The organism is Streptomyces sp. NPDC006339 (assembly GCF_040612775.1).
Classification (GTDB): Bacteria; Actinomycetota; Actinomycetes; order Streptomycetales; family Streptomycetaceae; genus Streptomyces.
Genome location: NZ_JBEXQW010000057.1, coordinates 1 through 47,714 on the forward strand (window position 1 = coordinate 1; position 47,714 = coordinate 47,714).

Sequence of the window (47,714 nt, forward strand, 5' to 3'; positions counted from 1 at the left end):
GCCAGGTCGTCGTCGACCACGCCTATGTCCGGGGCTGGCGGCCCGCCCGACTGGCCGCCGGCCTGCAGATCAGCCACAAGCCCCCGAGGAACGCCGGGCCGGTCATCAGCAGTTGATCCCCTACCTGCTGCACCAGGTGATGCTGCGCCGCTCCGACCCGCGTGACGACCTGATCTCCATGATGGCCACGTACCGGGTCGGCGGGCGGCTGCTCCCGGTCGAGGACGTCGTGCTCAACCTGGACAACATCGTCGTCGGCGGGGTCCAGACCGTCCGCCACACGGCCGCCATGGGACTGCACACCCTGGTGCAACGCCCCGACCTGTGGCGGAAGTTGCAGCGCGGCGAGGTGTCCATGGACTCCGCCGTGGACGAGCTGCTGCGCTGGACCTCGGTCGGCCTGCACACCCTGCGCACCGCCACCCGGGACATCGAGCTCGGCGGGCGGGACATCCGGCGCGGCGACCGGGTCGCGGTGTGGGTCTGGTCCGCCAACCGCGACCCGGACGCCTTCGACCGGCCCGAGGAGATCCTGCTCGACCGCTCGCCCAACAAGCACCTCGCCCTCGGCCTGGGCGCCCACTACTGCATCGGCGCGCCGCTGGCCAAGGCCGAGCTGAGCGCGCTGTACGCCGCCGCGCTGGAGAAGGCGGCCGTCATCGAGCCGACCGGCCCCGTCCGCTACAACCGCTCGATCATCAACTTCGGCCTGGACCACTTCCCGGTCCGCCTCACCCCCAGGTGACCCGTCCCGCCCGCGCCTTCCGCGCCTCCCGCACCGCCCGGGCCCGCCCGCGCGGCAGCGCCGTAACTGCCGCTCACCTGCCGTCCCTTGTGCCGCTCGCGCCCGTCCGCCGCGCCTACCTTCGAATCACACCCCAAGGCACCTCTCACCCACGGAGACCACCATGAGCAACCCGTTCGAGGACGACAACGCCGGCTACCTGGTCCTGGTCAACGACGAGAACCAGCACTCGCTCTGGCCGGTCTGGATCGACGTGCCGGCCGGCTGGACCACCGTCCACGGCGAGGCGCCGCGCCAGGAGTGCCTCGACTGGATCGAGGCCAACTGGACCGACATCCGCCCGGCGAGCCTGCTCGCCACCCTCGACCAGCGGTGAGCGCCGCGATGCCGACCTGGGAGCTGAACCCCGGCCGCCCGGCCCTCACCCACGCGCCGGCGGGCACCGACCTCGCCGACGCCTGCGCGTGGCTGCGCGAGAACGAGACGGCGCTGACCGCCGCCCTGCACGAGCACGGCACGCTCTTCCTGCGTGGCCTGCCGGTGACGACGAGCGCGGACGTGGCCGCCGTCCGCGACGTACTGATCCCCGAGCCCACCCCGTACCGGGAGAAGGCCACCCCGCGCAGCGACTTCGGGGACGGCGTCTTCTCGTCCACCGACCTGCCGCCCGCCCAGTCGATCCGGATGCACAACGAGAACAGCTACACGCTGACCTTCCCCGGGCGGCTGCTCTTCGCCTGCCTGACCGCCCCCGAGGCGGGCGGCGCCACGCCGACCGCCGACGTCCGCAAGGTGCTGGCCGGGCTCCCCGACCACCTGGTGGAGCGGGGCCGGTCCTCCGGCTGGACCCTCACCCGGAACTACTCGGACTACGTCTCGCTCGGCTGGCGCACCGCCTTCGGCACCGAGGACCGCGCCGACGTCGAGGCGTACTGCCGGGAGAACGGCATCGCCTGGGAGTGGCGGCCGGACGGCAATCTGCGCACCAGCCAGCTCCGTTCGGCCACCGTCCACCACCCGCACACGGGCGAGGAGGTCTGGTTCAACCACCTGGCCTTCTGGAACGAGTGGTCGCTCGACCCGGACATCCGGGAGGCCATGGTCGAGGAGTTCGGACCGGACGGCCTGCCGTTCAACACCGGCCTCGGTGACGGCGAGCCGCTGACCCGGGAGGACGTGGACGCCCTCAACGCGGCCTACGACGCCGCCACCGTACGCGAGACCTGGCAGGCCGGCGACGTGATGCTGGTCGACAACGTGCTCTGCGCGCACGGCCGCGACCCGTACCGCGGCGACCGGAAGATCGCCGTCGCGATGGGCCGCCCCGTCGGCCTCCTGGACTGCCGGCCCACGGTGCGCCCCACCGCCGCGGTCCCCGCCTGAGGCAACCCGTCCCCATCCACGCCGTGACGTGAGCAGAGGAAGCACCGTGATCCCGGTTTCGTACGCACAACAGCGTCTCTGGCTGATCGACCAGATCGAAGGGCCGACCGCGCTCTACAACCTGCCGTTCGCGGTCCGCCTGCGCGGCGCGCTCGACACGGCGGCCCTGCGGGCCGCGACGGCGGACGTGGTCGCCCGGCACGAGATCCTGCGCACGGTGTTCCCGGTGGTCGGGGGAGTGCCGGTGCAGCGGATCCTGTCGTCCGTGGAGGCGGCGACCGCCCTCGCTTTCGCGACGGTGGACTGCGCGCCGGACGACTACCCCGCCCTGCGGGACCGGGCCGCCGCCCGCACCTTCGACCTGAGTGCCGAACCGCCCCTCCGGGTCACGGTCTTCTCGCTCACCGACACCGACACCGACACCGACACCGACGCCGACGCCGCCCCGCCCGGCCCCGGGCCGGCGGCCGAGACCGCCCCCGAGCACGTCCTGCTCCTTGTGCTCCACCACATCGCCGGCGACGGCTGGTCCCTCGGCCCGCTGCTGCGCGACCTCGCCACCGCCTACACCGCCCGCCTCGAAGGCCGCGCCCCCGACGGGGAGCCGCTGCCGGTCCAGTACGCCGACTACACGCTCTGGCAGCGCGAACTGCTCGGCGAGGAGACCGACCCCGACAGCCTGATGAGCCGTCAACTCACCTACTGGCGCCAAGCCCTGTCCGGACTGCCGGAGGAGCTGGAGCTGCCGGTGGACCGGCCACGGCCGCCCGCGCCGACCGGCGCCGCCGACGCCGTCCCGTTCGCCTACGGTTCCGATCTGCACGCCGCCCTCGCCGACCTGGCCCGCCGCCACCGCACCACCCTCTTCTCCGTCCTGCGGGCCGGCCTCGCCGCGCTCTTCACCCGGCTCGGCGCCGGCACCGACATCCCGCTCGGCACCGGTGTGGCCGGCCGCTCCGACGAGGCCCTGAACGACCTGGTCGGCTTCTTCGTCAACACCCTCGTGCTCCGCACCGACACCTCCGGCGACCCGTCCTTCGCCACCCTCCTCGGCCGCGTGCGGGAGGACCAGCTCGACGCCTTCGCCCACCAGGACGTGCCCTTCGAGCGGCTCGTCGAGGAGGTCAACCCGGCCCGCGTCCTCGGCCGCCACCCGCTCTTCCAGACCCTGCTCGTGCTGCAGAACCACGAGGAGGGCGAACTCGGCCTGCCCGGCCTGGAGTCGGCGCCCGAACCGCTCGGCCTGCGGGTCGCCAAATTCGACCTCAACATCGGCATCACCGAGCGGCACGACCCCGACGGCACCCCCGCCGGACTCACCGGATCGGTCGAATACGCCGCCGACCTCTACGACCGCGCCACCGTCACCGCCCTCGTCGCACGCCTCGGCCGCCTCCTCACCGCCGCGGCCGCCGACCCCGAGGCACCGATCGGCGCCCTCGACATCCTCGCCCCCGAGGAGCACGCCCGCCTGCGCGAGGAGTGGAACGCCACCGCCGCGCCCGTACCGCTCGGCTCGCTCCCGCAACTGTTCGAGGCCCAGGCCGCCCGCACCCCCGAGGCCGTCGCCCTCGCCCACGACGCCGGCACCGTCTCGTACGCCGAGCTCGACGCCCGCGCGAACCGCCTCGCCCACCACCTGATCGCCTCGGGCGTCGGACCGGAGTCCCCGGTCGCCCTGCTGATGGAGCGCTCGGTCGACCTGGTCGTCGCCACCCTGGCCGTGCTCAAGGCCGGCGGCTGCTACGTCCCGATGCACGCGAGCCTGCCGCCGGAGCGGATGGCAGCGCTGCTCACCGACACCGCCGCCCCGGTCCTCCTCACCGACCGCGCCGACCCCGGCTTCCCGCACACCGCCGTCGTGGTCCGCCCCGGCGACGAGACGGCCGCCCCCGACCACGCCCCCGGCCTGCGCGTCCACCCCGACCGGCTCGCCTACGTGATGTTCACCTCCGGCTCCACCGGCACCCCCAAGGGCGTCGCGGTCCGCCACCGCGACGTCGTCGACCTCGCCGCCGACCGCCGCTGGCGCGACGGACGGCACGAGCGGATCCTGCTGCACTCCCCGCACGCCTTCGACGCCGCCACCTACGAGCTGTGGACGCCGCTGCTGTCCGGCGGCACCGTGGTCGTCGCCCCGCCCGGCACCCTGGACGCCGCCGCTCTGCACGCCGTCGTCACCCGGCACCGGGTCACCGCCGTCTTCCTCACCAAGGCCCTCTTCGACCTGGTCGCCGAGCAGAGCCCGGAGACCTTCCGCGCCCTGCGGACCGTCTGCACCGGCGGCGAGGCCGCCTCCGGCAGCCTGATGCGACGCGTCCTCGACCACTGCCCCGACCTGCTGCTCGCCCATGTCTACGGGCCGACCGAGGCCACCACCTTCGCCACCCACCACCCCCTCGCCGCCGCCGACCTGACCGGCCCCCGGCCCCCGATCGGCGGCCCCCTCGACAACATGCGCGCCCATGTCCTCGACGCCCGGCTGCGCCCCGTCCCGCCCGGCGTCCCAGGCGAGCTGTACGTGGCGGGGACCGGCCTGGCCCGGGGCTACTGGCGCCGGGCCGCGCTGACCGCCGAACGCTTCGTCGCCGACCCGTACGCCGAAGGACAGCGGATGTACCGCACCGGCGACCTGGTCCGCCGCCGGGCCGACGGCGCCGTCGAGTTCCTCGGCCGGATCGACGGACAGGTCAAGCTGCGCGGCTTCCGGATCGAGCCGGGCGAGATCGAGGCCGTGCTCTCCCGCCACCCCGCGGTCCGCCAGGTCATCGTCGTGCCCCGCGAGGACCGCCCCGGCGACATCCGGCTGGTCGGCTACTGCGCGGTGCTCGACTCCGTACAGCAGGAGAATCCCGAACTCGCCGCCGAGCTACGGAGGTTCGCCGCCGACACCCTGCCCGGCTACATGGTCCCCTCGGCCGTGGTCGTGCTGCCCGCCCTGCCGCTCAACGCCAACGGCAAGGTCGACCGGCGGGCGCTGCCCGCCCCCGAGCGGACCACCGACACCTCCGGCCGCGCCCCGCGCGACGCACGCGAACGCGCCCTGTGCGCACTCTTCGGCGAGATCCTCGGCATCGACGACCTCACCATCGACGACGACTTCTTCGAGCTGGGCGGCCACTCCCTCCTCGCCACCCGCCTGGTCGGCCGGGCCCGCGCCGAACTCGGCGCCGAACTCGCCATCGGCGACCTCTTCCGGGCCCCCACCGTCGCCGCACTCGCCACCCTGCTGGCCACCGGCCCGGCCCGGCCCGCGCTGCGCCCCGAACCCCGGCCCGAGCGGCTGCCGGTCTCCTTCGCCCAGCACCGGCTGTGGTTCCTCGGCCGGGCCGAGGGACCCTCCGCCACGTACAACATCACCCTCGCCCTCCGGCTGACCGGCCCGCTGGACACCCGCGCCCTGGAACAGGCGCTCGGCGACGTCGTCGCCCGCCACGAGTCGCTGCGCACCGTCTTCGACGAGCACGACGGCGTCCCGTACCAGCGGATCCTGCCCGCGCCCCCCGCCCCGCTGCTCACCGTCACCGACCGCCCGGTGGGGGAGCTCACCGGCCACACCTTCGACCTCGCCGCCGACCTCCCGCTGCATGCCTACCTGCGCCCGGAGCCGGCCGCGTCGCCCGACGGGCCCGACGAGCACGTCCTGCTCCTGGTGCTGCACCACATCGCCGGCGACGGCTGGTCCCTGCGGCCGCTGTTCCGCGACCTCGCCGACGCCTACACCGCCCGGCTCGGCGGCGAGCGGCCGCCGTGGGAGCCGCTGCCCGTGCAGTACGCCGACCACACCCTCTGGCAGCAGCGGCTGCTCGGCGCGGACACCGACCCGGGGTCCGAACTCTCCCGGCAGCTCGCCCACTGGCGCGAGGCCCTGGCCGGGCTCCCGGACGAGCTGCCGCTGCCGCTCGACCGCCCCCGCCCGGCGGTCGCGAGCCACCGGGGCGACGTCGTCCCGCTGGAACTCGACGCGGACCTCCACGCACGGCTCGCCGAGCTGGCCGGCGCGCACGGCGCCACCCTCTTCATGGTCCTCCAGGCCGCCTACGCCGCCCTCCTGCACCGCTTCGGCGCCGGCGAGGACCTGCCGATCGGCACCCCGCTGGCCGGCCGACTCGACCCGGCCCTCGACGAGCTGGTCGGCTTCTTCGCCGGCACCCTCGTGCTGCGCACCGACCTCACCGGCCGGCCCACCTTCGCCGAACTCCTCGCCCGGGTACGGGAGATCGACCTGGCCGCCTACGCGCACCAGGACGTGCCGTTCGAGCGGCTCGTCGAGGAGCTCAACCCGGCCCGCTCGCTGGCCCGGCACCCGCTCTTCCAGGTGATGATCGCCTTCGACAACACGGCGGGCGGCGTCCCCGAACTCCCCGGCACCCACACCGCCTACGAGCCGCTCGGCCTGCCCACCACCGCCTTCGACCTCACCCTCAACCTCTCCGAACGCCACCACCCCGACGGCACCCCGGCCGGCCTCGAAGGCGGCCTGGAGTTCGCCACCGACCTGTTCGACCGCACCACCGCCGAGCGGCTCGCCGACGCCCTGCTCCTGATCCTGGCCCAGGCCGCCGACGACCCGCACCGCCCGGTCACCGAGCTCGACATCCTGGGCGAGGCCGGCCGCGCCGCGCTGGCCGCCTGGCACGACACCGCCCGCCCCGGCCCGGAGACCCCCGGCCCGGACGTCCTCGTGCCGGCCGCCTTCACCGACCAGGTGACCGCGACCCCGCACGACACCGCCCTCGTCTTCGCCGGGACCCGCTGGACCTACGCCGAGCTCGACGCCCGCGCCAACCGGCTCGCGCACGGTCTGATCGCCTCCGGCGTCGGCCCGGAGGACGTGGTCGCGCTCGCCCTGCCCCGCTCCGCGGAGACCGTCGTCGCCGTGCTCGCCGTCCTCAAGGCCGGCGCCGCCTTCCTGCCGCTGGACGCCGCCCACCCCCTCGACCGCCTCACCCACATGCTCGCCGACGCCCGCCCGGCGGCCGTGCTCACCGGCACCGGCTGGCCCCTCCCCGAAGCGTGGGAGGACCTCGACGGCCCGGTCGTCCTGGACGTCGACGAGCGGACCTGGGCCGGGCAGCCCGCCGAGGCCCCGCCCGTACGGCTCACCCCGTCCCACGCCGCGTACGTCATCTACACCTCCGGCTCCACCGGCCGCCCCAAGGGCGTCGTGGTGCGCCACGGCGGACTCGCCCACCTCCTCGCCTTCCACCGAGGCGAGACCATCGCCGCCGCCCGGCAGGCCCACCCGGGCCGGCGGTTCAGATTCGCCCAGACCGCCTCCTTCTCCTTCGACACGGCCCTCGAATCGCTGCTCTGGATGATCGCCGGCCACGAACTCCACCTCCTCGACGACGACACGCGCCGCGACGCCGCCGCGATCGTCCGCCACGCCGAGGACACCGGCGCCGACATCCTCGACGTCACCCCCGGCCAGGCCGAGCGGCTGATCGAGGAGGGCCTGCTCGACCGCTGCCCGCCCGCCCTCCTCATGGTCGGCGGCGAAGCCTTCGGACAGAGCCTCTGGACCACCCTCACCGCCGCCCCCGACACCGTCGTGCTCAACATGTACGGCCCCACCGAGTGCACCGTCGACGCGCTGCACCACCGCCTCTCCGGCGACCCGCGCCCGCTCATCGGCCGCCCGCTGCCCCGGCTCCGCGCCCACGTCCTGGACGCCGGCCTGCGGCCCGTCCCGCCCGGCGTCCCCGGCGAGCTGTACCTGAGCGGCGCCGGCCTCGCCCGCGGCTACCTCGGCCGCCCCGCGCTCACCGCCGAACGCTTCGTCGCCGACCCCTTCGCGTCCGGCGAGCGGATGTACCGCACCGGTGACCTCGCCCGCCGCCGCCCGGACGGCCGGGTCGAGTACCTGGGCCGCACCGACCACCAGGTCAAGGTGCGCGGCTTCCGGATCGAGCTCGGCGAGATCGAGGCCGTCCTCACCGCCCACCCCGACGTCCTCCGGGCCGCCGTGCTGCCGGTCGACGAGAACGCGGCCGGCACCGGCACCCGCCTGGCCGCGTACGTCGTCACCCGCACCCCGCTCGACCCGGCCGCGCTGCGCACCCACACGGCCGCCACCCTCCCCGACCACATGGTCCCCGCCGCCTTCGTCACCCTCGACGCGCTGCCGCTCACCGTCAACGGCAAGCTCGACCGGTCCGCGCTGCCCGCCCCCGACTTCGCGGCGGCCACCGGCGGCGGCCGTGCGGCCCGTACGGCACCCGAGGAGATCCTCTGCGGCCTCTTCGGCGACGTGCTCGGCCTGACCGGGCCGGTCTCGATCGACGACGACTTCTTCGCCCTCGGCGGCCACTCGCTCCTCGCCACCCGACTGCTCAGCCGGGTCCGCGCCGCGCTCGGCGCCGAACTCGGCATCCGGGACGTCTTCGAGGCGCCGACCGTGGCCGGCCTGGCCCAGCGGCTCGACGGCGCCGGGGCACGGCTCGCGCTGACCGCCGGCGAACGCCCCGAGCGCCTGCCGCTCTCCTTCGCCCAGCGGCGACTCTGGCTGATCGACCGCATGGAGGGGCCGAGCGCGCTCTACAACATGCCGCTCGCGCTGCGCCTCACCGGCCCGCTCGACCCGGCCGCCCTCGAACGCGCCTTCGGCGACGTGGTCGTACGGCACGAGATCCTCCGTACCGTCATCGCCGAGCGGGACGGCGAACCCCACCAGCTCGTCCTCGACCCCGCCGACGCCCTGCCGCCCGTCGAGCGGCGCGACTGCGCACCCGACGCGGTGGACGCCGAGATCGACCGCGCCGCCCGCCGGCCCTTCGACCTGGCCGCCGAACCGCCCGTCCGGATCACCCTGCTCCAAGTCGCCCCGGAGGACCACGTCCTGATCCTCGCCCTCCACCACATCGTCGGCGACGGCTGGTCGATGGGCCCGCTGCTGCGCGACCTGGACGCCGCCTACACGGCCCGCCGCGACGGCGCCGCCCCGGAGTGGCAGCCACTGCCCGTGCAGTACGCCGACTACGCGCTCTGGCAGCGCGAACTCCTCGGCGACGAGGACGACCCGGACAGCCTGGCCTCCCGCCAGCTCGCCTACTGGCGCGACACCCTCGCCGACCTCCCCGAAGAGCTGACGCTCCCCGTCGACCGCCCGCGCGGAGCCCGCGCCGACCACCGAGGCGACCGCGTCGCCCTGCCCATCGACGCCGCACTCCACCGCTCGCTCGTCACGCTGTCCCGCGAGCACCGCGTCACCCTGTTCATGACCTTCCAGGCGGCGCTCGCCGCGCTGCTCACCCGGCTCGGCGCCGGAACCGACGTACCGATCGGCTCGGTCGTCGCCGGACGCTCGGACGAGGCACTGGACGACCTGGTCGGCTTCTTCGTCAACACCCTCGTGCTGCGCACCGACACCTCCGGCGACCCGACCTTCGCCGAACTCCTCCACCGCGTCCGCGAGACCGGCCTCGGCGCCTACGCCCACCAGGACGTGCCCTTCGAGCGGCTCGTCGAGGAGCTCAACCCGGCCCGCTCTCCCGCCCGTCACCCCCTCTTCCAGGTGGCGATGGTCCTCCAGTCCAACGCCGGGGCCGACACGGCACCGGCCGGGCTGCGCGCCGAGGCGCTGCCGGCGGACACCGGGGTCGCCAAATTCGACCTCAACGTGACCCTCGAGGAGTTCTTCGACGCCGACGGCGCACCCGCCGGCCTGGACTGCGCGATCGACTTCGCCACCGACCTGTTCGACCGGGAGACCGTCGAGTCCCTCGCCGCCCGCTTCGGCCGGCTCCTCACGATCGTGACGGACCGGCCCGACCAGCGGATCGGCCGCGCCGACCTGCTGGCGCGGGACGAGCGCGCCCAACTCCTCGGCGGACACCGGCCGCTGGCCACCGCACCGCCGCTCGTCCCGGCCGCCTTCGCGGACCGGGCGGCGGCCACGCCGGACCTCACGGCCCTGGTGTGCGCGGAGACGCGGCTGAGCTACGCGGAGCTCGACGCCCGCGCCAACCGGCTCGCCCACGGTCTGATCGCCTCCGGCGTCGGCCCGGAGGACGTCGTCGCGCTCGCCCTGCCCCGCTCCGCGGAGACGGTGGTCGCCCTGCTCGCCGTCCTCAAGGCCGGTGCCGTGGTCCTGCCGCTGGACGCCTCCTACCCCCGGGAGCGCACCGCCCACATGCTGGCCGACGCCCGCCCGGCGGCCGTGCTCACCGGCACCGGCTGGCCCCTCCCCGAAGCCTGGGAGGCGCTGGACGGTCCGGTCGTCCTGGACGTCGACGAGCGGGCCTGGGCCGACCGGCCCGCCGAGGCCCCGCCCGTACGGATCGAACCGTCCCAGGCCGCCTACGTCATCTACACCTCCGGCTCCACCGGCCGCCCCAAGGGTGTCGTGGTGAGCCACGGCTCGATCGCCGCCCTGCTGGCCGCCCACCGGGCCGAGACCTTCGGCGAGCCCGAGCGGGCCCACGGCCGGATGCGCGCCGCGCTCACCGCCTCGCTCTGCTTCGACGCCTCCTGGAACGGCCTGCTGTGGATGGTCGCCGGCCACGAACTGCACCTCATCGGCGAAGACCGGCGCCGCGACCCCGCCGCCCTGGTCCGGCACCTCCGTACGGCCGGCGTCGACGCCGTCCAGTTCACCCCCAGCTACGCCGAACAGCTCATCGAACACGGCCTGTTGGAGGAGCCGGCACCGCGCGTGGTGCTGCTCGGCGGCGAGGCGGTCGGCCAGGCGCTGTGGAACCGCCTGCGCGAGGCGGCCCCGGCCACCACCGGCCACAACCTCTACGGCCCCACCGAATGCACCGTCGACACCCTGCTCCAGGCGTACGCCGACGTGGAGCGCCCCACCCTGGGCCACACCGTCCTCGGCACCCGCGCCCACGTCCTGGACGAGCACCTCAACCCGGTGCCCGTCGGCGTGCCCGGCGAGCTCTACCTGAGCGGCGCCGGCCTGGCCCGCGGCTACCTCGGGCGGCCTGCCCTCACCGCCGAGCGGTTCGTCGCCGACCCGTACGTCCCCGGGGCCCGGATGTACCGCACGGGTGACCTGGTCCGCCGCGCCCGGGACGGCCGGATCGACTATCTGGGCCGCACCGACCACCAGGTCAAGATCCGGGGGTTCCGCATCGAACCCGGCGAGATCGAGGAGGTGCTCGCCCGGCACCCGGCCGTCCGCCAGGCCGTGGTCACGCCGCACGAGAGCCCGGACGGCGACCGCCGCCTGGTCGCCCACTGCGCGGTCGGCACGCCCGGCCCCGAACTCGCCCTCGAACTGCGGAGGTTCGTGGCGGAGACGCTGCCCGCCTCCATGGTCCCGGCCGCCGTCGTCACCCTCGACACGCTGCCGCTCACCGGCAGCGGCAAGATCGACCGGCGCGCCCTGCCCGCCCCCGACTTCCAGCTCTTCACCGGCGGCCGGGCCGCCCGCACGGCCCGCGAGCACCTCCTCGGCGACGTGTTCGGCGAGGTGCTCGGCCTGACCGGGCCGGTCTCGATCGACGACGACTTCTTCGCCCTCGGCGGGCACTCCCTGCTCGCCATGAAGCTGGTCAGCCGGGTCCGCACGGTGTTCGCGGCCGAGATCGGCGTCCGGGACGTCTTCGAGGCCCCCACGGTTGCCGGTCTGGCCCAGCGGCTCGACGGCGCCGGGGCGCGGCTCGCGCTGACGGCCGGCGAGCGACCGGAGCGCCTGCCGCTCTCCTTCGCCCAGCGGCGGCTCTGGCTGATCGACCGCATGGAGGGCCCCAGCGCGCTCTACAACCTCCCGCTAGCCCTGCGCGTCACCGGCCCGCTCGACCCGGCCGCCCTCCAACGCGCCCTCGGCGACCTGGTCGTACGCCACGAGATCCTGCGCACCGTCATCGCCGAGCAGGACGGCGAACCCCGGCAGCGGATCCTCCCGCCCGCCGAGGCCCCGATCACCTTCGACCACCGCACCACCCCGCCCACCGACCCGGCGGCCGCCCTGGCCGAGTGTGCCGCGATCCCCTTCGACCTGGCAGGCGAACTCCCCGTACGCGCCCACCTGTTCCCGCTCGACGGCGACGCGCACCTGCTCCTCCTCGTCCTGCACCACATCGCCGGCGACGGCTGGTCCATGGACCCGCTGCTGCGCGACCTGGCCGCCGCCTACGCCGCCCGCCGCGACGGCGCCGCACCGGAGTGGCAGCCGCTGCCCGTCCAGTACGCCGACTACGCGCTCTGGCAGCGCGAGCTGCTCGGCGACGAGGACGACCCGGACAGCATCGCCTCGCGCCAGCTCGCCTACTGGCGCGAGGCCCTGGCCGGCCTCCCGGAGGAGCTGGCCCTGCCGCTGGACCGCCCCCGGCGGGCGGACAACGGCCACCGCGGCGACCGTGTCGTCCTCCCGCTCGGCGCCGCACTCCACCGCTCGCTCGTCGACGTGTCGCGCGAGCACCGCGTCACCCTGTTCATGACCCTTCAGGCCGGCCTCGCCGCGCTGCTCACCCGGCTCGGCGCCGGAACCGACGTACCGATCGGCTCGGTCGTCGCCGGACGCTCGGACGAGGCGCTCGACGACCTCGTGGGCTTCTTCGTCAACACGCTGGTGCTGCGCACCGATACCTCCGGCGACCCGACCTTCGCCGAACTCCTCCACCGCGTCCGCGAGACCCAACTCGACGCCCACGCCCACCAGGACGTGCCCTTCGAGCGCCTCGTCGAGGAGCTCAACCCGGCCCGCTCGGCGGTCCGGCACCCGCTCTTCCAGGTGATGCTGCTGCTCCAGGGGATGGGGCAGGGGGAGGGGAGGGGCGGGGCCGCGGACGGGGTGCTCGACCTGGCCGGCCTGACCGCCACCGTCGAACCGATCGGCGGGTACGCCGCCAAGTTCGACCTCTCCGTCGCCATGGGCGAGTCCTTCGACGCCGACGGCGCGCCCGCCGGACTGGAATGCGCGATCGACTTCGCCACCGACCTGTTCGACCGCGACACGGTGGCCTCCATGGCGGTCCGGCTCGGCCGCCTGCTGACGGAGGCGGCTGCCCGCCCCGACCGGCCGATCGGCGGGATCGACCTGCTCTCCGCCGACGAACGCGCCGAACTCCTGGGTGCGAGTGCGGTGTTGCCCGCGGACGTTCCGCTGCTGCCCGCCGCCTTCGCGGCCCAGGTGGCTCTCGCCCCGGACGCCACCGCCCTGGTCGCCGGGGACACCCGGCTCAGCCGGAGCGAGCTCGACGCCCGCGCGAACCGGCTCGCCCACCGTCTCACGGCGGCCGGTGCCGGCCCCGACTCGCTGGTCGCCCTCGCCCTGCCGCGCTCCGCCGAGAGCGTCATCGCCCTGCTCGCCGTCCTCAAGGCGGGCGCCGCCTCCCTCCCCCTCGACCCGGAGCACCCGTCCGACCGCACCGCCGCCATGCTGTCCGACGCCACGCCCACGGTGGTCGTGACGGCTGACGGCTGGCCACGCCCCGAACTGCTCACGGGCCTGCGCGTCCTGGACGTGGAAACGGACGGTCCTGCGGGGACGGCCGGGACCGCGGGGCTGGTCGGGACCGCGGGGCTGGTCGGCACCGCGGGGCTGGTCGGGGCCGCCGCGCCGGGCGGAACCGTGGGAGTCGTCGGGACCACGGGCCTGGTCGGGTCCCCGGTGAACGTCGAGACCGCCGAGCCGGACCGTCCCGGCCGGCCGGACGGGACCCCGGGGCTCGCCGGGAGCCCGGTGCTCATCGGGACCGCCGACCCGCGGCGCCCTGCCCAGCCGGGCGGGACCCCGGGGCTCGCCGGGAGCCCGGCGCCCATCGGGACCGCCGACGCGAACGGGAGCCCGGCGCCCATCGGGACCGCCCCGAGCGACCAGGTTGCCCCGGGCGGCGCAACCGCCCCGAGGGACGAGGCGGCGTACGGAACGCCCCCGGCCTTCACGGCCGTCCGCCCCACCGCCGCCTCCGACGCGGCCTACGTGATCTACACCTCCGGCTCCACCGGCCGCCCCAAGGGCGTCGTGGTGAGCCACGGCTCGATCGCCGCCCTGCTCGCCTCGCACCGCTCGCCGGCCGGCCCGATCGGCGCCACCGAGCGCGAGCACGGCGAGGGCCCGCGACGCGTCGCGCTCACCGCCTCGCTCTGCTTCGACGCCTCCTGGGACGGCCTGCTCTGGTTGATCGCCGGCCATGAGCTGCACCTCATCGGCGACGAGGTCCGCCGCGACGCCGCCGCGCTGGTCCGGCACATCCGGGCCGAGTCGCTCGACGTGGTCGAGGTGACGCCCTCGTACGCGGAACAGCTCATCGAACACGGGTTGTTGGAGGAGCCGGCGCCGCGCGTGGTGCTGCTCGGTGGTGAGGCGGTCGGCCAGGCGCTGTGGACCCGGCTGCGCGAGGCGGCCCCCGCGACCACCGCCCACAACCTCTACGGCCCCACCGAGTCCACCGTCGACGCGCTCACCCAGCCGTTCACCGCCACCGAGCGCCCGACCCTGGGCCGCACCGTCCTCGGCACCCGCGCCCACGTCCTGGACGAGCACCTGAACCCCGTACCGCCCGGCGTGCCCGGCGAGCTCTACCTGTCCGGCGCGGGGCTGGCCCGCGGCTACCTCGGCCGGCCGGCGCTGACCGCCGAGCGGTTCGTGGCCGACCCGTACGTCCCCGGGGCCCGGATGTACCGCACGGGCGACCTGGTCCGGCGCGGCCGCGACGGGGGACTCGACTATCTGGGCCGCACCGACGACCAGGTCAAGATCCGGGGCTTCCGGATCGAGCCCGGCGAGATCGAGCACGTCCTCACCCGCCATCCCCGGGTGCACGCCGCCGTCGTGACGGCCCACGAGGACGCCGCCGGCTCCGCCGGCCCCCGGCTGGTCGCCCATGTCGTGGCCGACGGCCTGCTCGACGATCCGCTCGACCCGGCCGAACTGCGCGCCTTCGCCGCCGAGTCGCTGCCCGGCCACATGCTCCCGGCCGCCTTCGTCCCGCTCGACGCGCTGCCCCTCATGGCCAGCGGCAAGGTCGACCGGCGCGCGCTCCCCGCCCCCGACTTCGCCTCCTCGACCGCCGGCCGCGCACCCCGGACGTCCCACGAGGAGCTGCTCTGCGGGCTCTTCGCCGAGGTCCTCGGCCTCCCGGGCCCGGTCTCGATCGACGACGGCTTCTTCGACCTCGGCGGCCACTCGCTCCTGGCGATGAAGCTGCTCGGCCGGATCCGTACCGCACTCGGCGCCGACCTCGGGATGCGGGCGCTCTTCGAAACCCCCACCGTGGCCGGTCTCGCCCGGCGCCTCGACATCGCCACGACGACGGCCGACGACACCCCCGGCCCCCACGACGGCCACGGTGCTCTCGACGTGTTGCTGCCGCTGCGCGCCGGAGGGACCAAGGCCCCGCTGTTCTGCGTCCACCCCGCCGCCGGCATCAGTTGGGTCTACTCCGGGCTGCTGCGCCACCTCGACCCGGATCGGCCGGTCCACGGCCTCCAGGCACGCGGACTGCGCGGGGGCTCCGCGTCCTCCGTCACCGAGATCGCCGAGGACTACGTACGGGAGATCCGCGCCGTGCAGCCGGAGGGGCCGTACCACCTGCTCGGCTGGTCCTTCGGCGGAGTCGTCGCCCAGGCGATGGCCGTCGCCCTCCGGGCGGCGGGCCAGGAGGTCGCCCTGCTCGCCCTCCTCGACGGCCTCCCGGCCGACCCGGCCCGGTACGCCGCCGCCGGCGGCCCGCCCTCCGACGACCCGGTCGACACCCTCGCCGAGCTGCTCGCCTCCCTCGGCCACGACCCCGCCGACGGGCGCGGCCAGGAGGAGCTCACCGCACTGCTCGGCGAGGCCGCCGGCGTCCTGCCCGACGTCTTCGAACAGCACCGCAAGCTGATGGCCGAGCACGTCCCGGACCGCTACCCGGGCGACGCCGTCTTCTTCGGCGCCACCCTCGACAAGCCCGCCGACTGGCCCTTCGCGGCGGCCTGGCGACCGTACGTCGACGGGCACGTCGAGGAGCACCGCATCCCCTGCACGCACGGCGCCATGACACGGCCGGAGCCCCTCGCGCGGATCGCCGCCGTGCTGGCCGAGAAGCTTGGAGAGTGACCCACGATGACCACCGCCTCCGTCGAGCCGCCGCCCCCCGTGCCCTCGTCCTCCCCGGAGCCCGACGCGCCGCGAAGGAGCCGCTGGGGCCTGTGGGCCCAAGGTGACTTCCGCAAGCTCTGGATCGGTGAGACGACCAGCGGCCTCGGCACCGCCGTCGGCAACGTCGCGCTTGCCCTGGTGGCCGTCGTCACCCTCGACGCGTCACCGTTCATGGTCGGCCTGCTGACCGCCTCCGCCTGGGTGCCGTGGCTCTTCCTCGGCCTGCTGGCCGGCGCCTGGGTGGACCGCTGGCCCCGGCTGAAGGTGATGCTGGTCTGCGACCTGCTCCTGCTGGTGCTGTTCGGCAGCGTGCCGGTGGCCGGCTGGCTCGGCCTGCTGACCATGGCCCAGTTGGTGGTGGTGGCGCTGCTGGCCGGCGCGGTCAAGGTGTTCCTGTCCACCGCGTACGGCGCCGTCCTGCCCTCGCTGGTCGCCAAACGGGACCTGCTGGAGGCCAACGTCAAGCTGCGCTCGGGGGACGCGGCGGCGGAGATCGCCGGCCCCGGCCTCGCCGGTGTGCTCGCCCAGGCGTTCGGCGCGGCGAGCGGCCTGCTCGCCGACGCGGCCACGTATCTGGTGTCGGCGCTCTTCCTGGGCTCCATCCGGGCCGAGGAGAAGCCGCCGCCGGTCTCCGAACGGCGGGGAATCCTGCGGGAGATCGGCGAGGGCGTCCGGTTCCTGGTGCGCGACCCGTACCTGCGGACGCTGGCGAGCTTCGCGGCCGTCGGCAATCTCGGCCTCAACGGCATCCAGGCCGTGCAGATGATCTTCCTGGTCCGCAGTGTGGGCGTGTCGCCCGGCGGCGTCGGGGCGGTGTTCGCGGTGGTGTCCATCGGCGGCCTGGCCGGCGCGGCGCTCGCCGGGCGGATCGCCCGCCGCTTCGGTACGGCACGCGGGCTGCTTCTCTGCGAGCTGGTGGGGGCGCCGTTCATCCTGCTCCTGCCGCTGGCGGGGGAGCGGCTGCCGCTGGCGGTGAGCGCGGTGGCGTGGTCGATCGCCGTCTGCGGTGTGATCGCCGGGAACGTCATCGCCGGCAGCTTCTACCAGGCGTACTGCCCGCCCGCCATGATCGGCCGCATCCGGGCCAGCGCCTCGACCGTCAACTTCAGCGCCATCCCCGTCGGGGCCCTGCTCGGCGGCTGGCTGGGCGAGGTGCTCGGCGCCCGCACCACCCTCTGGATCATGGCGAGCGTGCTGCTCTCGGCCGGTGCCGTCCTGCTGGCGAGCCCGTTGCGCCGACTGCGGAGCTTCCCCGACCGGCCCGCCGCCGCCTCCTCCTCCTGAACTCCTCCTGAACTCCTCCTCCCGAACCCCTCCTCCCCGCCGTCCGGTTCTTCTTCGGCGCCCGCATCCCGACCTCCCGGAGCCCTCCATGCACCGCACCGCCCGCCCGCGCCGCTTCCTCATGTGCCGTCCGACCCACTTCGAGGTCAGCTACGCGATCAACCCCTGGATGGACCCGGCCAAGCCCGTCGACACCGAGCTCGCCGTCGTCCAGTGGGAACGGCTCCACGAGCTGTACGTCGACCTCGGCCACCGCGTCGACCTGATCGACCCGCTGCCCGGCCTGCCCGACATGGTCTACGCGGCGAACGGCGCCACCGTCGTCGACGGCAAGGTGCTCGGCGCCCGCTTCCGCAACGCCGAGCGCGCCGCCGAGGGCCCCGCCTACCTGGAGTGGTTCCGGGCCCACGGCTTCCCCACCCACGACCCGGTCCACGTCAACGAGGGCGAGGGCGACCTGCTGCTCACCGGCAGCCATGTCCTCGCCGGGCGCGGATTCCGCAGCGACTCCGCGGGGCACGCCGAGGCCCAGGAGTTCTTCGGCCGCCCGGTGATCGGCCTCGACCTCGTCGACCCGCGCTTCTACCACCTCGACACCGCGCTCGGCGTGCTCGACACCGATCAGATCGCGTACTACCCCGGCGCGTTCTCGGCCGGCAGCCGGGCGGTGCTGCGACGGCTCTTCCCGGACGCGGTGCTCGTCGGGGAGGCGGACGCCGAGGCGTTCGGGCTCAACCTGATGAGCGACGGTCTGAACGTGGTGCTGCCGGAGGCCGCGACCGGGGTGGCGGCCCGCCTGCGCGAACGCGGCTTCCGGCCGATCGGGATGGACCTCTCCGAGCTGCTCAAGGGCGGCGGCAGCGTCAAGTGCTGCACCCTGGAGATCCGCGAGGCGGCCTGATCCCGTACGGGGTCCCTCTGACGTGGCCTCCGATCGACGCACCGGTCGACACACCGATCAACCCAGCCATCGACGCACCCGTCGACGCACCGGTCGACGCACCCGTCAACGCACCGATCAACGACGGCGATCGACGCACGGTGCTCGTGCGTCGATCGGCCGTTGAACGCGCCTTGCCATGGTGGTGCCATCAGCCCGGAGCACTCCGGGAAGCCCCGGAAAACCCCTTCCCACCAGGGAAGACGTCCTAGGGAGCAGTCATGGCGAAGCGTTCGATCACCCTCGGTGCCACCCGGATCCGCCTGACCGTCGCGGGCCTCGGCCTCGGCGCGGTGCTCGCCCTCGGCGCGGCGGGCACGGCGATGGCCGACGGTGTCGGCGGCACCGACCAGGGCGGGGCCGTCACCAGCACGGTGTCGACCCCGACCCCCACCCCGACCGACGACAAGGACTGGAACAGCACCGGCTCCTGAGCCGCCGCACCGCGAGCCCACTCCCGCGCAGGACCGTTTCTCCCGGGCCGCCCGGTCCTCACGGATCGACCAGGGCGAACTCCGGCTCCTCGAGAAGCCCCGCCACCTCGGCGGCCTCCGGGAGCCCCAGCCGGCGGAAGATCTCGTACGCCTGCCGCAACCGCGCCCCGGCCTCGCCGCCGCGCCCGAGGTCCCTCAGCGAGCGGCCCAGCACCACCAGCGCCTGGGCCTGGTCCCGCTCCGCCCCCAGCTCCTCGCAGAGCGCCAGCGCCTGCCCGGCGTGGTCGAGCGCCTCGTCGGCCCGGCCGAGCGAGCGCAGGCTGTCCGCCAGCCGGTACCGCGCGTGCGCGGCCCGGTCCCGCAGACCGGCACCCGCCGCCACCGCCAGGCACTCCCCGAACCAGGTCACTGCCTCCTCGTGCTGCCCGAGTCCGTGCAGTGCCAGACCCAGGACGTACAGCGTGTACGCCCGTCCCGGGTCGTCCTGCCGGGTCCGCAGCTCGGCGAGCACCTCGTGACAGATCTCCACCGCCTCGGCGGCCCGCCCGCTGCGCACGCGCGCCAGCGCCGCGTTCACGGTCGTCACCAGGGCGCCGGAGCGGTGCCCCAGCTCGTTCGCCAGCACCAGCGCCTCGTCGTAGTGGTCCACCGCCTCGTCGTAGCGGCTGAGGAACTGGCAGATCAGACCGAGGTCGTTGAGCGCCTGCCGCAGGATCACCGTGTCGCCCGCGGACCGCGCCGCGTCCACGGCCTGGCGGGCCGCGGCCTCGGCCGCGTCCAGCCGGGTCGCCGCCAATGCCACGTTTCCGCGCAGGAAGTGCGCCCGCCCGGCGGCCCGCACGTCCCCGTGCCGCACCGCCGCCTCGGCCAACGCGTCGGCCGTCGTCGCGAGTTGGCGGCTGGGCGGGCTGAGCACGAACGGAGTGAGCGCGATCAGCAGATCGATCGCGGCCCGCAGCGCCGTCCCCGGCACGCCACCCGGCCCGCCGCCCGGCACCACCGCGGCGCCGGACATCGCGCCTGCCGTCGCGCCGGACGACGGGCCGACCGTGGTGCCGGCCGACGGGCCGACCATCGCGCCGGATGTCAGGCCGGTCGTCGCGCCCGCCGGGGTGGCGACCGGGGTGCCCGCGCTCGCGTCCGCCGCGACCTGGGCCGCCAGCGCCGCCGCGCCCGCACGTTCCGCCGCCGCCCACTCCCGGGCCTCGTCCCGGCCGGCCAGCGCCACGCCCCGGGTGCGGGCCGGACCCAGCGCGCCCGCCGCCGGATCGCCCGGAACCGCGTGCTGGAAGGCGGTGCAGGCGGTGGCCAGCAGGTGGTCGAGCAGCCGGTCCCTGGCCGCCACCGCCTCCCCGCCCGCCGCCGCGCCGCCCGCCCCCGAGGAGGTCTCGCCCTCCTCCGCCGGACGCCGCCGGGCGAACGCCCGCAGCAGGTCGTGGTAGCGGTAGCGCCCCGGGAAGGGCGACTCCACCATCGCCACGTCCACCAGCGCCTCCAGCAGGTCCTCGGCATCGTACTCGTCGAGGTCGAGCAGCGCGGCGGCGGCCGGCAGCCCGATGTCGGGTCCGTCCACGGAGGCGACGAGCCGGAACGCCCGCGCCTGGTCGGCCGTCAGTTGCCGGTAGCTCAGCTCGAAGGCCGCCGCGACCGCGAGGTCGCCGATCCGCAGCTCGTCGATCCGCCGCCGCTCCACCTGGAGCCGGCGGCTGAGGGTCTCCACCGTCCAGCCCGGCCGGGCCGCGAGCCGGGCGGCCACGATCCGGACCGCCAGCGGGAGGTAGCCGCAGGCCACCACCAGCTCCCGCGCCGCCTCCCGTTCCGCGTCGAGGCGTTCCGCCCCGATGGTGCGGCCGAGCAGGTCCAGCGCCTCGGCGGGCTGGAACACGTCCAGGTCGACCTGCACGGTGGCCGGCAGCCCGGCCGGCCGGGTCCGTCCGGTGGTGAGGACCGCGCACCCGACCGAACCGGGGAGGAGCGGGCGGATCTGCGCCGTGTCCTTGGCGTTGTCGAGCACCAGCAGCAGCCGCCGCCCGTCCACGACGGACCGGAACAGTGCCGAGCGGGCGTCGAGACCGTCCGGCACCGCGTCGCCGGACACTCCGAGCGCCACCAGGAAGCCGCTGAGCACCGCCTCCGGATCGGCGGGTACGGGGTCGGAGCCGCGCAGGTCCACGTACAACTGGCCGTCGGGGTAGGCGTCCCGGACGCGGTGCGCCACGTGGAGCGCCAGCGCCGTCTTGCCGACCCCTCCCATGCCGACCACGGTGGCGATCACCAGCGCCTGCGCCGAGGGCCTGCCGAGTGCCTCGTCCAGCGTCCGCACCGGAGCCGTACGGCCGGTGAAGTCGCTCGCGTCGGGCGGGAGTTGGGCCGGTCTGGGCGGGGCGCCGGAGGGTCTTCGAAGTGCCTCCCGCCCGTCCTCGCCCGCCTCCTCGGGCCGCTCCTCGGCCCGCCGCTCCTCCTGTGCCTCCGCCCCCTTCCGGCGGCCCGGCTCACCCGCCCGGGCCCCGGCCCCGGTCACGGACCCCGAGCCGGGCCCGGCCCCGGCATCGGCACCGGTCCCGAGCTCCGGCCCGGCCGGGCCCGCGGGCCGTTCCCCGGAGCCGCCGACGTGAGGCGCGCCCCGCCCCGCCTCCCCGCTCCCCGTCCCAGGACTCGCCACCGTCGCCGGGCCCGTCGCCGCCGCGGCCAGTGCCGGGTCGCCCTCCAGGATTCTCCGGTGCAGTTGCTCCAGCTCCGCGCCCGGAGGGACGCCCAGCTCCGCGAGGAACAACTGCCGCACCCCGCGGTACACGGCCAGCGCGTCCGCCTGCCGTCCGGCCTGGTACAGCGCCCGCATCAGCAGCCCGTACGCCCGCTCGTGCAGCGGGTGTTCGGTGGTCAGCGCGGTCAGCTCCGGGATGCAGCGCGCGGGGCGGCCGAGCGTCAGATCGAGCCCGATCCGCTCCTCCAGGAGCGTGAGGCGCAGCTCTTCGAGCCGCTGCCGGTGCCGCTCCGCGAACGGCCCCGGGATGCCGGCCAGCGGCTCACCCTGCCACAGCTCCAGGGCCTGGTTGAGCAGGTCCCTGGCGCGCGGCGGATCGGTGCGCGCCGTGCGCTCCGCCTCGACGGCCAGCGCCTCGGCCTGTGCCGCGTCCACGGCGAGCTTCGGCAGGACCAGCCGGTAGCCGTCGCCCATCGACACCAGCACGCTCGCGGGCCGCTCGGCCGCGGCCCCGGCTCCCGCCCCGTCGCCTTCCTGCTCCCTGCCCCCGGCGTCCAGCGCCTTGCGCCAACGCCACGCGTAGGTACGTACGGTGGTCATCGCCGCGCTCGGCGGCTCCTCGCCCCACAGCGCGGCGATGAGATCGGTGGCGCTCGCCGCGTACCCCGGCCGCAGCAGGAGCACCGCCAGCATCGCCTGTTGCTGCGGGCTTCCCACCTTGAGGGCGGTCGCGCCCCGGTGAGCCCGCATCAGACCGAGTAACGAAAAACGGAGATCCCCCACGCCCTGCCCCCAGCCACCCCGGAACACCGTGCCCACCCCCGAGAGCACGCATGTCAGATTTGTGTCACCTTTTTAACCACAGCGTCGCACTCGGTGTCGAGAGTGTGTTGAGTCTGCGGTGACCAGGTGTTGAACCCCGTTGGACAGAATCGCCGTGCCGCGGGCCCGCCGGAGACGGCCGGCACCGCCGCCCGCCCCTCTCGCCCGCCGGTGGAGCCGGGCCCTGACCCTACCTTCGGAGGCGGACATCCGTGAACACCACCGCACTGCTCTACCGGTTGCTCGACACCGACCCGGCCGACGGGCCCGCCGAGCTCCTCCACCGCGCCCGGTCCTGTCGTCACCTGCCGCACCTGGTGCTCTCGGCCCTGGTCCGCGACGGCGTCCGGATGGGGGAGCCCGCGCGGGCCGAGCTCCGCCGGGCGCGCGACCGTGCCGCCCGCTACGCCCGACTGGCCGCCGACCTCACCCGGGCCACCGGCGTCCGGGCCATCCGCGGCCTCCCGCTCGCCGGTCACTACCCGGCCGGGCTGCTCCGCCCGCTGGACGCCCTCGAACTCGTCGCCCCCGACGAGGCGGCGCTCTGGCAGGCCGTCATCCGGGTCGTCACCGACCACCCGGTGGAGCACATCGACGTCTCGCTGCTCGGCGAGCGCCCCCATCACACGGCCGTCACGGTCGAGTGGCCCGCCGAGGACCCGCTGGTCGACCCCTGGTACCGGGTGCGGCTGAGCACCGCCGCCCTGCCCGGTGACGGCTCGACCGTGCCCGTACGGCCGTATCTGGTCGCCGACGAGCCGGTCGAGTGCCTCATCGCCCTCGCCGAGTCACGGCTCCTGCGGCCCGCCCTGGCGCCCGGCCCCGTCACCCTGCTCGACGTCGCCGGACTGACCGGCCGGCCCTTCGAGCCCGCCGAGACCGCCGCGGTCCTCGCCGCCTACCGGCTGGCCCCCGAGGCCGCCGCCCTTCTCGACCGGGCGGCCGACCATCTTCCGCTCGGCCCGCTCGGGCCCGTCCGCGCCGCCCTCACCCGCGAACTCGCCCCCGAACGACGCCGCCGCGCCGAGGCCGCCGCCACCGCTCCGCGCCGCCCCGCCCGGCACGGCACCCTGCTCCGCCGCACGGTCATCCGGCACACCTGGAACGAGGCCCGGCTCCTCACCCCCGACCCGGAGACCCCGCTCCTGCTCACCCCCGTCGCCGACTACCTCCTCGCCCCGGCCGCCGTGGGCTCGCCGTCGCGCGGCGCCGCCCTGCGGGCCCTGCGCCACTGGGACGCCCTCCGCTGAGAACGGCTGTTCAGGTCGTTCGGGGTGTTCGGGATGTTCAGGGGCGTGCGGAGTGGTGGTGGGCGCAGCGGGGTGTCGTGAGGAGCCGGCGGACCTGCTCTCCGGCCTCGGTCGCGTCGCGGGCGGTGGCGGGGAACAGCAGGCGCAGGTCGCAGTGGCCTTCGCGGTACTCGCAGCGCAGGGTGATGCCGTACCGGTCCACGGCGAAGGGCATGGCCCGGACCACGCCGTGCGGCAGGCGCGACCCGGCGAGGACGACCAGGTCGGCCACCATGTCCTCGTGGGCGTCGGCCAGATGGGTGAGCATCGCCGCCTCCTCGACGGCGAGCGGGTCGGGCGCGGCGAGGGCGAACACGTCCGGGGCGACTTCGTGGATCCCCGTCGCCGTGCGCAGCGTCACGCGCGCCGGCGCGAGCCGCAGGGCGGCCCCGATCCCGGTCGTCGCCGGGACGAGCCGCCCGGAGAGCGTCACCCTGGCCCGTACACGGTCACGGAGTGCCGTCGGCGCGATGTCGGTGAACTCCAGCAGCGCGGCGAGGCCGTCGGCCGGCGACGTGGCGGCGAGGAGGGCCAGGGTGCTCTCCGCCGGAGGGTGCAGCGTGACGCGTCCGTCGGCGTCCACGGAGTGCATGCCGATCAGGTCGACGTCCTGGCCGTCCACGGTGAGCGAGAGGGAGATCGCCCGGGCCAGGACGGAGCGGATGTGCTCGGCCGGGGTCTGCTCGGGCGGGGCGGTGTCGTGGACGGCGCTCAAGGTGACTCCTCGCGAGGCGGGACGGGACGGAAGGGACGGGACGGCGAAGCCTGTGGTGAGGTAAGGCTAACCTAACCCCCCCTTCTGATCCACCCCCGAACCGCCCGCCGCAACGCGGCGCCTCCGCTCGCTCCTGCGCAGCGAGACCGGTGATCCACACCCTGGCGTGGATTCCGTCCGGCGGGGCAAGCGGGTGGCGTGCCCTCCCCGTTCGGAGGGCGCACGGCCGCCGGGCGGGTGCGCCGGAGAAGCGGCGGAGAGAGCGGGATGGCACGCTCGGGCGGAGCGGGAGACCGTACGGCGAAGCGAGGGAGCACGTGACGCAGCGCAGCAGGCGGAGCGCCCGGGACACCGAGCTCATGAGGAAGCTGCGGCGCGATCCGTTCGTCGTCCAGACGGTGCGGTCCACGGCCGCCGCGACCCTGTCGTACGTCGTCGCGCTCTGGCTCAGCAGCGAACAGGCGCCGCTGACCGCCCCGCTCACCGCCCTGCTCGTCGTCCAGGTCACCCTCTACTCGACCCTCACCACGAGCCTGCGCCGGGTCAACTCCGTCGTCGTCGGCGTGCTCATCGCCATCGCGTTCAGCGTGCTCGTCGGCCTGTCCTGGTGGAGCCTCGCCCTCATCATCCTGGCCTCGCTCCTCGTGGGCCGCCTGGTGAAGGTGGAGGAGTTCATCCCCGAGGTCGCGATCAGTGCCATGCTCGTCCTCGGCGTCACCCAAGTGGCCCACACCGCCTGGGACCGGGTCCTGGAGACCCTGATCGGCGCCGTCGTCGGCATGCTCTTCAACACGGTGCTCGCCCCACCCGTCTGGGTGGACACGGCCGGTGAATCCATCGAGGACCTCGCCCGCCGGATGCGCCGACTGCTCCTCGACGTCGCCGAGGAGCTCACCGGCGCACCCCCGTACGAACGGGCCGCGGCCCGCCTGCACGAGGCGCGGCGCCTCGACAACGACGTCGCCGACGTGGACGGCGCCCTGCGCACGGCCGAGGACAGCCTCCGGCTCAACCCCCGCGTCAAGGAGGGGCTGCTGCACCGCATCGTGCTGCGCACAGGGCTCGACACCCTGGAGATCTGCGCCGTCGTGCTGCGCGTCCTCACCCGCACCCTCACCGACCTCGCGAAGGAGCGCGCCGGCCGGGACCTGCTGCCCCGCTCCACCGCCCTCGCCCTGCAGGAGACCGCCCAGCACACCGCCGACGCCTTCGTCAGCTTCGCCGTCCTCGTCACCGCGTCCGGCAGCGAGGCGGCCGAGGCGGCCGAGTCACGGCTCGCGGGCGAACTCCGCGCGGCCCGGGTCTGCCGGGACCGCGCGGCCGACCTGCTGCTCGCCCTCGCCCTGCGCGAGCCCGCCCGCTGGCAGCTCTACGGAGCCATGCTCGCCGAGGTCGACCGCGTCCTCGACGAGCTCGACCCCGAGCACCGGGGCCGGCGCCTCATGGAGGAGCTCGACCGGCACGCGCGGGAGCGCAGGGAACGCCGCGAGCGGCGGCGCCTGCCGCTCAGGAAGACCCCCCAGGAAGCGGAGAGGAAGACATGACGGCCCCATCGACGCCCGACGCCGTGCCCGCCGAGACGGGCACGGTCACCACCGCCGTACCGGCCCGCCTGGACCGGCTGCCCTGGTCCCGCTGGCACTGGATGATCGTCATCGGCCTCGGCACCGTCTGGATCCTCGACGGTCTCGAGGTCACCATCGTCGGCAACGTGGCCGGCCGCATCGCCGAGGACGGCAGCGGACTCGCCATCACCTCCGCCCAGATCACCGGCGTCGCCGCCGCCCTGTACGTGGCCGGGGCCTGCTCCGGGGCCCTGTTCTTCGGCTGGCTGACCGACCGCTACGGCCGCAAACGGCTCTTCATGGTCACCTTGGCGGTCTACCTCGCCGCGACCGCGCTGACCGCGCTGTCCACCGAGGCGTGGTGGTTCTTCCTCTTCCGCTTCCTCACCGGCTTCGGCATCGGCGGCGAGTACGCGGCCATCAACTCCGCGATCGACGAGCTGATCCCGTCCCTCTACCGGGGCCGGGTCGACCTGATCATCAACGGCAGCTACTGGCTGGGCGCCATCGGCGGCGCCCTGCTGTCCATCGTCATGCTGGACACCGACATATTCCCCGCGGACATCGGCTGGCGGCTCAGCTTCGCCCTCGGCGTCGTCCTCGGCCTGGTCATCCTGCTCGTCCGCCGGCACGTGCCGGAGAGTCCACGCTGGCAGTTCATCCACGGCCGCGGCGAGAAGGCCGAGGAGCTGGTCTCGTCCGTCGAGCGGGAGATCGAGCGGGAGAAGGGCGCACCGCTCCCGCCGCCGGACCGCGAGATCACGATCCACCAGCGCCGCGGCGTCGGCTTCGGCGAGATCGCGCGGACCGTCTTCGCCCGCTATCCGCGGCGTGCCGTCCTCGGCCTGGCGCTCTTCGTCGGCCAGGCGTTCCTCTACAACGCCATCACCTTCGGCTTCGGCGCCATCCTCACCACGTTCTACGGCGTGCCGACCGGCCACACCGGCTACTACTTCGCCGTCATCGCGGCCGGCAACTTCGTCGGCCCGCTGCTGCTCGGCAGGCTCTTCGACACCGTCGGCCGCCGGATCATGATCTCCTCCACCTATCTGCTCTCCGGCCTGCTCCTGTTCGCCACGGCCTGGCTCTTCGACCGCGGCTCGCTCACCGCGTCCACGCTGACCGCCTGCTGGTGCGTGGTGCTCTTCTTCGCGTCGACGGGCGCCTCCAGCGCCTATCTGACCGTCTCCGAGGTCTTCCCGATGGAGACCAGGGCGATGGCCATCGCCTTCTTCTACGCCCTCGGCACCGCGGCCGGCGGCATCAGCGGCCCGCTGGTCTTCGCCGGCCTCACCGAATCGGGCGTGGTCGGCGACACCGTCCTCGCCTTCCAGATCGGCGCGGGCCTCATGTGCGCCGCCGGGCTCGTGGCGGTGTTCCTGGCGGTGAACGCCGAACGCCGTTCGCTGGAGGACATCGCCGAACCCCTCTCGACGGTGAAGCCGTCCACCGCGCGCGTCCGGCCGTGACGATGGCGCGAAACGTCTCTGCAGAAGGACGGCATCGGCGTTTCCGCCGCCCCGGCCCGTCACGCGGCAGCGCCGCGCCGCCAGGCGCGACGCACGGAAAGACGCACTGAAAGAGGCTCAACAAAGAGGACAGGGGCGACATTTGGGCGCTCGGGCCGGGTGGGGGAGAGGGGCTCCGAGCGCCCTTCGCCGAGTGGCTCGAATGTCGTCGGTCGCCGGGATAAACCCCGTATCGAACAAGATCACCGCATCGAGGTAATGCCTCCGGACTCACGGGGCGGGGCGCGCGCACGGAGCGTTACTGTTCCCCAGGATCTGGCCGATCTGGTCGATCCGACCCGGATTCCCGGTTCCCGGTGATTGCGTCGGGTTTTCCTCTTTCCCCTCTTTTAAGGAGCGCTCCTTCCATGACCGTTGAGACCGGTCCGGAGATTCAGGCGGAGCCGCCGCGGCAGTCCAGCCTGAGCACCGCGGCTGCCCGCAACCTCGCCACCACCACCAAGTCCGCCCCCCAGATGCAGGAGATCACCTCACGGTGGCTGCTGCGCACGCTCCCCTGGGTGGAGACCAAGGGCGGCGCCTACCGGGTGAACCGCCGCCTCACCTACACCGTCGGCGACGGTGTCATCGAGTTCGTCCAGGACGGCGCCTCCGTCCGCGTCATCCCCCGCGAGCTCGGCGAACTCGCCCTGCTGCGCGGCTTCGAGGACGAAGAGGTGCTGACCGCCCTGGCCGGCCGCTGCGCCCAGCGCGACTTCCGCGCCGGCGAGGTCATCGTCGAGCGCGGCGCGCCCGCCGAGCAGATCCACCTCATCGCCCACGGCCGGGTCAACCAGACCTCCGTCGGCAAGTACGGCGACGAGGTCTCCGTCTCCGTCCTCGCCGACGGCGACCGGTTCGGCGAGAACGCCCTCCTGGACGCCGACGCCAGGTGGGACTACACCGCCACCGCCGAGACCCCCGGCACCCTGCTCACCCTCTCCCGCTCCGACTTCGCCTCCGTGATGGCCCAGTCGCCGAGCCTGGAAGCCCACATCCAGGCGTTCAGCGCCCTCCCCCAGCAGCGGCAGAACCGTCACGGCGAGGCCGAGATCGCCATGTCCGCCGGCCACGTCGGCGAGGTCGAACTCCCCGGCGCCTTCGTCGACTACGAGCTCAACCCCCGCGAGTACGAGCTCTCCGTCGCCCAGACCGTCCTCAAGGTCCACACCCGGGTCGCCGACCTCTACAACGGCCCGCACAACCAGACCGAGGAGCAGCTCCGGCTCACCATCGAGGCGCTGCGCGAGCGCCAGGAGGACGAGCTCGTCAACAACCGCGAGTTCGGCCTGCTCCACAACGCCGACTTCAAGCAGCGGATCCAGACCCACTCGGGCCCGCCCACCCCGGACGACCTCGACGAACTGCTCTGCCGCCGCCGCGGCACCAAGTTCTTCTTCGCCCACCCCAAGACGATCGCGGCCATCGGACGCGAGTTCAACGCCCGCGGGCTCTACCCCGACCACGTCGACCTCGGCGGCCAACTGGTGCCGGCCTGGCGCGGCGTACCGATCCTCCCCTGCAACAAGATCCCCATCAGCAAGGAGCAGACCAGCTCCATCATCGCCATGCGCACCGGCGAGGACAACCAGGGCGTCATCGGACTGCGCCAGACCGGACTGCCCGAGGAGTACGAGCCGGGCCTGTCGGTGCGCTTCATGGGCATCAGCGAGCAGGCGATCATCTCCTACCTGGTCACCACCTACTACTCCGCCGCCGTCCTGGTGCCCGACGCGCTCGGCGTGCTGGAGAACGTCCAGATCGCCCGCAGGCGCGACTAGGACATCCCACCTCCGCCCTCCGCCCCGTCCGTCGAGGAGCCGTCCGAGGGCCGCGCCGGGCTTCCCCGGGCCGGGACGGCCCCCATCCCAGCAAGGAGCCACGGATGCCCGATCCCGGGCCTTCCCCTGTGCAGTCGAGCCCGCCCTCTTCCTCCTCGTCCCTCCCCACCCTCCCGGCCGCCCCGCCCGCACGGCCGTCGCTGCCCGGCCCGCCCTCCTTCCCGTTCCCGCCCGCCGGGACGGCCGCATCCTCCGCGCCGGCCGAGCCCGCCGGCGTACCCGCGCCGCCCCACCCCGAGCTCGAACGGATCCTGCGCGGGCCCAGCGGGCTCGGGACGACCGCGCTCTCGCTGGCCCGGCGGGCCGAGCCGCCGGCGCCGCCCCAGCCCGCCGCCCCGGCGGAGGGCATCCCGATCCCGGGCCTCTACCACCACCCGATCCCGGAGCCCGACGCGGCACGGGTGGCGGAGGTCAGCCGCCGGATCAAGGACTGGGCGGTCGACGAGGTCCAGCTCTACCCCGAGGAGTGGGAGGGCGAGTTCGACGGCTTCTCCGTCGGGCGCTACATGGTGGCCTGTCACCCCGACGCCCCGTCGGTCGACCACCTGATGATCGCCACCCGGCTGATGGTGGCCGAGAACGCCGTCGACGACTGCTACTGCGAGGACCACGGCGGCTCGCCGATCGGACTCGGCAGCCGGCTCCTCCTCGCCCACACGGCCCTCGACCCGCTGCACACCACCCACGAGTACGCGCCGGGATGGGCCGAGTCGCTCGGCTCGGACGCCCCCCGGCGCGCCTACCGCTCCGCCATGGCGTACTTCGTCCAGCAGGCCACCGCCTCCCAGGCGGACCGCTACCGGCACGACATGGCCCGGCTGCACATGGGCTACCTCGCCGAGGCCGCCTGGGCCCAGACCGACCACGTACCCGAGGTGTGGGAGTACCTGGCGATGCGCCAGTTCAACAACTTCCGCCCCTGCCCGACCATCACCGACACTGTCGGCGGTTACGAACTGCCCGCGGACCTGCACGCCCAGCCCGCCATGCAGCGGGTCATCGCGCTCGCCGGGAACGCGACCACCATCGTCAACGACCTCTACTCCTACACCAAGGAGCTGGCGAGCCCCGGCAAGCACCTCAACCTGCCCGTGGTGATCGCCGAACGCGAGGGCCTCTCCGACAAGGAGGGCTATCTGAAGGCCGTCGAGGTCCACAACGACCTCATGCACGCCTTCGAGGCCGAGGCCGCCGAACTGGCCGCCGCCTGCCCCGTACCGACCGTGCTGCGCTTCCTCAAGGGCGTGGCCGTGTGGGTCGACGGCAACCACTACTGGCACCAGACCAACACCTACCGCTACAGCCTGCCCGACTTCTGGTAAGAAACGGACCTTTATCTGTGACCAGCACCGAGTTCACCACCGCCGATAACGCCTCCGCGTTCGTTCCGTCGCCCGCGACGCCCTACCAGGGGGACATCGCCCGCTACTGGAACGACGAGGCCAGGCCCGTGAACCTGCGCCTCGGCGATGTCGACGGGCTCTACCACCACCACTACGGCGTCGGTGACATCGACCGGGCCGCCCTCGGCGACCCCGAGGACAGCGCGTACGAGAAGAAGCTGATCGCCGAGCTCCACCGCCTGGAGTCGGCGCAGGCCGAACTCCTGCTCGACCACCTCGGCCCCATCGGACGCGACGACACGCTCATGGACGCGGGCTGCGGCCGCGGCGGCTCGATGGTCATGGCCCACCAGCGCTTCGGCTGCACGGTGGAGGGCGTCACCCTCTCCGCCAAGCAGGCCGACTTCGCCAACCGGCGCGCCCAGGAGATCGGCATCGAGGACCACGTCCGGGCCCGCGTGTGCAACATGCTCGACACCCCGTTCGAGACCGGGCAGATGGCCGGCTCCTGGAACAACGAGTCCAGCATGTACGTCGACCTGCACGACCTGTTCGCCGAGCACTCCCGCGTGCTCGCGGTCGGCGGCCGTTACGTCACCATCACCGGCTGCTGGAACCCCAAGTACGGCCAGCCCTCGAAGTGGGTCTCCCAGATCAACGCCCACTTCGAGTGCAACATCCACTCCCGCCGCGAGTACCTGCGCGCCATGGCCGACAACCGCCTCGTCCCCCAGGCGGTGATCGACCTGACCGCCGCGACCCTGCCGTACTGGGAGCTGCGGGCCACGTCCTCGCTGGTCACCGGCATCGAGGAGGCGTTCATCGAGTCGTACAAGGACGGCTCCTTCCAGTACGTCCTGATCGCGGCCGACCGGGTCTGACCCGTCACGACCGGTGAACCCCGGGGCCGGGCCCGTCGGAGGACGGGCCCGGCCCCGGTCGCGGGTGGGCGACAGCGCTCAGGGCGTCCCGGACGACGGCGGCCCCTCCGGCATCAGGGCACGCAACTCGCGGGCCGTGCGCTCCGGGTCCGGTACGGTGAGGGCCACCCGGTCGAAGGGCGCGCCCCGCCCGAAGTCCAGGACCAGGACCGGGCGGCCGTCGGCCCGCACCGCGACGAAGTCCTCGCCGGCCGGACCGTACCGGGTCCCCACGCACCGGCCGGGCATCCAGCGGCCCCGGCCCGCCTCCCCGCGCAACGCCCGCCACCAGCCGGTCTCCACGCCGACCGCGCGCAGCGCCGCCACGGGCAGCCGGATCGTACGGCGCCGCGCCGCCGCCGTCTCGCCCGGACCCAGCCGTACGACGACCCGGTCCCCGTCCACCGTCACGCGTGCCATGCCGTGCTCACCCGCCTTCGCGCAGGGCGGCCAGCCGTCGCCGCGCGGCCGCCGGGGAGTGCCCGCGCGGGGCGTCCCGCCACGGGTCGCGGTCCAGGAGCTCGTCGGCGTCCGCCACGGTCCAGCGCCGTGCCGTCAGCTCCGGGTCGTCCAGCTCGTCCCAGGACAGCGGCGCCGCGACGGGCGCGCCCGGCCGGGCCCGCACCGCGTAGGGGGCGACGGCGGTCTGACCGTAACCGTTGCGCTGGACGTCCAGGTAGAGCCGCCGCCCGCGCTCGCGTTTGCGGGCCGCCGTCGTCAGCTCGTCCGGGTACCGGTCCGCGAGCAGCTCCGCCAGCTCCCGGGCGAAGGCCCGGACGTCGTCGAAGGTGTCCCGGCGCAGCAGCGGCACCACGACGTGCAGGCCGCGCGAGCCCGTCGTCATCGGCAGCGACGGCAGCTCCAGCTCGTCGAGGAGCGTGCGCAGCCTCCGCGCCGCCCGGCGCACGGCGTCGAAGTCGTCGCCCGGCGGATCGAGGTCCAGGACGAGCCGGTCGGGGTGGTCGGGCCGGTCGGCGCGGGAGAGCCAGCGGTGAGGCGTGACGCACGCCTGGCCGGCCAGGTACACCAGCGAGGCGGCGTCCTCGCACAGGGCGTAGGTGACGGTGCCGTCCGCCTTGGGCAGTTCGGCCGTCGCGAGCCAGTCCGGGAAGTGCTCGGGGACGTCCTTCCGCATGAAACCGGGGCCGTCGATGCCGTCCGGATGCTGCTCCAGCATCAGCGGCCGGCCCCGCAGATGCGGCACCATACGGCGGGCCACCCGCCGGTAGTAGTCCGCGAGGCCGGCCTTGGTGAGGCCGTCCTCGGGGAACAGCACCTTGTCGGGCCGGGCCACCTCGACGGTGTGCCGGCCGACCCGGTACGCGCTCGGCCCGCCCTGGGGACTCACGGCCTCCTCCTCGTGCCCTCGTGCTCGCTCCGGTTCCGTACGCCCCCGCGCCTACCCCGGGCACTCGACCGGAATCCCCTGGCCGGTACGGGGCAGGGGGCTCAGGAGCCGAGGGACACGACGGTCGCGGACATCGGGCCGCCGGGCGTCCGGTAGGTGACCGTGTCACCCGAGCGGCGGCCCATCAGAGCGGTGCCGAGCGGGCTGTCGGAGGTCACCAGGGCCGGGTCGTCCGCGTCCGCGAGCTCACCGATGTGCACGGTCGACTCGCCGCCGTCCTCGAACCGCACGGTGACGGTGCTGCCCACCCCCACCACGTCCGAGGGCGGCGCGCCCGCGGCGCCCGCCTCGCGGACCCGCTCCTCGATCTCGGCGATGCGCCGGTCGAGCCGGGCGACCTGGGAGACCCGCTGCAACTCGTCGGCCGCGTCGGCGTCGTCACCGACCGACGGGTCCTGGTCCCGCAGGGTCGCGGCCGCCGCGTCACGTTCGGCGCGCAGCTCGACCAGCTCCTCCCGGAGCGCCCGGAGGGCTTCGGCGTTGATGGGCTCGGGACCGTCGGTCATGCCTGCTCCCATGTCGCTGGTGGCACGTGGAGTACCGGGGGCTTTCATTAGCGCACCGGCCGGAGGACCCGGCAAATCACCGACGCCCGGACGCGGGCCACGGAGGCGGGCCTGGGCCCCGGACGCGGGCCCGGGACGCGGGCCGGTTCCGTCGAGGGCGCGCGACCGTCCACGCCCCCGCCTCTGCTCTCCCCGGCTTCCTCTGCGGGACACACGGGGGCAATGCTCCTGCCCGACGGCCGACCTGTGGATGAATCGGCTGATGACCGGAGAGCCCGGGAGCCGCACGACGTGCGGGCGCATCGTCGTGCCGTCCCCCGCTCCGGATCGCCCGACCGCGTTCCCGAAGGAGCTGCCCGTGCCCGCTTCCGCCCCCACCCGCCGCACCCCGCGACGCCTCCCCGTGGCCTTCGCCGCCCTCGCCACGGCCTCCGTCCTGGCCGGCACCGCCCTGGCCGGCGCCCAGCCGAGTGCCGCCGCGCCCCCGAGCTCGTACGCCGTGAAGGGTGTCGACACCAGTCATCACAACCACGGCGCCACCGGTGAGCCCATCGACTGGGACCGGGTCGCGCGGGGCAACGCCTTCGCGTTCCTCAAGGCCACCCAGGGTTCCTCGTACCGGGACCCGTGGTTCGCCCGCGACTTCCGGGCCGTCTCCGCCACGGCCCTGCTGCGGGCGCCGTACCACTTCTTCGACCCGAAGAGCACGAGCGACGGCGCCCGACAGGCCGACCACTTCGTGCGCACCGCCCGCGCCGCCGGCTACGCCGGCACCGCGCCGGGCGAGCTGCCGCCGGTCCTCGACGTCGAGAGCGTCTGGAAGGACGGGAAGGAGGTCTGCCCGAAGGCCCTGCGCGGCGACCAGGTGAGGGCGTTCCTGGAGCGGGTGGCGTCCGAGTTCGGAGTGACCCCGATCGTCTACACACGGGCCTCGTTCGTGCACGACTGCATGGACGGCGACGGCGGGGTCTTCCGCGGGTACCCGCTGTGGCTCGCCCGGTACGAGAGCGGCGCGCGGGAGCCGTACGACGTGCCGGGCGCGGGGGCGTGGACCTTCTGGCAGTACAGCGACAGCGAGCGGGTGCCCGGCATCCCCGGCCGTGACGGCACCGCCGGCATCGCCGACCGCAACGTCTACCGGGGCGGGCTCGACGGGCTGCGCGCCCTGGCCCACCTGGACGGCCCGACCGCGACGCGCCGCCCCGCGGCCTCCTGACCGACTGCGGACCTCCTGGCCGACGGCGGTGACCGGCGGCGTGTCGGCGCGCCGCGCCGGTCGTCCTCTACCCCTTCGCTGCGGCCTCCTCCGCCGTGGGCTCGTCCGCCGTGGGCTCGTCCTCCGGCTGGATCCCGGCCAGCAGGTTGAAGGCGCCCGTCAGCAGATTGAGCGTCACCACCCCCACCACCTCCGCGATGACCCGGTCGCTCCAGCCGTGCGCGCGCAGCTCCGCCACGTCCTGGTCGCCCAGGGCGCTCGGCTCGGCCAGCACGCGCAGGGCGACTGTGATGAGCGCCGCCTCGCGCGCGTCCGTGGACGTGCCCTGGCGGGCCAGCTCGATGTCGGCCTCCGACAGGCCGGCGGCGCGGGCCGCGGCGACATGGGCCTCGCGGCAGGTGCCGCAGCCGATCCACTCCTGCACGGCCAGCGAGATCTTCTCGCTCAGGGCGCGTGGGATCTTCACCCGTTTCATCGCCCGGGACAGGCTGAGATAGCCCTCCAGGACCGCCCCCGAATGGGCCATCGTCGACACCATCTCGCCCGCCGAGCCGTGCCGCTCCACGATGTCGGCGAGCAGCTCGCGCGCCTTGCCGGTGGCCTGTTCGGGCGCGAGCGCGGTCAGCCGTCGCGCCGTGCCCCCTGACGCCGTGCCTCCTGACGTCTTGCCTGCGGACGCCTTGTCTCCCGGCACCTTGCCTCCCTTTTCGTTCCCATACCCGTGGGGGGTATAACGCGGGCGAGGGTCCTGGAGTTCCCGGGCGGCCGTTCGTACGATCGGAGGGTGATCAAAGGCGTCATGTTCGACTTCTCCGGGACCCTGCTGCGCATCGAGTCCGTCGCCCACTGGCTGGACGCGGCCCTCGCCGCGACCGGCAGGCGGCTGGCCGGCGAGGAGTTCGCCCGCACCGTGGAACGGCTCGACTTCCACGGCGCGATGCCCGGCGGCTCGAACCCCCACCGGCTGCCCGGACGCCTCGCCAGGCTCTGGGCCGAGCGGGACCTCGACGCCGAGCGGCACCGCACCGTGTACACCGCCCTCATGCGGGAAGCCGGCGTGACCGACACCGCGCTGGCCACCGCGCTCTACGAACGCCACATGAGCCCCGCAGCCTGGCACCCCTACCCCGACGCCGCCCGCACCCTCGGCGAACTGAGCCGCGGCGGTGTCGTGGTCGCGGTCGTCAGCAACGTCGGCTGGGACCTGCGCCCCGTGTTCCGCGCCCACGGCCTCGACGAATGGGTCGACGTCTACGCCCTCTCCTACGAGCTGGGCGTCCAGAAGCCGGACCCGGGCATCTTCCGCTTCGCCTGCGAGGGGCTCGGCCTCGACCCGGCCGAGACCCTCATGGTCGGCGACGACCGCAGGGCCGACGGCGGCGCGCAGGCGCTCGGCGCCCGCGTCCACTTCGTCGACCCCCTCCCCGTCGACCGGCGCCCGAACGGCCTCCTCCCCGTCTTCGGACTCCTCGGCGCCACCTGACCGCCCCCTCCGGCACGGCCGCCGAAGCCCCCGCCCACCCGACTGACCCCAGGATCACACCCAGTTGACCTGTGCCTTGGCGAGCAGCGGATCCTCCAGCAGCTCCCACAGCGCCACGGCCACGTTCCCCATCCGGTACCGGCCACCGAAGTGCAGGCCGAGGACCCGGTGGTCGGTGAGGTCGAAGACAGGGGAGCCGCTGTTGCCGCCGAGGGTGGAGCAGTCGTGCCGCATGACCAGACCGCCGGGCTCGAACTCCGTGGCCATGCCCGGCTGCAGCCGCTTCACGTTGTAGACGTCCATGAAGATCCGCCGCATGGACTCCGGCTCGTTGCGCCGCCCGTCCCAGGCCGGATAGCCGACGACGTACACCGGCCGGCCCGACAGCTCCGCCGGGGCGTCGGCCGCGACGGCGAGCGGGGTGGGCAGCGGCTCCCCGTCGGGCGGGGCGATCCGCAGCAGTGCCAGGTCGACGTCCGGGTGGACGCCGATCACCTCGGTGATCTCGTACGGCAGGGGGCCGGCGGCCGGCACCGGGCCGGGCGCAGGGTGCGGGGCCAGCTCCTCGCCGGGGTCGACGCGGGCCGTCATGCCCTGCCGGAAGGACCAGCCGGCGTCCTCGGCGCGGCTGAACTCGACCGCCACGTGCCGGTTCGTCATCACCGTGTCCGGGCCGACCAGGAACGCCGTGCCGATCCAGTCGAGGTTCGGGTGGCCGGTCACCTCGACCCGGCCCACCCGGGCGATCGACTCGCGGATGGCGTCCCGGCCCGCGTCGAGCACCGACCAGTCGCCCTCCTGCGGGGCGAAGTCCTGCCCCTGCACCAGGATCGCGGGCCGGCCCTCCAGGAGGACGATCGCCTCCACCCCGAAGTACTCGTCCTCGTCGATCTCGTCCGACCGGCCGCGGGCCAGCTTCTCCAGACCGGAGACGCCCGCCTCCAGGACCCGGGCCCGCTCCTCCTGCGCGAAGCGCCCGATCTCGGCGGCCGGGGCGGCACCGGGCGGCAGCTCCTGCGCGGACTCCGGTGTCTCCAGCTCCCGTTCGAGCCGGGCCCGCACCCGGGCGGCCACCTCGCCGAGATCGCCGAAGACCCGCTCGGGTCCGGTCGCGACCGGTGACCCGCTGTGCGAGCCGCTCCGTGATCCGTACCGCATCTCCCGTCACCTCTCAAAGGTCCGGTTCCGGCGGCAGCGCCGCCTGCGCCGCCATGATCTCCTCGTACGACTCGGGCCGTTGCTCCCGCAGATGCGCCAGGATCCGGCTCATCTGCGTGCCGACGTTGACGACCGCGCTGCTCCTGCCCCGGTACTCGACCCCGCTGATCCGGCGGGCGCCGCGGTGCAGCGCGACCACCGTCCACCGGTCGGTGAAGACGGGGGAGCCGGAGGAGCCGCCCTGGGTGTCGGTGAAGTAGGCGAGATTCCGCTCGTCCGCCTGGTAGACCAGGTTGTTGCGCAGCGCGACCCGCTTCGGCATGCCCTTGGGGTGCTGGATGATGTTCACGGCCGGGGTGTCGTTCCCCGGGACCACGAACGGCTCGGCCGCCACCCGCAGCACTTGCCGCTCCGGCTGAACGGCCGTCAGCCGCAGCAGGGCGTAGTCCAGTTCCTCGTCCCAGGCGACGAGCCCGGAGGCCGTGGCCTCCTCCGTCTCGGCCTGGTCGGCGCCGTAGTCGAAGCGCGAGCGCGAGTTGCGCGCCTGGAGCTGGAGGTCCTCCTCCGCGACGCTTCTCCGGCCGCCGCCGACACCGTTCCGGGCGTTCACCACATGGTGGTTGGTGACGAGGAGCCCGGGCGCGATCAGCCAGCCGGTGCCCACGTGCGGGTACGCGGGCCGCAGCGGCTTCCCCGACTCGTACGGCGGCACGGTGACGCGGGCCACGGCCCCGCCGGCGAGGAAGCCCTCGCGCAGGAACTCGAAGGGCACCATGTCGTCCCGGACGACGATGTCCTCCTTGAACTCCGCGGACAGGAACTCCGCCGGAAGCTCCGGCTCGCCCGCCGCGTCCCGCACCACCTGGTCGAGGGCCCGCTGGAAGACGGCGACCGGGCCCGGCTCCGCGGCCAGGCCGATGGCGTTGCGCAGCCACAGCTCCAGCGGCACCTCGCCCTCCATCAGCCGCTCGACCCGGTTCATGGTCCGCAGGTCGGACTGGATCTGCGTGAACGGCGTCGGCCGCGGCGGCAGCGCCGCCCGGAAGTGGTCCTTGACGCCCGCGAAGAGCCGGCCGCGCAGCTCCCGGTCGGCGAGCCCGGCCTCCACGGCCGCGTTCTCCACCGCGAGCAGCTCCTCGGCGGTCAGATACGGCTCCTCGCGCCATGCCGCCTGGGCCTGGTGGGGCGGTGGGGTGACACCCACCAGGTCGCCCGCGCCGCCGCCGGGCACCGGCGCGTACCAGGGGCGCCCGTACGAGGGTCCGTGTCCGTACGCGTACGGGTGCCCGCGACCGGCGCCGGCCCCGGTTCCGGACGCGGGACCGCCACCGCGGCCGGTCCCGTACTCGCTCCCGTGCCCGTGCCCGTATCCGGGGCCGTGTCCGTGGGCGGGGCCGAACGGGCCGGCGTCGACCGCCTCCGCCACGCCGCGCAGCAGAGCGCCGCTGCGGTCGCTCAGCGTCAGCGCCCGCCAGGCCAGACCCTCCAGGGTGCCGAGGCGGCGGGCCTCCCACAGCGCCTCCTCGACCCGGGCGTGCGGCGGGACGCCCCCGTACGGGTCGGGCGCCGGGGCCGCCGCCGGGAGGCCCGAGGGGCCCGGCGGCCGGGCGCCCGCCGCGGCCGACTCCAGGATGCGGGCCAAAGGCTCGCGCAGCCGCGGCTCGTCCGCCATCGCCGTCTCGATCCAGCGTGCGAGGGCGGTGACCACGGCCTCGTCGTCACCGGGCAGCCCCACCAGCCGCAGTGTGCGCGCCAGCGCCGGCGGGTCCACGCGGCAGGCCGAGACGGCGGCCGCGCGGGCCAGGGTGGGCTGGCGCGCCAGCGCCTCGTCGGGCAGTCCGCGCAGCCGGCGGGCCAGCCGGGCGTCCGTCTCCGCGGAGTCCGCGTGCGCGGCGGCGGCCAGGCGGGAACGGGCCACCAGGACGCCGATCGACTCGTACGGCAGCCCGAGACCGGCCGCCACGTCCTCGGCCTCCTGGAGGGCGCGGTCCGCGTCGGCGAAGTCGCCCTCGTCCTGCGCGAGTCGGGCGGAGAGCTGCAACAGCTCCAGTCGGGTCTCCGCGCAGCCGGCCTCCTCCGCCCGGTCCACGGCCCGCTCGGCGGTCTCCCGGGCGTCCGCGGCGCGCCCGGTGCGGGCCAGGGTCTCCACGAGCAGACCGTGCAGTCTGCTGCACGGCGTCCACGGCTGCCGCTCGGCCAGCCGCCGCGCGGCCACCTCCGGATAGCCCTGGGTGAGGAGGTCCTCGACCTCGCGGGCGGCGATCCGCTCCCAGTCCTCCTGGTCGGCCTCCGCCATGAGCCGGTCCGGCACGTGCCCGCCGATCCGGCCGAGCAGGAACGCCGCCGACCGGGGCGGCATGTCCCGGTCCGCGCCCGCCAGGTGGTTCTCGACGCCGGGCCGCCAACGGGCCTCGACGGTACGGGGGTTCTCGCCGAGCCTCAGTCGGTGGTAGATCTCCTCGGCGCGGTCGCCGACGGAGTCGCGGGCCGCGTAGTAGGCCACCGCGCGGGTGTCCACGGCCCGCATCAGATCGGTCCGGGCGCCGTCGGACAGCCGCAGCATGATCGACCGGAGGTCGGGCCGGTGCCGGATCGCCTGCGGGCCCGCCGGTTCCATCAGGTCGAGGCGCGACACCAGCAGACCGAAGAGCCGGCCCGCGTCGGCGGCGTGCGGTACGGCCACCCCGGCGGGCCCGGCGAGCACCTCGCGCAGCAGCTCGGGGGTGATGACCCGCAGAGCCAGACCTGCCTGGACGAGGGCGCGCACGTCGGGGTCGGGGATGTGCCGGAGGATCCGGTCGTAGAGGGTGCCCTGGACGAGCATCCGGTCGACGCTGCCGCGCAGCCACCGCCGGGAGGTCAGGCTCCGCAGCAGCGCGCCGAGCGCGTCGGACCCGGTGCCGAGGGACAGCGCCGTGCGCGCGGCGAGCTTCAGACTGAGCGGATGGCCGCCGACGTGGCCGTACAGCGTGCGCGCCACCGGCTCGTCGTCGATGCCGCAGGACATGAGGAGGTCGACGGACGCCTGCTCGTCGAGCTCGGTCAGCTCCATGGTGCGCGGCGCGATCACCCGGGCCGGGTGATCGATGGGGGCCCGTCCGGCGACGACGAACCGCAGGCGCGGATAGGAGGCGCGCAGGGCCGTCCAGACCGCCCACATGCGGGAGATGACGGGCGAGCCCCGGTACTGGGCCTCCTCGAAGGAGTCGAGCGCGACCACCAGCGGCGGTTCCATGGTGCCGCGTGGGGCGGCGACCGCCCCGGCGACCAGGGTGGCGAGCTCACGGGCCAGCTCCTGCTCGTCGGCGCTGGCCCGGGCGTGGAAGCCGGCCGAATAGTCACGGCCCAGGGTGGCCCGGGTGGCGGAGAGCCGGGACAGCTCGTCGATCCGGTCCCGTTCGCCGCGCTGCACGGCGGCCGCCTCCCCGCACCGGCCGGCGAGGGCGTCGAACGCCGCCCGGCGGGCGGGGTACTGCACGCCGAGCTGCCGGGCCGCCTCGGCGATCACGGTGGCCGGCTCCTGGAGCGACACCGTCGGCCGCTCGAAGTCGATGTAGACGAAGGGGAATCCGTCCGGCGCCGCCTCACGCAGCCCGTCCAGGAGGAAGCGGGCCAGCAGGGTGCTCTTGCCGATGCCGCCGATGCCGTGCAGGAGCACCGGCGGCTCGGCGGGCTCGGTCGGCAGCGCGATGTACGCGCGCAGCGCGTCGAGTTCGCGCGAGCGGCCGTGGACGGTGTTCCGCACCAGCAGCCGCAGCGGTCGCAGCAACCGAGCGCGCTCCAGACGACGCTGCACGTCCTCCGCACGCGGCAGCAGCCCGTCCGTGCCGGGCACCTGCTCCAGCCACAGCACGGCCTGCAGCAGGTCGGTCAGCTCCTCGACACCGGCCTCGTCCCCGTCGCCCGCCCCGAGCAGGGCGTTTCCGGCACCGTCCGGGTGCGCCCGCGCGCCGGCCGGGCCTTGCGGGGCGCCGGCCACCGCGCCGGTCGCCGGGCCCTTCCGCGCCCCCCTCAGCAGGGCCAGCGCGGCGCGCTCGGCGCCCGAACCCTCCACTCCCCGAGCGGTGTTGGCCGCCAGGCCGGCGAGGGCGGCCTCGGGGCCGGCGAGGGTGCGGAGGATGGCCGTGCGGATCTCGGGGCGCAGGGTCCAGCGTGTGGAGCGCTGGGGGCCGGCGAGGGCCGTGCAGTCGTCGACGAGTTCCAGGGCGGCTCTGCCGCTGGGCTCGCGTTCGCCGGGCAGGCGCAGGGTCGCCGGGTCGAAGGCGTCGAGCAGGCAGGCCGCCTCCCGATAGGCGCGGCGCAGGGCGGGCAGGGCGGGCACGGCGCTCGGTGGCGGGGGCGAGGCCGGGGCGACGCGCAGCCGGCCGGCGAGGTCCTCGCCGGGGGCGAGCGTGAGCGCGAGCCGTACGACGTCCTCGACGGCCGTGCACGTCCTGCGCATGCGGCTCTCGGCGGGATCCCCCGCGTTCACCGCGCGCAGGACCGCCGCGACCGCCGCCTCCACGAGTGCGTCCCGCGACTCTCCGGACGGACGGGCCGGGCCGGATGCACCCCACCCCGCCTCGGCGAGGAAGCGGCCGAAGAACGCCCGCAGTTCGTCCGGTCCCGCCGGCCGCGCCGTGTCCCGGCAGACACTCTTCCGCGTGTCGTACGGGAGCGGGTGCGCCGTGGTGGAGTAGCCGAGGAGCACCAGCCGGGGCGCGGAGTCCCTCCGTACCGGCGTGTGCTCGTAGACGGCCAGGGCCAGCTTGCCGATGCAGTCCCACACGTCGGAGGTGGGGTCGAGCGCGTCGCACTCGTCCAGGACCAGCCAGAAGCGGTCCTCGGCGGCGGTGGCGCGGCCGACGATCCGGTGCACGGCGTCGTCGATCGAGGGCAGTGGATCGTTCAACCGTGTCGGGTTCAACGGGAATCCGTCGGCCTCCGGACCCGGCCCCGGCCCCGGACCCGGATCCGCCACGAACGCGGCGAGCCGCTCCACCACCCGCGCCGCCGTCGACGTCCGCCCCAGCGTCACCCGTACCGGACGGAAGCCGCAGTGCGGCCCCAGATGCCGGATCAGACGGTAGCTGTACGAGCGCCCGCTGTCCGGCTCGCCGTCCACCACCAGCACCGACAGCTCGGGGTCGGCCACGAGGCGGCGCAGGGTGGCGCGCAGTCCGGCCCGGTCGACGAACACCTCCGTGCCGTGCCGCAGCACGACCGCCTCGAACGGGTCCCGCGCCCCGTGCCGTGCCCGCTCGTCCTCGCGCAGCTCGGCCAGCAGCGCCCGTACCTCCCTACCGCGCCCCATGGCGTCGGCCGTGTCGGCGGCGTCGAGCCGGTCGAGCGCGTCCAGGCGGGACAGCGTGTCGAGCAGCCGCCGCTGGTCGGCGACGTCCCCGCGGGCCGCGCCCACGATCAGGCGGGCGTTCGCGTCCGGGTCCGGCGTGAGCGGCAGATCGGCGACGAAGTCCGTGGTCAGGGCGGTGTGGAGCAGCCGGGTCCGGGGATCGGGGTCGTCGAGGAGGTGATCCCGCACCCAGCGGGTGACGAGCCCCCACTCCGTCTCGGTGAGCGGCATGACGCACCTGCCCGGTGGCGGCGGCGTGCTGCGTCCCCGCGCCGGTGGGGACGCCTGACTGCACCCTGTCATCGTCCCGCCGGGCGCCCGGGGTCGCAATCGCGGCCGGCCCCGCGTGAGGGCCTCTCCCGTGCCCCCCGCCGGTGGCCTCGCGGCCGTGCACCGCCCCTGGCTCCGTGGCGCCGCGCCGCCCGTTCAGTCCGTCATCGCGATGTCCTCGTACGACTCGAGACGCCGCCAGCGCTCCTCCGGGGCGCGCAGCAGCGGCATCAGGTCCACGTCCGGCAGCGGCCCGAGCTCCAGCTCGGCGATCTCCGCGACGTCGGAGACCGGCACCTGGTACGTGCGGAACGGCCCGAGCGGCGGCGGTGCGCCCGAGGGCGCTCCGGCCAGGGCCCGATCGGCGTCCCGGCTCAGGTCCGGGCTCTGGTCGAGCACGTACGCCGTCGCCGCCAGTGCCCCGTCCTGCATGAACGCGGCCACCTTCCAGAAGCGCAGCGGCACCTGGATGCCCCGGTAGGGAGGGTCGGAGTCCTGGAGCACCGGGCCGGTGAGCACCACCAGTTTGCGGTCGAAGGCGGCGGCGTGGTCGAGGAGGTGGTTCTCCAGGCCCTGCCAGACCTGCTTGCCCTGGTTGAACACGTCCGCCTGCGGCGCCGCGTTGGTGAAGTAGAAGGTGTCCTCGTTCGCCCGGCCCGCCACCGCCGCCGCGCCCCAGACCGGATCGAGGCGGCGCACCAGATGTCCCCGGTCCAGACTGTTGTCCCGGTAGACGTCGTCCCCCGCCTGCTGCTCGCGGGGCAGCCGCGGGTCGTACGCCCACACGTCGTCCCTCGGCACGTCGTCGAGCAGCTCCCGGCCCTCGATGCACACGGCGGTCGACGCGGCCAGCCGCCGGTCGGGCCGGAAGACGACGGTGAAGTGGGTGTACGGCAGGATCACCGTCTCCACCGATGTGCGGGCCGGCAGCGCGAGCGGCACCGTCGGGCCGAGGAAGTCCTCGTCGTAGCCGGTGCGGTCGGCGAGCGGGTCGTGCTCGTGCCGGGAATCGCTGGAATTCATACGATATACGTACCGCGCGGGGGAGGTCGCCCCACGGCACCGGACACCCAGGCCACTCGAACAGCCGCCCCGGTGCCCCACCCACTCCGGCCGAGGAGGCCCCATGCCCACCGGAATCTCCCTGCACGTCGGACTCGACAGCGTGGACCCCGACCGTTACGACGGCTGGGACGGCACCCTCCTGGCCTGCGAGAACGACGCCCGCGACCTCGCGAGGACGGCCCGCGCCAACGGCTTCGAGGACACCGTCCTGCTCACCCCCGAGGGCACCGTCGAGCGGGTCACCGCCGCCCTGCGCGCCGCGGCCGAACGGCTCGGCGCGGGCGACATCCTGCTCTTCACCTACTCGGGCCACGGCGGCCAGGTCCCCGACGTCACCGGCCCCGACGACGAACCCGACCGGCTCGACGAGACCCTCGTCCTCTACGACCGCCAGTTCCTCGACGACGAGCTCCACCAGGAGTTCCTGCGCTTCGACCACGGCGTGCGGATCGTCACCTTCTTCGACTGCTGCCACAGCGGCAGCAGCATCGAGATCCCCGGCCTCACCGACGTCACCGGCCGCTATGTGCCCGAGCCGAAGCAGGCCGAGCTCTACGCCCGCGACCGCGACTTCTACGACGACCTCCAGCGCTCGCTCGCCAAGGCCGCCACCGTCTACGCGGACGGACAGGGGCCGCCGGTGATCCTGATCTCCGCGTGCCAGGACAACCAGGTCGCCGCCGACGGGGACGTCAACGGAGCCTTCACCGCGGCGCTGCTCGCCGTCTGGGACGACGGCGCCTTCCGCGGCGACTACCGCACCTTCCACCGGGCGATCCAGCACCGGCTGCCGCCCACCCAGAGCCCCAACCTCCACACCACCGGAGCACCCTCGGCGGCCTTCCTCGCCCAACGCCCGTTCACGGTCTGAGACCGCACGGCCGTCGCCACGGCACCCGAAGCTACGGCCGGAGCGCGGTCGCCAACTGGGCCCGCGAGCGCACGTCCAGCTTCTGGTAGATCCGCGTCAGCCGCGCCTCGACCGTCTTCACGCTCAGATACAGCTTCGCCGCCGCCTCCTGGTTGCTGGCACCCTGACCCACCAGCCGGGCAAGCCGCAGCTCCGCCTCCGTCAGCGACGACAGCGCCGGCAGCGCCTCCTCGCCCACCGGACCCTCGCCCGCCGGGCCCGCCGGCGCCTCCGTCGCCAGCGCCAGCCACGGCGCCGCCCCGACCCGCTCGAACACCGCCGCCGCCGACTGCAGGGCCGTCTGCGCCGCCGAGCGCCGCCGCCGGCGCCGCTCCACCCGGGCCAGCGCCATCAGCGCCCGGCCCTGCTCCAGCGGCAGCTCCGCCTCCGCGAACCGGGCCGCCGTGCCCGCGAGGAGCTCCGCCGCCTCGTCCGTCCGGCCCTCCGCCGCCTGGCACAGCGCGTACGCGCGGTCCAGGCCCAGCAGCACCGTCGTCCGGCCCAGCCGCTCGCCCACCGGCCGCACCGCCGCGAGGACCGCCAGCGCCTCCTCCACCTCGTCGTGGGCGAGCAGCGCCTCGGCCAGTTCCTCGTGCCAGCGCAGCATCGACGGATCCACCGTCGACTGCGCCCGCTCGTTGGCCTCGACCCGCCGCAGCGTCTCCAGCGCGGCGGCGACGTCACCGTTCACCAACTGCACCCGGCCCAGCGCGTACAGACTGCGCGAGAGGAAGACCCGGTCGCCCTCCTCCTCCGACGCCTGCACGCTGCGCCGGGCGTAGCTCGCCGCCCGGGCGAAGCTGCCGCCGGCCGTCTCCGCGAGCGCGAGGGCGTACCAGGCGGGCCCGGGGGACAGCCCGGCCTCCAGGGTCATCGCCAGCGACCGCCCGGCGTGCCCCAGGGCCGCCGCGCACGGCCCGATCCGCGACTCGATCTCGGCGAGCGTGCTCAGCAGCTCGATCGCGTCCTCCACCGAACCCCGCCGCTGCACCAGCGGCAGCAGCGCGTTCAACTGGTTCCGCGCGTCCACGAGCCGCCCGTCGAACAGCGCGTGACGGATCGTCAGGATCTGGGCGGCGTTACGGATGCCGGCCGGCCGCTCCGCCGTCTCGAGCGCCCGGGCCTGGGCGAGCACCGCGTCCGCGTCCGGCGAACCGAGCGCCCGCTCCATCCGCGCCTGTACGGTCAGGGCCTGGGCGGCCGTCCGGGGATCGCCCATCGACGCGGCGAGCGCGGCCGACTCCATCGCGGCCGCCCGCGAACGTACCGGATCACCGTCCGCCAGCACGTACTTGACGGCGAGGCGCAACTGCACGGCGGCCCGCAGGGCCGTGTCGCCCTCCGAGTCCTCCATGGCGTGCACATACATCTCGTCGAGCCCGGTCAACCCCTGCCCCGCCGTGTCGAGTACGGCGAGCCGGGCCCGCACCCGGTCGGCGGGCGCCGCGTCCCTGGCCAGCAGATCGGTCGCCGCCCGCATCGCCAGATCGGCCCGCGCGGCCCGGGCCGCCTCCTCGGCCGCGTCCGCCAGCCGGGCGATCCGCCGCTGCGCGTGCGAACCGGGCGTCGACTCGGCCGCCAGCAGGGCCAGTTCGGCCGCGAGCGCGCTGTTGCCGCGCCGACGGGCGAGGTCCGCCGCCTCGGCGACCTCGGCGGCCAGCTCCTCCTGCGGCGCGTCGGTGGCCAGCGCCCGGTGCCGGACCGCCTCCACCGGATCGTCCACCACCCGCGCCAACGCCGCGTGCCCGGCGCTGCGTTCGGCCCAGCACGCGTCGTGCACCAGTGTGGAGGGCAGCAGCCCGGCCGTGAAGGCGACCGTGCCGTCCTCGGCGAGGGACACCAGACCGGCGCGCTCGGCGGCCGCCAGGTCCGCCTCCGCGTCGGGACGTCCGGCCCGGCGCACCAGGGTCGCGGTGGGCCGCAGCGCGAGCGCCGCGAGCAGCAGCGTCTCCCGGACCTCGGGCGGCGCCGCCCCGAGCAACTGCCGCGCCAGGTCCCGGGCCCGCCCGGACAGCGTGAGCGCCTCGGCGTGGTGCACCGGTGTGCGGGCGTCGGCCAGCGAACGGCCCACGGCCAGCGCGAGCCGCGGATTGCCGCCGCTCGCCTTGTGGATGCGGCCGGCCATCCGGGACGGCAGCCGGTGATGGATGAGCAGCTCGGCGATCTCGTCGGCGTGCAGCGGCGGCACGAGCAGCACGTCCGCCTCCGACGGCACCCAGAGGCGGGTGTCGTGCGGGTCCTTCCCGCCGTACGCCGCGTATGCCTCGGGCGTCTCGACGGCGATCACCCGCAGCGTCGGCGGCGCCAGGTGGAGGGCGAAGCGCAGCAGGTCGGCGCTCTCGGGGTCGATGTGCTGCACGCCGTCGACGACGAGCACCGCGGGGCCCCGGGCGGTGAGCGCGCGCAGGATCCCGGCCAGCGCGAGGCGCAGGGCGATCGGGTCCCAGCCGCCGTCCTCCGGCGGTGCCTCCCGGCACAGCATGGCGACGGCGGCCCGCTGCGGTCCGGGCAGGCCGTCGAAGACCCGGGACGCGGTGACGCCGAGCCCGGTGGCAGCGTGGGCGTGCGCGCACCCCGAGACGGGACCGGGTGGCTGCGGGAACGTGTGCCCGAGGGGCGTGCCGGAGTGCCCTCCGGCGTGGCCGCCCTGGTCCGGCTGCCCGGCGTCCTGGCCGGCGGCCCGCCCCGTCTCGTATCCGAGTCCGGTCCCGGCGCCGGGCGCCTCGGCCTCCCCGGCGCGCGGCGGGTCAACTCCCCCGGCCACTTCGCCGAACGCCACGGGCTGATCCTGATGATCGCCCTCGGCGAGTCGTTCCTGGCGATGGGCGTGGG

At 74.8% G+C, this 47,714-nt stretch carries 26 protein-coding genes and 2 pseudogenes; 18 read left to right on the plus strand and 10 right to left on the minus strand.

What is annotated here, in order from left to right; genetic code table 11:
• The 8 genes and pseudogenes from ABZ135_RS32950 to ABZ135_RS32985 all read left to right on the plus strand — a co-directional run.
• A pseudogene (locus tag ABZ135_RS32950) lies at window positions 1-92 on the plus strand (WhiB family transcriptional regulator); the annotation flags it as partial.
• Window positions 93-112: 20 nt separating this feature from the next.
• On the plus strand, window positions 113-745 hold the full coding sequence (locus ABZ135_RS32955) for a cytochrome P450 (RefSeq protein WP_356701067.1): 633 nt from the start codon (window positions 113-115) through the stop codon (window positions 743-745).
• 163 nt (window positions 746-908) lie between these two features.
• Window positions 909-1,121 (plus strand): MbtH family protein, encoded by a 213-nt coding sequence (locus ABZ135_RS32960; protein WP_128984835.1) that lies wholly within the window; start codon window positions 909-911, stop codon window positions 1,119-1,121.
• Window positions 1,122-1,129: 8 nt separating this feature from the next.
• Window positions 1,130-2,128: a TauD/TfdA family dioxygenase gene (locus ABZ135_RS32965; protein WP_356701100.1), complete on the plus strand. Its 999-nt coding sequence runs from the start codon at window positions 1,130-1,132 to the stop codon at window positions 2,126-2,128.
• 46 nt (window positions 2,129-2,174) lie between these two features.
• Window positions 2,175-16,127: an amino acid adenylation domain-containing protein gene (locus ABZ135_RS32970; protein ID WP_356701069.1), complete on the plus strand. Its 13,953-nt coding sequence runs from the start codon at window positions 2,175-2,177 to the stop codon at window positions 16,125-16,127.
• 6 nt (window positions 16,128-16,133) lie between these two features.
• Window positions 16,134-17,453: an MFS transporter gene (locus ABZ135_RS32975; protein ID WP_356701071.1), complete on the plus strand. Its 1,320-nt coding sequence runs from the start codon at window positions 16,134-16,136 to the stop codon at window positions 17,451-17,453.
• Between the two features lie 88 nt (window positions 17,454-17,541).
• On the plus strand, window positions 17,542-18,354 hold the full coding sequence (ddaH, locus tag ABZ135_RS32980) for a dimethylargininase (RefSeq protein ID WP_356701072.1): 813 nt from the start codon (window positions 17,542-17,544) through the stop codon (window positions 18,352-18,354).
• Between the two features lie 260 nt (window positions 18,355-18,614).
• Entirely contained in the window at window positions 18,615-18,827 is a 213-nt protein-coding gene (locus ABZ135_RS32985) for a hypothetical protein (RefSeq protein WP_356701073.1), read from the plus strand.
• Between the two features lie 58 nt (window positions 18,828-18,885).
• Here the strand turns inward: ABZ135_RS32985 and ABZ135_RS32990 are convergent, their stop codons facing one another.
• Window positions 18,886-22,281 carry a BTAD domain-containing putative transcriptional regulator gene (locus ABZ135_RS32990; protein ID WP_356701074.1) on the minus strand — a complete coding sequence of 1,132 codons (3,396 nt, stop codon included), beginning with the start codon at window positions 22,279-22,281 and terminating at the stop codon, window positions 18,886-18,888.
• Window positions 22,282-22,565: 284 nt separating this feature from the next.
• Here ABZ135_RS32990 and ABZ135_RS32995 point away from each other — a divergent pair, with 284 nt between their 5' ends.
• The gene (locus tag ABZ135_RS32995; RefSeq protein ID WP_356701075.1) at window positions 22,566-23,603 is read left to right on the plus strand and encodes a hypothetical protein; all 1,038 of its coding nucleotides are present in this window, start codon (window positions 22,566-22,568) and stop codon (window positions 23,601-23,603) included.
• Window positions 23,604-23,640: 37 nt separating this feature from the next.
• On the opposite strand, the gene ABZ135_RS33000 is transcribed toward ABZ135_RS32995, so the two are convergent.
• On the minus strand, window positions 23,641-24,357 hold the full coding sequence (locus ABZ135_RS33000) for a DUF2470 domain-containing protein (RefSeq protein ID WP_356701076.1): 717 nt from the start codon (window positions 24,355-24,357) through the stop codon (window positions 23,641-23,643).
• Window positions 24,358-24,716: 359 nt separating this feature from the next.
• Between ABZ135_RS33000 and ABZ135_RS33005 the strand changes: the two genes are divergently transcribed.
• The 5 genes from ABZ135_RS33005 (at window position 24,717) to ABZ135_RS33025 (ending at window position 31,495) form a co-directional block, all read left to right on the plus strand.
• Window positions 24,717-25,901 carry an aromatic acid exporter family protein gene (locus tag ABZ135_RS33005; protein ID WP_356701102.1) on the plus strand — a complete coding sequence of 395 codons (1,185 nt, stop codon included), beginning with the start codon at window positions 24,717-24,719 and terminating at the stop codon, window positions 25,899-25,901.
• Window positions 25,898-27,391 (plus strand): MFS transporter, encoded by a 1,494-nt coding sequence (locus ABZ135_RS33010; RefSeq protein WP_356701077.1) that lies wholly within the window; start codon window positions 25,898-25,900, stop codon window positions 27,389-27,391. The genes ABZ135_RS33005 and ABZ135_RS33010 overlap by 4 nt, the downstream gene beginning before the upstream one ends.
• 407 nt (window positions 27,392-27,798) lie before the next feature.
• Window positions 27,799-29,211 carry a family 2B encapsulin nanocompartment shell protein gene (locus tag ABZ135_RS33015; RefSeq protein WP_356701078.1) on the plus strand — a complete coding sequence of 471 codons (1,413 nt, stop codon included), beginning with the start codon at window positions 27,799-27,801 and terminating at the stop codon, window positions 29,209-29,211.
• 104 nt (window positions 29,212-29,315) lie between these two features.
• Window positions 29,316-30,593 (plus strand): family 2 encapsulin nanocompartment cargo protein terpene cyclase, encoded by a 1,278-nt coding sequence (locus ABZ135_RS33020; protein WP_356701080.1) that lies wholly within the window; start codon window positions 29,316-29,318, stop codon window positions 30,591-30,593.
• A gap of 17 nt (window positions 30,594-30,610) precedes the next feature.
• On the plus strand, window positions 30,611-31,495 hold the full coding sequence (locus tag ABZ135_RS33025) for a geranyl diphosphate 2-C-methyltransferase (protein WP_356701081.1): 885 nt from the start codon (window positions 30,611-30,613) through the stop codon (window positions 31,493-31,495).
• Window positions 31,496-31,573: 78 nt separating this feature from the next.
• On the opposite strand, the gene ABZ135_RS33030 is transcribed toward ABZ135_RS33025, so the two are convergent.
• The 3 genes from ABZ135_RS33030 to ABZ135_RS33040 form a co-directional block, all read right to left on the minus strand.
• Entirely contained in the window at window positions 31,574-31,954 is a 381-nt protein-coding gene (locus ABZ135_RS33030) for a hypothetical protein (RefSeq protein WP_356701083.1), read from the minus strand.
• 7 nt (window positions 31,955-31,961) lie between these two features.
• Window positions 31,962-32,882 carry a non-homologous end-joining DNA ligase gene (gene ligD, locus ABZ135_RS33035; RefSeq protein WP_356701084.1) on the minus strand — a complete coding sequence of 307 codons (921 nt, stop codon included), beginning with the start codon at window positions 32,880-32,882 and terminating at the stop codon, window positions 31,962-31,964.
• 101 nt (window positions 32,883-32,983) lie between these two features.
• On the minus strand, window positions 32,984-33,448 hold the full coding sequence (locus ABZ135_RS33040; RefSeq protein ID WP_356701086.1) for a GreA/GreB family elongation factor: 465 nt from the start codon (window positions 33,446-33,448) through the stop codon (window positions 32,984-32,986).
• A 358-nt stretch (window positions 33,449-33,806) separates the two neighbouring features.
• On the opposite strand from ABZ135_RS33040, the gene ABZ135_RS33045 reads away from it, so the two are divergent.
• A complete protein-coding gene (locus tag ABZ135_RS33045) occupies window positions 33,807-34,664 on the plus strand; it encodes a GH25 family lysozyme (protein ID WP_356701088.1) in 858 nt (285 codons plus the stop codon).
• A 67-nt stretch (window positions 34,665-34,731) separates the two neighbouring features.
• On the opposite strand, the gene ABZ135_RS33050 is transcribed toward ABZ135_RS33045, so the two are convergent.
• Window positions 34,732-35,358: a carboxymuconolactone decarboxylase family protein gene (locus ABZ135_RS33050; protein WP_356701090.1), complete on the minus strand. Its 627-nt coding sequence runs from the start codon at window positions 35,356-35,358 to the stop codon at window positions 34,732-34,734.
• A 105-nt stretch (window positions 35,359-35,463) separates the two neighbouring features.
• Between ABZ135_RS33050 and ABZ135_RS33055 the strand changes: the two genes are divergently transcribed.
• Window positions 35,464-36,147, plus strand: coding sequence for an HAD-IA family hydrolase (locus ABZ135_RS33055; RefSeq protein ID WP_356701104.1), 684 nt, complete (start codon window positions 35,464-35,466; stop codon window positions 36,145-36,147).
• Between the two features lie 54 nt (window positions 36,148-36,201).
• On the opposite strand, the gene ABZ135_RS33060 is transcribed toward ABZ135_RS33055, so the two are convergent.
• From ABZ135_RS33060 to ABZ135_RS33070, 3 genes are all read right to left on the minus strand, one after another.
• The gene (locus tag ABZ135_RS33060) at window positions 36,202-37,305 is read right to left on the minus strand and encodes a serine protease (RefSeq protein ID WP_356701091.1); all 1,104 of its coding nucleotides are present in this window, start codon (window positions 37,303-37,305) and stop codon (window positions 36,202-36,204) included.
• 13 nt (window positions 37,306-37,318) lie between these two features.
• The gene (locus ABZ135_RS33065) at window positions 37,319-42,868 is read right to left on the minus strand and encodes a trypsin-like peptidase domain-containing protein (RefSeq protein ID WP_356701093.1); all 5,550 of its coding nucleotides are present in this window, start codon (window positions 42,866-42,868) and stop codon (window positions 37,319-37,321) included.
• Window positions 42,869-43,063: 195 nt separating this feature from the next.
• Window positions 43,064-43,930 (minus strand): DNA/RNA non-specific endonuclease, encoded by an 867-nt coding sequence (locus ABZ135_RS33070; protein WP_356701094.1) that lies wholly within the window; start codon window positions 43,928-43,930, stop codon window positions 43,064-43,066.
• Between the two features lie 103 nt (window positions 43,931-44,033).
• On the opposite strand from ABZ135_RS33070, the gene ABZ135_RS33075 reads away from it, so the two are divergent.
• On the plus strand, window positions 44,034-44,843 hold the full coding sequence (locus ABZ135_RS33075; RefSeq protein ID WP_356701096.1) for a caspase family protein: 810 nt from the start codon (window positions 44,034-44,036) through the stop codon (window positions 44,841-44,843).
• 31 nt (window positions 44,844-44,874) lie between these two features.
• On the opposite strand, the gene ABZ135_RS33080 is transcribed toward ABZ135_RS33075, so the two are convergent.
• Window positions 44,875-47,364, minus strand: a complete 2,490-nt coding sequence (locus tag ABZ135_RS33080) for a LuxR C-terminal-related transcriptional regulator (RefSeq protein ID WP_356701098.1) — start codon at window positions 47,362-47,364, stop codon at window positions 44,875-44,877.
• A 144-nt stretch (window positions 47,365-47,508) separates the two neighbouring features.
• Here ABZ135_RS33080 and ABZ135_RS33085 point away from each other — a divergent pair.
• Window positions 47,509-47,714, plus strand: a pseudogene (locus ABZ135_RS33085) (hypothetical protein); the annotation flags it as partial.

What these genes read in the sequence shown, in the direction of transcription:
- ABZ135_RS33020 (WP_356701080.1), top strand. Translation starts at nt 29,316, where the DNA reads ATGCCCGATCCCGGGCCTTCCCCTGTGCAGTCGAGCCCGCCCTCTTCC.
- ABZ135_RS33040 (WP_356701086.1), bottom strand. Translation starts at nt 33,448, where the DNA reads ATGACCGACGGTCCCGAGCCCATCAACGCCGAAGCCCTCCGGGCGCTC.
- ABZ135_RS33010 (WP_356701077.1), top strand. Translation starts at nt 25,898, where the DNA reads ATGACGGCCCCATCGACGCCCGACGCCGTGCCCGCCGAGACGGGCACG.
- ABZ135_RS33065 (WP_356701093.1), bottom strand. Translation starts at nt 42,868, where the DNA reads ATGCCGCTCACCGAGACGGAGTGGGGGCTCGTCACCCGCTGGGTGCGG.
- ABZ135_RS33030 (WP_356701083.1), bottom strand. Translation starts at nt 31,954, where the DNA reads ATGGCACGCGTGACGGTGGACGGGGACCGGGTCGTCGTACGGCTGGGT.
- ABZ135_RS32985 (WP_356701073.1), top strand. Translation starts at nt 18,615, where the DNA reads ATGGCGAAGCGTTCGATCACCCTCGGTGCCACCCGGATCCGCCTGACC.
- ABZ135_RS32975 (WP_356701071.1), top strand. Translation starts at nt 16,134, where the DNA reads ATGACCACCGCCTCCGTCGAGCCGCCGCCCCCCGTGCCCTCGTCCTCC.
- ddaH (WP_356701072.1), top strand. Translation starts at nt 17,542, where the DNA reads ATGCACCGCACCGCCCGCCCGCGCCGCTTCCTCATGTGCCGTCCGACC.
- ABZ135_RS32965 (WP_356701100.1), top strand. Translation starts at nt 1,130, where the DNA reads ATGCCGACCTGGGAGCTGAACCCCGGCCGCCCGGCCCTCACCCACGCG.
- ABZ135_RS33075 (WP_356701096.1), top strand. Translation starts at nt 44,034, where the DNA reads ATGCCCACCGGAATCTCCCTGCACGTCGGACTCGACAGCGTGGACCCC.
- ABZ135_RS33015 (WP_356701078.1), top strand. Translation starts at nt 27,799, where the DNA reads ATGACCGTTGAGACCGGTCCGGAGATTCAGGCGGAGCCGCCGCGGCAG.
- ABZ135_RS32960 (WP_128984835.1), top strand. Translation starts at nt 909, where the DNA reads ATGAGCAACCCGTTCGAGGACGACAACGCCGGCTACCTGGTCCTGGTC.
- ABZ135_RS33005 (WP_356701102.1), top strand. Translation starts at nt 24,717, where the DNA reads ATGAGGAAGCTGCGGCGCGATCCGTTCGTCGTCCAGACGGTGCGGTCC.
- ABZ135_RS33055 (WP_356701104.1), top strand. Translation starts at nt 35,464, where the DNA reads ATGTTCGACTTCTCCGGGACCCTGCTGCGCATCGAGTCCGTCGCCCAC.
- ABZ135_RS33060 (WP_356701091.1), bottom strand. Translation starts at nt 37,305, where the DNA reads ATGCGGTACGGATCACGGAGCGGCTCGCACAGCGGGTCACCGGTCGCG.
- ABZ135_RS33080 (WP_356701098.1), bottom strand. Translation starts at nt 47,364, where the DNA reads ATGCTGTGCCGGGAGGCACCGCCGGAGGACGGCGGCTGGGACCCGATC.
- ABZ135_RS32990 (WP_356701074.1), bottom strand. Translation starts at nt 22,281, where the DNA reads ATGCGGGCTCACCGGGGCGCGACCGCCCTCAAGGTGGGAAGCCCGCAG.
- ABZ135_RS33070 (WP_356701094.1), bottom strand. Translation starts at nt 43,930, where the DNA reads ATGAATTCCAGCGATTCCCGGCACGAGCACGACCCGCTCGCCGACCGC.